This is a genomic window from Kerstersia sp. (assembly GCF_052103615.1).
In the GTDB taxonomy this organism is placed as follows: domain Bacteria; phylum Pseudomonadota; class Gammaproteobacteria; order Burkholderiales; family Burkholderiaceae_B; genus Kerstersia.
The window spans coordinates 14033-63768 of sequence record NZ_JBQEKA010000010.1; the positions used below are offsets into that span (position 1 = coordinate 14033).

Here is a 49736-nt window from a genome sequence, read left to right on the forward strand (position 1 = left end):
TATCCCCGACCTGGCGACAGGCGCGCAGACGCGCATGCATGGCATCGGCCTGCGCCGGCGCAAAGCCGGCGCGGTGCATGCCGGTGTCGATTTTCAGCCAGACATGCAGGCGCGGGTGGGTGGCAGATGAGGCAGATGGGGCGGATGGGACATCAGCGGCTTCAATCAGGGCAAGCTGGGATGTCTGGTGCACCACGACCCAGAGATCATGTTGCTGCGCCAGCTGCAGATCCTCGGCATCGAAAAAGCCTTCCAGCACCAGAATAGGGTGGGTGATGCCAGCCTGGCGCAGCGCCAGGGCTTCTTCGACGAAGGCGACGGCATAGCCGTCTGCGTCACGGGCCAGCGCCTGCGCGCAGCGGATGGCGCCATGGCCGTAGGCATTGGCTTTCAGGACGGCCAGCGCCTTGCCGCCGTGCAGGCGCTTGGCAACCTGGTAATTGTGCCGCAGGGCGTCGAGGTCGATCAGGGCAAAAGAGGGGCGCATCGGTATGGCCTAGCGGGTTTGATTGGCAGGAGAACGGGTGGCCAACGGGCGGTGGCGCGGCTGGTAACGGTCCAGCGCCAGGCCTTCGGTGCTGATTTCCGGGGTGCGGCCACTGACCAGATCGGCCGTCAGGCGGCCCGAGCCGCAGGCCATGGTCCAGCCCAGGGTGCCGTGGCCGGTGTTGAGGAACAGATTGGGATAGCGGGTGGCGCCGATCACAGGGGTGCTGTCCGGCGTCATCGGGCGCAGGCCGGTCCAGAATGTCGCCGCCGGGACATCCCCGCCGGGGAACAGGTCCTTGACAACCATTTCCAGCGTGGCGCGGCGGCGCGGATCCAGCCGCAAATCGAAACCTGCCAGTTCGGCCATGCCGCCGACACGGATGCGCTGGTCGAAGCGGGTCACGGCGATTTTGTAGGTTTCGTCCAGCACCGTCGATTGCGGCGCCAGGGCCGGGTCAAGCAGCGGCACCGTCAGGGAGTAGCCCTTGACGGGATAAACGGGCAGATCCAGCGCCAGGGATTGCAGCATGGCGCGTGAATAACTGCCCAGCGCCAGCACGTAGCGGTCAGCCTGAAACATCTGCTGGCCAGCCTGCACGCCCGTGATGCGGCCGCCTTCGACCTGCAGGCGCTCGATGGGCGTGTTCCAGCGGAATTCCACCCCTGCGCGTGCCGCAATATCGGCCAGGGCGCGCGTGAAAAGATGGCAGTCGCCGGTTTCGTCATTGGGCAGCCGCAAGCCGCCGGTCAGGCGGTCTTTGGCCTGGGCCAGCGCGGGCTCCACGCGCGGCAGCTCATCCGGCGTCAACAGCTCATAGGGCACGCCGCATTCCTGTAGCACGGCGATATCGCGCTGCACCGCGTCGATCTGAGCCTGGTTGCGGAACAGTTGCAGCGTTCCGCCGGTGCGGTGTTCGTACTGAATGCCGGTGTCAGCGCGCAATTGGCGCAGGCAATCACGGCTGTACTCCGCCACACGCGTCATGCGTTCCTTGTTGATCGCATAGCGTTCCGCGTTGCAGTTGCGCAGCATGTCCAGCATCCAGCGCAGCTGGAACAGGCTGCCATCCAGCCGGATGGCCAGCGGAGCGTGTTTCTGGAACAGCCACTTGATCGCCTTGAGCGGAATGCCGGGCGCGGCCCAGGGGGTAGAGTACCCCGGTGAGATCTGGCCGGCATTGCCGAAGCTGGTTTCATCGGCGGCGCCCGCCGCGCGGTCGATCAGGGTGACCTGCATTCCGGCGCGCGCGAGATAGTATGCGCTGGTGACGCCAATCACGCCGCCGCCGAGGACGATGACTTTCATGAGGAACAACTCCGTTCAAGGATGCAGGATGGCGATGGCAGCCATCCGGCGGAATGCCCCATGCAAGGCGTTTGCATGGAGACCTGGGCGCGGCGCCAGGGCGTGCCGGGTGAGGCCGGTGGCCTTGACGCCGCGCTGGCTTATTGCGTTTGCAAGAGGCTCTTGCGGCGGCCGTAGAGCAGGTAAACCACGATGCCGATCGCGCTCCAGATGAAGAACCACATCAGGGTCCGGGACGGCAGGCTGAAGAACAGGTACAGGCAGCCGCCGATGGCGCCCAGGCCGACCACCCAGACCAGCGGGGCCCGGAAGCGGCGCTCGCGGTTAGGTTCGCGTTTGCGCATGACCAGCAGGCTGGCGCCGACCGCGACAAATGCCATCAGCGTTCCAGCGTTGGCCAGCGCGGCGATTTCGTCCAGGCGGGCTGTGCCTGCCAGGCTGGCGACCAGCACCGTGGTCATCAGCGTGATGGCAACCGGCGTGCCGGTTTTCTGGTTGACCGAGGCCAGCCGTTTCGGCAGCAGGCCGTCACGCGCCATGACGAAGAAAATCCGGCTTTGGCCGTACAGGAAGGCCAGCAGTACCGTGGGCAGCGCCACGACGGCTGCGCCGGCGATGATGACCGCCATGCGGTCCTGCCCGATGCCGCGCAGGATCAGCGCCAGCGGCTCCGCGCTATTGCCCAGCGCAAGATAGCTCATGGCGCCCAGGGCAGCCAGAGAGACGAAAATGTAGATCGTGGTGCAGCCCAGCAGGGAGCCGACAATCCCGATGGCGAGATCGCGATCCGGGTTCTTGGCTTCTTCCGCCGCGGTGGCCACCGCATCGAAACCGGCATAGGCGAAGAACACAATGGCGGCTGCGGCCATCACGCCCCGTTCGACGCCATCTTCACCGACGGATTTGAAGAAACCGTAAGGCATGAATGGCTCGATATTGGCCACGTCGAAATGCTGCAGCGCGACATAGACAAACAAGGCCAGCGCGGAAAGCTTGATGAGGACGAGGACGGCATTGAAGGTCGCACTTTCTTTGGTGCCACGGATCAGCAGCCCGGCGACGACCACTGTGATCAGCACGGCAGGCAGGTTCACGACGCCGCCGGCGTCAGGCCCGGCCACGATCGCCTGCGGCAAATGAATGCCCATGCCGTTCAGGAATCCCACCATATAACCGGACCAGCCGACGGCAACCGTGCTGACGATCAGCGAGTACTCCAGGATCAGGCACCAGCCTACCACCCAGGCGATGACTTCGCCCAGGGCGACATAGGAATAGGTATAGGCGCCGCCGGCTGCCGGCATCATGGTAGCCATTTCCGCATAGGCCAGGGCAGCGCAGACGCAGACCAGTCCGGCGACCATAAAGGACAGCAGCACTGCCGGGCCGGCACGGTCGGCGCCGACGCCAACCAGCGTGAAGATCCCGGTTCCCACAATGGCGCCGATACCGAGCGCCACCAGATGTATCCAGGTCAAAGAACGCACTAGCCTGTGTTCAGGCGCGTGTTGCGTCAAGGTATCCAGTGATTTTCTTCTAAACATGCATGTCTCCATTTTTTATGGTTTTTTCTGACAGCGGTCCGGCAGGGGTGCGGCAGGCGATGGCCGGAGCGGCACGCCATGGCGTGGCGGTGCGCAAGCAGGATGCTGCGCCGCCGGCGCTCATGACGCCGCCATCAGTCTGGTTTTGTATAAAAGCGCTTGTGATTAGTATTCCTATTCATTAAAAGACGCAGGCAGCAACCGCGCATGGCCTGGCACAAAGGGAATGCCCGGGCCGGAGCAGAGTCTGACGCCTCTCGGAACGGAAATGGTTTTTGTTATGACGGCAGTGGAAAATTCTTTCTGAATGCCGTCAAATAATAAAAATCCAGTAAAAACAGGATTGTATGGCTTTGATTGCAGTTTATTTAACTAAAATATAACGGAGATAAAGTGAATTCACCTGAAGGCGAAATTGGCCATGAACGATAAAAGTGAAAAACACTCCCTGGATCGCATGGACAGGAAAATCCTGGCCATCCTGCAACGCCAGGGGCGCATTCCGATGACGGAATTGGCCGGGCTGGTGGGTTTATCGACGACGCCATGCGCCGAACGTGTCCGGCGCATGGAGCGGGCCGGGGTGATCACCGGCTATCACGCCAGCGTATCGCCGGATGCGCTGGGCAAGCCGCTGCTGGTATTTGTCGAGTTGCGCCTGTCGTCGAAATCAGAGGAAATCTTCGAGAAGATCCGTAAAGAGCTGATGCTGGTGCCTGATGTCCTGGCATGCCATCTGGTCGCAGGCAGTTTTGACTATCTGGTCAAGGCGCGGCTGGGCGGCATGCGGGAATACCGGCGCCTGCTGGGCGATATCCTCAAAAAGCTGCCGGTGGCAGCCGAATCGCATAGCTATATCGTCATGGAGGAGATCAAGGACACGCTGACCCTGCCGTTATAGGCTGGCAGGCATCAGCAGGCATCAGGCATCAGGCATCAGGCATCAGCATCAGCATCAGGTTTCAGGCGGCAGCGCAGCGTCACAGACCTGCCACCTTGTTTGCCTAGACTTGCGCTTTTCGACTACTTTGATGCCTGATTCCATGAAAATTACGCATTTATCCCTGACGTTGGCGATGTCCGTCCTGCTGGCCGCTTGTCATTCCTCTGATGATGAAGACAATGAGACCGGGCCGCCGCCGGTCGAACAGCCTGGGACTGGGGGCTAGAATCCGGGGGACGGGGGCGAGACGCCGGAACCCCAGCCCGAACCCGAACCTGAGCCCAAAGTCTTGCTGCAGGAAAGCTTTGCGGGCAGCACTTTGCCGGCAGGCTGGCGGCAGCACAATGGTGTCAATGGCGCGGCCTACGTCAAGGACGGCTCTTTGATCGTCAATGGGCGGGGGGACGATTACAACGCGACAGCGGTCATGCTGCCGCTGCCTGCCATCCAGAATTTCCGGCTGGATGCCGGCTTCACGCTGGCCGCCGCCAATAACAACTCGCGCTGGGTGTCGTTCATGTACCGGGTGTCCGACACGGCCAACCTGGAACCCTATTTTCAGGCTGCCTTCCGCCAGAATGCGGCCGCGTCGAATGGCACGGAGCTGGCCTATCGCAGCAATAATGGCTGGAACGTGACCCACACCGCGGCGTTTGACGAAGCACTGCAAGCCGGGAAAACCTACCGGGTCAGCATCGAAGCCTACAATGGCCGCGTCCGCCAGTATCTGGATGGCAAACTGCTGCATGATGCGGAAGTCGGCGACGTACGTCCCGGCACCTTTGGCATCCAGGCAGCCGGCGCGGAGATCCGTGTGCATGACATTACGATTAAAGAACAGCTGAAGGCCTTGCCCAGCATGGGCGATATCTATCCGGCGCCTCAGCAGGAAAGCGGCGTGGCCATGGCGCCTACGCTGATTGCCGCCGCGGATGCGGCTGGCGCGTCGTTGCGCGGCGCCGGCGGCATGTTGTTCGGGCTGGATGCCGCCCTGAATCTGGCCAGCGCTGGCGGGCAAAGTGAAGGCAGCCTGCTGCAAAAGCTGGAGACCGGCATGGCGGCGCTGCCCGCGCTGCGGATTGCCGATGCCGCGACCATCGAGGCGCTGGCGGCCGTTGCGGCAGAACGCAATCTGGTGGATTTGACGCTGGTCGCCGATGACGCGGATTTGCTGGCCTTGGCGCGCCAGCGTATTCCCATGGCCCGGACGGCGCTGGATCTGAGCCAATCGGCGCTGCGCAATACGCGCCAGGATCTGCTAACTGTTGTGCAGCAGACCAACCGTTCCGGCAGCAAAATCGCCATCCTGCCGGAACGCATGCTGGCGCGGGATGCCGTGGCATATTTGCAGCGCATGCTGATCACGCCCTGGGCCGTGTCGCAGCACACGACGCCGCAGGCGGCGGCGCAAATCCTGACGACAGGCATCAATGGCATCATCACGCCGGATGTCGAGGTATTCACAACGCTGCTGGAACGTTTTCCGGCCAATACCCTGTTGCGCATGCCGCTGGTGATAGGCCACCGGGGCGTGCCTTCGCTGGTGGATGAAAATACGCTGGAAGGCGCGCTCAAATCAGTGGAGCTGGGCGCGAACGCCGTGGAATCCGATATTTACCTGACGAGGGATAATCGCCTGGTCATCATCCACGACGATACGCTGGATCGCACCACTACCGGCAAGGGCAGCGTGGAAAACTATTCGCTGGCGGAGCTGCAAGCCTTGCGCACCAAGCCGCAGGGCCTGGCCATCCCGACGCTGGATGAATACTTTGGCGCCTTGCGCGGCAAACCCGTCACGCAGTTTGTGGAGATCAAGACAGGCAACCCGAATATCATCGCGCCGCTCAAGGCCTTGATCGAAGCATATGGCGTGCAGGATCAGGTCATCGTGATTTCCTTCCATCAGGATCAGCTGCGCCGCATGCGTGACATCATGCCGGAGATGTCCGCCGGCCTGTTGACCAGCACGCCGACAGGCGCGGCGCCTGCCGTGTTGCGCGCCATTCTGGCCGGCACCCAGGCCATGTCTTCTACCTTCAATCCTAGCTATGCCAATCTGAGCCGGGAGATTATGGAAGTGGCCAAGCATCGCGGCACGACATTCTGGCCGTGGACCTTTCGCGATCAGGCCGTGGCGGAAAATTACTACCAGTATGGCACCCATGGCCTGACCACGGACTATGCGCAATGGTTCAGTGATTACGCCGTCCGGGTGGCGCCGGTATCAGCCAGTATCAGCTTCGCGCAGAATACTGCTGCCGCCGCCGCCGTGACGCTGACGCATCAGAATGGCAAGACCACGGCCGCGCAGAGCGCCGAGATGGTCGTGGTGGACAGCACGGCTGCCTACCGCCAGGAAAATGGCCAGCTCATTTTTACCGGTGCGGGCCAGGCCACTGTGCTGCTGGGCTATACCCAGACGCTGACGGGAGGCCGCCAATACACCATTTTCTCTGAGCCGGTTACGGTGACGATTCGTTAAGCCGCGGCACCGGCGTCATGGTGAAATGAAAAAAAAGCGGTGCGGGCAAAATTTGCCCGCACCGCTTTTTGACGCTCGCCCAGTGCGGGCGGCGGTGTTTTAGTCGCGGAAATTGTTGAACTGCAAGGGCAGTTCGACCTCTGTGCCGCGCAGCAAGGCGATGGCCTCTTGCAGGTCATCGCGCTTTTTGCCGGTTACCCGCAGCTTGTCACCGGCAATCTGGGTTTCCACCTTGAGCTTGGCCGCCTTGATGGCAGCAATCAGTTTCTTGGAAACCGCTTGCTCTATCCCTTGCTTGACGGTGATTTTCTGGCGGGCGCCACCCAGGTTTTCCAGGGGATCGGCGACTTCCAGGCAACGCGTATCTATGCTGCGCGCGCTCAGACGGGCGCGCAGGATGTCGCGCATCTGGCCCAGCTGGAATGCGCTGGGCGCCGACAGGTTGACGATGAACTCTTCCAGTTCGAAGGCTGCCGTCACGCCCTTGAAGTCGAAGCGCGTGGCCAGTTCGCGATTGGCCTGATCAACAGCGTTACGCAGTTCGTGTTTGTCCACTTCCGACACGACGTCAAAACTAGGCATGCTTATTCCTTCTGTTCCGCAGGTGTCGCATTCTGCGGCATTTCAATCTTCACTTCCAGGATTTCGAAACTATCCTGGCGTTCGACATTGACCTTGATGTCGTCAGGATTGATGTTGACATACTTGGAAATGACAGCCAGCAGCTCCTGTTGCAACTGCGGCAGGTAATCGGGCGAGCTCTGGCCGGAGCGTTCATGCGCCAGGATGATCTGCAGGCGCTCCTTGGCCACGCTGGCCGTGGGCTTTTTCTGGCCCAGCAGGAAGGAGAGGAAGGACATGGCTTACTTCCCTCCGAACAGGCGCTTGAGCAGGCCGGGTTTCTCGTAGTCGGTAAAACGCAGCGGTTTGTCTTCGCCCAGGTAACGCGCAATGACGTCCTTGTAGGCTTCGGAGACGTCTTCACCTTCGAGGTGGATGCTGGCAATCCCCTGGTTGGAGGCTTGCAGCACGGCTTCGGATTCGGGGATGACACCGATCAGGCGGATGCGCAGAATGTCTTCGATATCCTGCAGCGATAGCATTTCACCTTCGGCCACGCGCTTGGGGCTGTAGCGCGTCAGCAGCAGGAATTCGCGTACCGGTTCGGCGCCGTCGATGGCGCGCTTGGACTTGGCTGACAGAATGCCGAGGATGCGGTCCGAGTCGCGCACCGAAGAGACTTCCGGGTTGGTCACGACCAAGGCGTCATCGGCGAAGTACGCAGCCATCAGCGCGCCGGTTTCGATACCGGCAGGCGAATCGCAGACAATGTACTCAAAGCCCATTTCCTTCAGTTCGTCCAGGACTTTGCCCACGCCTTCCAGCGTGAGCGCGTCTTTGTCGCGTGTTTGCGAAGCGGGCAGGATATAGAGGTTGTCGGTCTGCTTGTCCTTGATCAGCGCCTGCTTGAGCGAGGCATCGCCCTGGATGACGTTGACGAAGTCGTAAACGACGCGGCGCTCGCAGCCCAGAATGAGATCGAGATTGCGCAGGCCAACGTCAAAGTCGATGACAACGGTCTTGTGGCCGCGCAGGGCCAGGCCTGAAGAAAAGCTGGCGCTGGTGGTGGTCTTGCCTACCCCGCCCTTGCCGGATGTCACCACAACGATGCGAGTCATGAATCAGGAACCTTCTGAGGAATGAATGGAGATACAAACAAATGGAAGTACAAGCCTGTATCGTAAAGCAAAAGTAACAAAAACCACCGCTTCCAGGCGTAAAGCGGTGTTACCGCAGCCAATTAGAGTGGCATGACCGTCAAGGTTTCGCCATCCAGGCTGACACTGGCGGGTTTGTTGTGGACATCGCTGGGCAGTTTTTCCTCGACCACGCGGTAAATACCCGCGATGGCGATCAATTCCGGGTCCAGCTGCGTCGCAAAAATACGGGCATCGGTATCGCCGCGCGCGCCAGCCATGGCCTTGCCCCGCAATGGCCCATAAACATGGATATTGCCGTCAGCAATGATTTCCGCGCCGCTGCTGACCATGCCGATGATGACAAGATCCGCATGGCGGGCATAGACGCGCTGGCCCGAACGCAGCGGCCGGCGCAGAATCATGGCGGGCAGGCGCGAGGCCTGCGGCGCAGCGGTGCCGGTCGCGGCTGCCGCCGCAGGCGTATCGGCGGACTCTGCCGGCGCGGCCTGGCTGGCGACTACTTCGCCTTGCTGGTGCGGCACCGGCGCCGATGCGGCGTCGGCGGCTTCTGCGCTGGCCGGCCGCGCAGCCGGCAGCGGCGACAGGTCCACGGGCACCAGGCCGGCGGCGCGTGCCGCCGGGTGCTGCGCCTCATCGGCGATGAAACCGATAGGGGGCAGGCGGTGTTCGCGCAGCGCGGCCGCCAGGCCTGGCCAATCCAGCGGCGTGTCCAGGCCGCTGGCGTCTATGACCACCGGCTCGTTTTCAAACAGCGCCCCGACATCGGCCATGCGCTTTTCCAGATCGGCTTGCAGCGTTTTCAGTTTGGCGTCGCGCAGGACCAGGCGTACGGCGTAGAGCGTGGCGCTTTTGAAATCCAGCGCGGAATCAGATTGCTTGGCGCTCATGCTTTGGCCCAGGAATCCCGCAGCGTCGTGATGCGGTTGATGACTGGCGCCTCCGGGCGGGACAATTCGCGGTCAGCGGCAAAGTAGCCCAGCCGCTCGAACTGCCAGCGCTGGCCGGGTTCAGCCGTCAGACCCGGTTCCAGCCAGCCGCGGACGACCTTGATGGAATCGGGGTTGAGGAAATCCAGGAATTCCTTGTCGCCAGCATCCGGGAAGGCGTCCGAGAACAGCCGGTCATAGAGACGGATCTCGGCGGGCACCGCGTGAGCGGCGCTCACCCAGGTGATATTGCCCTTGACCTTGACGCTGTCGGCGCCAGACGTGCCGCTTTTGGTATCGGGCAGGTATTCGGCATGCACCTCGGTGATGTTGCCGTTGGCGTCCTTGCTGAAGCCCGTGCATTTCACGACATAGCCGTATTTCAGGCGCACCGTGTTGCCGGGGAACAGGCGGAAGTATTTCTTCGGCGCTTCTTCGCGGAAGTCGTCACGCTCTATCCACAGCTCGCGCGAGAACGGGAAGTGGCGCTGGCCGGCTTCCGGGTCATGCGGGTTGAGCGGGGCGCTGCAGGCTTCGGTCTGGCCTTCAGGATAATTGGTGATGATCAGCTTGACCGGGTCGAGCACCGCCACGGCGCGTTCGGCGACCGGGTCGAGGTCGTCGCGCAGCGCTTGTTCCAGCAGGCTGTAGTCAATGCGCGAGTCTGCGCGCGCCACGCCGATGCGTTCGCAGAACAGGCGGATGGCCGAAGGGGTATAACCGCGGCGGCGCAGGCCGACCAGGGTGGGCATGCGCGGGTCGTCCCAGCCTTCTACCAGGCCGTCTTGAACCAGCTTGAGCAGCTTGCGCTTGCTGGTCACGACATAGCTCAGGTTCAGGCGGGCGAATTCATATTGGTGCGGCAGCGGCTGGGCCAGCTGGCCCAATTCCGCCAGGCGCGCCAGGATCCAGTCATAGAAGGGCCGCTGGTCTTCAAATTCCAGGGTGCAGATGCTGTGGGTAATGCCTTCCAGCGCGTCCTCGACCGGGTGAGCCCAGGTGTACATCGGGTAGATGCACCATTTGTTGCCCGTGCGGTGGTGGTGGGCATGACGCACGCGGTAGAGCACCGGATCGCGGAGGTTGATATTGGGCGACGCCATGTCGATGCGGGCGCGCAGCACCAGGCTGCCGTCAGGGTGCTGGCCGTCGCGCATTTCGCGCAGGCGCTGCAGCGACTCGGCCGCCGGGCGGTCACGCCAGGGCGAGTTGGTGCCGGCTTCGGTCAGCGTGCCGCGGTTGGCGCGGATTTCATCAGCGCTTTGTTCGTCCACATAGGCATAGCCAGCTTCGATCAATGCTTCGGCAAAGCCGTACATATAGTCGAAGTAGTCGCTGGCAAAATACAGATTGTCTTCACCGGCTTCGGATTTCCAGTCGAAACCCAGCCAATGCACGGTGTCTTTGATAGCATCGACGTATTCCTGATTTTCTTTTTCAGGGTTGGTATCGTCGAAGCGCAGGTGGCAGACGCCGCCATAATCACGCGCCAGCCCGAAATTCAGGCAGATGCTTTTGGCATGGCCGATGTGCAGGTAGCCGTTGGGTTCCGGCGGGAACCGGGTGCGAATGCGCGCGGGATCCTGCTGGCCCTGCGCCTGCACGGAGGCAGGGCCGGGCGCGCCGGCCCAGAGCTTGCCGCGGAAGCGGTCGGCATTCAGGTCGGATTCGATGATTTGACGGATAAAATTGGAAACCGGCGCTACCGGCGGAACTTGGCTCATAACGCTGTGAGAATCGCGCAAAAGAAGTCGAAACATCAATTTTGCCACGGCTGCGGGAACAGGCTGTTATTCTCGCGAAATTGTCGGTTTTCCAGCAACGTTCTTGCATCAGGCTGGAGCACCGGTCTATCCGCAGCGGGCAGGCGGGGGAAGGGCGCCACCATGTCGCGGCGCGCAGGCACCGGCAGTGTCGCCGCTCTAGGCCTGACGATACGACAAAGCGGCGCAGCTGACCATATGGCTGTTGTACATTCAGGCCCGTTGCATTGTTGAGGGATCGGACTTTTCACCCATGACGGATTTCACTGCCCTGGCACTGGCCCAGGTCCAGTTCCTTGGCGGGCTGGGGTTCCACCAGACATTTCTGGCGCTGGCGGCGGCGCTGGCATGGCTGCTGTGCGCCATGAAGTGGCGCGCCCGCCGGGCCGCGGCCTGGCTGCCAGCCTATCGCTTCTGGGTCCGTTTTTTCGCCCTGGCGTGGGTGCTGGCCTTTGCTTCCGGCCTGCCTGTGCTGTTCCAGGCGGGCAGTTTGTGGCCTGGGCTGGGCGAGCGCGTCGGGAATGTCGCCGGGCCGCTGCTGGCTGCCATCGTCCTGACCGTATTCCTTTTCAAAACCTGCTTTCTGGGTGTCATGCTATTCGGGCAGATGCGCGTGTCGCCCCGGGTTCATGCGCTGAGCGTCTGCATGACGGCGGCTGGCCTGACGCTGACATTATTCTGGGAGCTGGCGCTCTTGGGCTGGACCCACGCGCCGGTCGGCTCCACCTGGTTCAATGGCCAATATTATGTGGATGACTGGCGGGCGCTGCTGTTTGACGGGCTGGCGCCTTGGATGCTGTTGCGTGTTCTGGCTGGCGGGTTCTTTGCCGTGGGCTGCCTGATGACCGGCATATCCGCCTGGCAATCCTTGCAGCGGGATTTGTCGGAGAGCGAAACCCGGGTGTTCTGGCTGGGCTGCTGGCTCGCGCTGGCTAGTCTTGTGGCCTGGGGCGCGGCCTTGCTGGTGCAGATGCCTTTGCTGGCCGCCTGGCAGCCGGTGCAGCTGGCCGCCCTGGCCGGGCTGTGGGAAAGCGGCAAAGAGGCGGCGTTCCTGTTGTTCGCCGTGCCGGATCCGGCCATGCAGGTGAATTTGACCGAGTGGCGTCTGGGCCTGGCTGATTGGCCCTGGCTGGCGCAGCAGGCCGAAGGGGCCTGGGCTGGTCTGGATCAGGCGTCGGGCATGCTGCCGCCAGTGATGACAGTGTTTCTGGCGGCGCGCCTGCTGGCCTTGTTGGCTTTGCTGGTGCTGCTGGCGCTGCTCTGGACGCTATGGACCGCGAAACGCCGCGGCGCGTTGCGCGTGTCGGCCTGGCCGGTCAGGCTGCGCCGCGTGCTGGCCTGGCTGACGCTGGCTGGCCTGTTCATGCTGGCTGTGTCCTTGTGGCTGGGGGAAATGGGGCGCGTGCCTTATTTCGTTGCCGGCACCATTACTTTTGCCGAGGTAGGCAATAGCCTGCCGGTCGCCGGGCTGTGGGCCAGTTTGCTGGCGTATGTGGCGGTGCTGGGGCTGGGCGTCTGGGGCTTTGCCAGGATGCTGTTCCAGGCTGCGCGCCATGGCGTGGTGCCGGTGCGGCGGGCAGGGGAGACACTGCGATGATGACGGGACTGGCCAATTCACTGGGCATGCAGGTCCAGGATCCTGCTTTCTGGCTGCCGCTGGCATGTCTGGCCGTGCTGTGGGTGCTGCTGATTGCCGGCGCGATTCTGGATGGCTTCGATCTGGGCGTGGGCGTGCTGTTGCCGCTGGCGCCGCCAGATGCCAGGCAGCGCCTCTGGGCGCATTTGGGCGCCTGGCGCGATGCCAATGGCGCCTGGCTGCTGCTTGCCGCCGGTTTGTTCGCCAGCGCCTTTCCGGCGGCCTGGGGGCAGGTGATGGGACGGCTCTATGCGCCGCTGACCCTGGTGCTGCTTGGCGGCATTTTGCGTGCCGTGTGCTTTGAGTTCCGCTACCGGGCGCGGCCGGCCGACCGTGCCCGCTGGCTCCATGGTTTCTGGGTCGGCGCGGTGCTGACGGCGCTGGGCCATGGCTGGGTGCTGGGGCGCATTGCCACCGGCTACCAGGGCGGCGTGACGTATCTGTTATTCGACCTGATGTGCGGCCTGTGCGCCTTGGCAACGTATATCGTGCTGGCCGCCAGCTGGTTATCGGCGCGCCTGCAGGGCAATTTGCAGGAGCGCGCCGTGAATTGGGCCAGGCGCATGATCCCCTGGAGCGCGACCGGGATGCTGGCGGTCGCCATGACCCTGGGCCTGCTCAATGGCGGGGTCTTGCATCGTTGGAGCAATGGCGGCGACTGGCGCGCCGCCCTGGCATTCTGGGGGGCGATGTTGTTGTGCATGATCGCCCTGGATTTCTCCCTGACGCGCCGCCGGGGCCGCCGGCGCAGCTGGCTGCCGTGCGTGCTGACCTTGCTGCTGTTGCTGTTGATGCTGATCGGGGTGGCCTTCAGCCTGTTCCCTTATCTCATTCTGGATGAAGTGACGATATGGGATGGCTCGGCCGACCCCGGTTCGCAGCGCCTGGCGCTGGCGGCGGCGGTGGTCGCAGTGCCGGTGCTGCTGGTCGTCAGTGTGATGAATTATCGGAGTCTGTTCGCCCGTCCGTCAGCGACAGGGGAATACTGACGCGCACCCGCAGGCCGCCGTCCGGGGCATCGTCCAGTTGCAGAACCCCTTGGTGGGCGCGTGCGATGGTGTCGGCCAGCGCCAGGCCCAGGCCGACATTGCCCGTGCGGGTGCGCGCGTCATCCAGGCGTAGAAAAGGCCGCAGAGCTTCGTGGCGCCGCTCGACCGGGATGCCCGGGCCGTGGTCATCCAGAATAATGTGGGCGTGCAGGGCATCGGCTTCCAGCGTGATGCGGATGGGCGGCTGGCCATGGTGCATGGCATTGCTGACCAAATTATCCAGCAGGCGGCGCAGCGCGCCGTCGTCCAGCCGCAGCCGGACTGGCCGCTGCAACAGGTCGTTGAATGCGATATCTAGCCCGCTGTTATGCCAGAGCTGCACATAGTCTTGCAGCCAGGCGCGGATTTCCAGCGCGGTGGGCTGGTAGGCGGCCGGGTCGCTGCCACGCACGAAATCCAGGAATTGGCCGATCATATGCTGCATATCCTGAAGGTCTTTGCGCATGCCTTCGCAGAAGGTCGGGTCACTGGACATTTCTATGCGCAGCCACATGCGTGACAAAGGCCCTTTCAGGTCGTGCGGCAGGCCCGCCAGCAAGGTGCGGCGCACGGCGTCGGATTCGGCCAGCGCATCGAGCATGGCATTGAACCGTTCGCCCAGCAGCCGGATTTCATCCGGGCCTGCGGGCTGGACGCGGCTGGGCTTGCCGGCGGCCAAGTGGTCGGCGGCTTCCGCCAGGCGTGTCATCGGGCGGGAAATATGCCAGGAAAACCAGCCGGCCAGCATCAGGACGCCGCTGAGTGTCAGCAGCCAGATCACGATGATATGGGCGGCCAGAGGGGGATCCAGGCGGTCCAGCGGCACCACCAGCCAGTCGGTGTCGGCCTTGTCCTGGGGATGCGACAGGGAAATATAGAGGCGTGCGGCCTGCCCCTGGCTGGCGGCGACCAGCGTGCCGTCGCCCAGGCTGGCATTCACGCGCTCGACAAAGGCCTGCAACTGGGGCGAGGCATTGACAGTGCGCGACAGCGAGCCCGACATGCCCTGCTGCGGATGCAACTGGGCATCAGCGGGCAATTGGCGGTTCCAGAGATACCATTGGCCATGCGAAGCGCGGCGCACAAAATCGACACGCTCTTCAGGTTCAATATGGGTCACGGCTGCCTGCAGGGTATGCAAGGCAGTGATGATCAAATCGTATTTGACGGGATCGACGTAGCGCTCCTGGTAGCGGTCGATCATGATCATGGTGACTGTGTGTGAAAACAACACAGCGCCCAGCACGAGAAAGGCAACCCGCGCGCGCAGCGAACGGGGAACCAGGTAACGGCAGGCCAGACGGCGCAAACGGCTCATTGCGGTCTTCAGGGGGCGAAGCGGTAACCGATGCCCCAGACCGTCTGGATCCAGCGCGGTTGCTTCGGGTCTTCCTCCAGCACGCGCCGCAGGCGCAGGATGGCGATGTCGATGGCGCGGTCATTGCGTTCGCCATCATCGTCACGTGCCAGCGCCAGCAGTTTTTCCCGGCTTAGCGGCTTGCCGGGATTGTTGACGAAGGCTTCCAGCAGATTGATTTCACCGCCAGTCAGATGCATGGGCTCCCCGGCGCGGAACAGTTGGCGCCGGATCGGGTCATAGGTGAATGGCCCGAAATTGACCGGATTGGTGCGGTTCAGGGCAGATGGCCCGACTTTGCGGCGCAGCACGGCTTCAATGCGTGCCAGCAGTTCGCGCGGATCGAAAGGCTTGCCCAGATAGTCGTCGGCCCCGGCTTCCAGGCCGCTGATCCGATCCTGCGTTTCGTCGCGGGCAGTCAGGAGGATAATGGGAATATCTTCTCCCTGTTCGCGCAACTGACGGCAGGCCTGGGCGCCGTCGCCGCCCGGCAGCATACGGTCCAGGACGATCAGATCCGGCGAGTAACGCGCAATGCGGGCAGGCAGATCGGTGGCGTCCGGGGCCAGCAGGGTGTCGTAGCCATGGCGGTTGAGGTATTCGGCGAGTAGCTGCCGCAGGGCAGGGTCGTCATCGACGACCAGCAGTTTGCTGGGAAGTTTGTCCATGGCGTAGAGGGAACGTAGAGGGAAGAAATCTAGGATGCGAGCAGTGTCGCTTGCGCGGGCGTGGTGATCAAGATGTGGAAACGCTTTGAAATGTTCCGCACCCAGGGCTTGACCTGGGAAAAAGCTGTATGGAATCAGGGAAATGCCTGGAAACTTGCGCTCAGGCGGCTGGCCGGCTGGCCGTCCGGGCTATGGCTGCCATTGCTGCCGTTGCTAGCGCTGCCGGGCCTGGCCTGGGCCGGATGGGATGATGCCAGCGGGCTGGAACGCCTGTCGCCCGTGCGGCTGTATGCGGTCCCGGAACCGGCGGCGCCCCAGGCCATCGCGCCGGAAGACCTGGACGCGCAGCAGCCGGGGATGGCGGAGGGGCTGGATGTCTATGGCCTGCACTGGCAGCCGGAGCTGCGCCCGCAGGGCGCTGTCGATGACGCGGCAGCAGGCAGTGGCAGCGGGCGCCATGTGGTGTTGGACGGCAGGCTGGGGGTAAGCAACGACGGGATGGCGCACTGGGTTTACCGTGGCGCGGACGGGCCGGATCTGGCATTCGGCGTCCTGCCGGGCAGCGGCTTGAAATTGTCCGGCAGCGCTCCCCTGGCGGGGGTGCGTTTGCAAAGCGGCCGGATGGACGGTGTGCTGGCGCCTGGCGCGGTGGGTTATTCCTCAGCCGTGGGCTGGCTGGACTATTCGCCCTGGAGCGCGGGGGCAGGCGCGGTTGAATATGGCGTGTCCGCCGGGCAGACGGCCGTGCGCTACGGTTGGCAAAACGACCTGACCCTGGAAGGGCAGGTGCAGACCGCGGCGAAAATGCGCAATGTCGGCTTGGGCGGCGTCTATTCGCTGGGCGAATGGGGGCGCTTGCGCGCCGGCGCGGCGCACAGCCGGCATGAGAGCGTCGAAGGCTCGCGCTACAACCTGGGGTATGTCGTGAATGTCTATGACTGGCTGGAAGTGGGCTACCGCGCCGAATATGCCATGAGTGGCTATAGCGACTTGAGCCGTTACGCGACCGGGCCGCTGGCGCAGCCCAGGATGCAGGGCACGCTGGAAACCGGGGTGCCGCTGGCAGGTTGGGGCACCATCAGCGGTACCTACTCGGATATGCGCTCCGGCAATACCACCGTGCAGCGCATGGGAATTGCGCACCGCCTGGCGCTGCGGCGCAATGTGCAGCTCAAATGGGAAGCGGACCGCGATATCGTCTCAGGTGATTACGGCATGCGCCTGAATCTCAGCATGCCAGTCAATCTGCTGGGTGATTGACGCAGGCGCGGGCCTGCCGGGAAGCGGCTCTTCCGGCCAGCGGTGCGCAGGAATGACATGCTGCCGGATTGCGGTACGATCCGGCAGGTAAAATGCTCACATGTCTAATTCGATTCCTGCGCCAGGCCTGGCGCATCTTCATCATGCCGAAGTCTGAAGCCCTGGAAGTCCTGCGGCGGGTCTTTGGCTACGAGTCATTCCGCGGCGAACAGCAGGACATCGTCGAACATGTGATTGATGGCGGCGATGCGCTGGTGCTGATGCCCACGGGCGGCGGCAAATCCATGTGTTACCAGATCCCTGCGCTGGTGCGCGAGGGAACGGGTATTGTCGTGTCGCCCCTGATCGCGCTGATGCAGGATCAGGTCGATGCGCTGACCGAACTGGGCGTCAGCGCCGCCTATCTGAACTCATCCCAGGATTGGCGGGAAGCCCGGGCGGTTGAGCAGCAATTCCTGGCGGGCGAGCTGGATTTGCTGTACGTCGCGCCGGAACGGCTGCTGACCGACCGTTGCCTGGATTTGCTGTCGCGGGGCCGGATTGCCCTATTTGCCATCGACGAAGCCCACTGCGTCAGCCAGTGGGGCCATGATTTCCGCCCGGAATATCTGGGCCTGTCCATGCTGCAGGAGCGCTGGCCGCAGGTGCCGCGCATCGCCCTGACCGCGACAGCGACCGCCGAAACACGCAGTGAGATCGCCCAGCGCCTGGCCCTGACAGAAGCGCGGCATTTCGTTTCCAGCTTCGACCGGCCGAATATCCGCTACCGCATTGTTGAAAAAGACGAGGTACGGCGCCAGCTGCTGGCCATGATCCGCGCTGAACATGAAGGCGAGGCCGGGATCGTTTACTGCCTGTCGCGGGCGCGGGTTGAGGAAACGGCAGATTTTCTTTGCCGCCAGGGAGTGCAGGCGCTGCCTTACCACGCTGGCCTGAGCCAGGCGGTGCGCGCCGAGAATCAGTCCCGCTTTCTGCGGGAAGACGGGCTGGTGATGGTGGCGACGATTGCGTTTGGCATGGGGATAGACAAGCCCGATGTCCGCTTTGTGGCCCACATCGACCTGCCCAAATCCATAGAAGGCTACTACCAGGAAACCGGGCGTGCCGGGCGCGATGGCCTGCCGGCCTCGGCCTGGCTGGCCTACGGCCTGCAGGATGTTGTGCAGCAGCGCCGCATGCTGGAAGAATCGCCGGGCGAGGAAGCCTTCAAGCGGCGCCAGGGGGCGAACCTGGATGCCATGCTGTCGCTCTGTGAAACCGTGTCCTGCCGCCGCCAGCAACTGCTGGCCTATTTCGGCCAGCGCATAGGCGCTTGCGGCAATTGCGATACCTGCCTGGAACCGCCGGAATCCTGGGATGGCACGGTTGCGGCGCAGAAATTGCTGTCCACGATCTACCGGCTTTGGCGTGAGCGCGGCCAACGGTACGGCGCCGGGCATCTGATCGACATTCTGCGCGGTAAACGCAGCGAAAAAATCACCCAGCAGCAGCATGACACCTTGAGCGTGTTCGGGGTGGGGGCGGATATGTCGGACAAGGCCTGGCGCAGCGTGATGCGCCAGTTGCTGGCGCAAGGGCTGGTCATGACCGATGCGGAAGGTTACGGCACGCTGGCGCTGACCGAAGCCAGCCGGGCGGTGCTCAAGGGTGAACGCCAGTTGATGCTGCGGCGCGAAAGCGAAAAGGCCGCCCGTTCTTCACGCAGCAGCGGCAAGGCCAGGGCCGCTTTGCTGGATTTGCCGCCGGAAGCGCTCAAAATATTCGAAGCCTTGCGCGCCTGGCGGGCAGAAATCGCCCGCCACCATGGTGTGCCTGCCTATGTGATCTTCCACGACGCGACCCTGCGCGAAATTGCCTTGCAGGCGCCCGAATCCCTGGAGGACCTGGGGCAGATCAGCGGTGTGGGCACACGCAAGCTGGAAGCCTACGGCGAGGAAATCCTGCAGCGGGTCTTGCAGCCGGTGTTGTAGCGGTTTGTTGTAGCGGTTGCTGCGGCGGCTAGGGCCGCTTGCTGGGCGGCTGCTGGCGGTAGCGCCCGCCGCGCCCGGCCGTTATCCGGCAGGGCGTGCAGGCCAGGGCAGGGTTAGTCGTCTGCCTGCTGTTGCAGGGCAGCGATGGCCTCATCTTCCAGAACAGGCAGGAAGCCGCCGCTTTCCCCATCGCGCAGGAACAGCAGGCCGGTGGCGACGCCGAAATAGGTGCCGTGCAGCTTGAGCGTGCCGGCTTCCACGCGCTGGCGGATGGACGGGAAGGTCATCAGGTTTTTCAGGCTGTGCTCGATGACGGCCAGTTCCAGCTTGCGCAGCGCATCCGGGCGTTCGGCAGGCAGTGTGCCCAGGCGGTCCGCCGTGGCGGCGATCTGCGACATCCATTTGCCGATGAAGTTGCCGGCCGTCAGCGGCTGGGCATGGTCGTAGAAGGAAGCAATGCCGCCGCAGGAAGCGTGGCCCAGCACAACGATATGCTTGACCTCCAGGCCTTCGACTGCAAATTCAATGGCTGCGCTGGTGCCGTGGTAAGAGTCGGAGTCAGGCTCGTAAGGCGGAACCAGGTTGGCGACGTTGCGGACGACAAACAACTCGCCCGGCCCCGCATCGAAAATGACTTCCGGGGAGACCCGGGAATCACAGCAGCCGATAATCAGGATTTCAGGGTGCTGGCCTTTTTCAGCAAGGTTTTTGTAGCGTTTGCGTTCACTGGGAAAGCGGCCAGAAAGAAACGAGCGATAGCCTTCGGTGAGGCGTGTGGGGAAATTTCGCATGGAAAGTGTCTTGTGTGAAAGCTCCGTCATTGTAAAACGCGACAGTCTTCCCCGCATGGAACATTTCCAGATTCTGGAATTTCCAGGCAGGTAGGTGCGTCAGACGGCCGGGGCAGACAGGTATTTTTATGAAGCTAAGGCACGCTCAAGCGGCGGCGCAACAGGGATGGCCAGGCGCGCAGGCGGCGCTGCGAGAGGCGTGTTGCGGCGGTGTGTGGTGCGGTGCGGGTTGCGGCGTGCGGTGGTGACGCAGTTGGCGGTGCAGTGGGTGGCGCAGTGGGCGGCGCTTGTGACGCGCTTGTCAGCGTGAGCCGACGACCAACACTTCTGCGTCCTGGCGACTGACGGTACGCATGCGGTGCGGCAGGGTAGCATCGAAATAAACCGCATCACCGCTTTCCAGGCGCCACACGCGCGAGCCCACCATCAGCTCCACGGCACCATGAATGACCAGCATGAATTCTTCGCCTTCATGCGGTTGAGCCGCTTGGCGATCAGGAAACTCGCGCGGCGGGATGACCACTACGGGCTGCATGGAGCGGATGCGGCGTTTTCCGGCCAGCGCCTGGTAGTGATACCCCAGCGAGCTGCCCGTGCGTATCATGGGCTGGCGATCCGCGACGCGCACGACACTGACGATTTCATCCAGGCCTTCCGGGCCGGATCCCAGAAGTTGGTCCCGCGTCAGGCCATAGGCGTGCGCCAGGAGTTCTATTGTGGTGTCCGACGGATTGCTGAGGCCGCGTTCCAGCTTGGAGAGGTAGCTGCGCGTCAATTCGGTGCGCAGCGCCAGCGCGGCCAGCGACAGCTGGTGCTGGCGGCGCAGGGTGCGCAGCCGGAAGGGCAGGTCTATGAGGGTATAGCGCGGGTCTTCGCGGTGCCCGGCCGTGGCCGGGCTGGCGCCAAGATGCCGGTCGGCATTCGCTGCCGCGGCGCCGGGCCGGGCATCAGACGGTATGTCTCTTGAGGCTGGCAAGGTATCAGAGCAGTTGCAGGCGCTTGGCGGCCGTTTCAGCCGCAGGCGTCGAAGGGTAGTCTTTGACGATACGCTGCAGCGCAGTCTTGGCGCCGGCGCGGTCATTCAGTTCAACCTTGCTGCCGGCAATGACGAGCAAGGCATCCGGCGCGCGCTGGCTGCTGGGGAAATTGCTCACCATTTCTTCGAGCAGCGCGACCGCGCCCTTGTAATCTTTCTGGGCGTAGCGGCTGCTGCCTTGGTAGAAACGGGCGTTGGGCGTCAGTGTGCTGTTGGGGTAAAGCACCACGAAGGCATTCAAGGCGTCGGAGGCTTCACCATATTGGCCGTTGCGGAACAGGTTGATGGCGCCGTCATAGGCGTCCTGTTCCTGCGGGTCGGAGGCGCTGTCTTCGGTGTCCTGGGCGGGTTTGGGCGCGTTTTGTTCTATGGCCTGCTGGGCAGAGCGCGAGGCATGTTCGACCTGGTCACGCAGACGCATGACTTCCAGCTGCAAGGCGTCAATCTGGTCTGCCAGCTGCAACTGCGCCCGCTGATTCTGTTCGGTCAGCTGGCGCACTTGCTGGCGCAGTTCCAGGATAGCGCGTCGCGCATCGTCATCCGCAAAGGCGTGTGCCGTCAGCGGTGTCGCCAGCGCCGCCAGAATGCAGGCGGACAGCAGGCGTTGGCGCAGGGATGAGGTCGATACGGTCATGATCACGATGCTCCTGGATCTGAAAGAAGAGGCGCGCCACGAGGGCGCGCCGGGGGGGGCTTAGCGGCGATACTGGATATCGACGCGGCGGTTTTCCGCATGGTCAGCTTCGGAGTTGCCGGTGCTGCGCGGCTTTTCCTTGCCGAAACTGATGGTTTCGATCTGTGCGTCATTGACGCCCAGCAAGGTCATCATGCGGCGCACGGCTTCGGCGCGGCGCTGACCCAGGGCCAGGTTGTACTCGGCGCCGCCACGGGCGTCGGTATTGCCTTCCAGCACGATTTGCTGGTTGCCATTGGCGCGCAGGTAGCCAGCGTGCGTTTCGATCAATTCACGGTATTGCTCGGGCACGGCATAGCTGTCGAACTCGAAGAACACCGAGCGTTGCTGAGCCAGTACGCTTTGCGGGTTGAACGGATCGAGAATCTGGCCGGAGGTGTTGCCACCACCGATGGCACCTGTGGAGGAACCGTTCGAACCTTGACCCGCGCTGTTGGCGGAGTCATCGAGCGGCACGCTGCTGCAGGCGGCAAGCGCTGCACTCAGTACCAGCAAAGAGGAGAATTTGACGAAGCGCGATCTCATGATATTTCCTTAAATCAGATAGGGGGAGATACACACGTTTGTAAGCATGGTGCCAATAAACTTGCCTGCCTTCTTTGCTGCACGGCTGGATGGCCGGGGATTTGTAGCGAATCAGGCAGGCTTGTTCCATTGGCATGTTAGCCATGGCCAGTAGTCATTCATTACTGCGGAAACGGTCCCCAAGTTGGCTCGCGGACTTCCCCGTTCAATACGGAGAGCGTCTGGCGGACGCGGCCATCGCTGGATACGGCAGACAGTACCCCGCGACCACCATTGACAGCAGCGTACAACACTTGCTGTCCGTTGGGGGAGAAGCTGGGTGACTGGTCATCGCTGCCGTTGGTCAGCAGCGTTTCCGTTCCCGAGGCCAAGTCAAGCATCGCGACCCGGAAACCGCCTTCGCGCCTCGAAATGTACAGCAAGCGCCGTCCGTCGGGGGAAACCCGCGGTGAAATGTTGTAATTTCCATTAAATGTGACACGACGAGTGTTGCTACCATCCAAATTTACCTGGTAGATCTGGGGGCTGCCCGCGCGGTCGCTGGTGAAGTAGAGGCTTTGGCCATCCGGGGCGAACACGGGTTCCGTGTCGATCAGCGGCGAACGCGTGACGCGGCGGAGGTTGGAGCCATCGGCATTGACCATATAGATTTGTGACAGACCGTCACGCGTCAGGACCACGGCCAGCTGGTTGCCGTCCGGCGACCAGGCCGGGGCCGAATTGCTGCCTTTATAGTTGGCAACGGCATGGCGGTCGCGGGTTGCCAGGGTGTGCGAATAAACAACAGGTTTGCCGGATTCGAAGCTGACGTAGGCCAGTTTCTTGCCGTCGGGCGACCAGGTCGGCGAAATGATGGGTTCCCGCGAACGCAGCGCGACACGCGGATTCTGGCCGTCGGCATCGGCGATTTGCAGCTCGTAGGTGCTGCCTTGCTTCAGCACATAGGCCAGGCGGGTGGAGAAGACGCCACGGACGCCGGTGATTTTTTCATAGATGCGGTCGGCGATCTGGTGGGCAATGCGGCGCAGCTCCGGCGCGGTGCCGGAATAGACCGCAGCGTCCAGCTGGCTGGCCAGGACGGTATCGACCAGGTGGTAACGGACTTCATAGCGGCCGCCGGCCTGGGTCACGGTGCCGTAGGCCAGGGTGTCGGCGCCACGGTCACGCCATTCGGCGAAATTGATTTCGTCGCCCGAGCGCGGTTGCGAAGCGCCGGTGGAAATCAGGCGGAATTGGCCGGTGCGGGAGAGGTCCGCGCGGATGATCTGGGAAATCTCGCGGCCTGCCGGATCATCACTGAAATCGGCAATGGCGATGGGGTACTGCTGGGCACCGGTGCCGGAAATATCCACACGCAGCTGGGCGTGGGCGGCCGGCAAGGCCAGGAACATGGCAGCCAGCACCAGCAGGCCGAGCAGACGTTGCATCCAGCTTGCCAGCAGGTTCTGCTGGTGTCGGTAGGCCAGTATGAGAGGCGGGAAAGTCATGTTGATGTGCTCCTGATCTTCAATCGTATAGACGATAGCTTACTGACATCTATCGTTTCAGGGTACTTGCCGGATGCCGGCGGGAAAACTGCCGCGCCGCGCGAACGGCGCGCGGCGCTTTTTGTGTCGGGACAAGCCGGTGTCCTCGGTGCCCTGTCGGTTAGATAGGATACCGTGCGTCCGGTTCGCCAAGTGTGACGCAGCTGTCACGATTCCTTGCGCCGGGGGCCTGCGCAGCGCAGTATCGGCGTGATGCTGCGCTGCTGTTACGTCGCGGCGAGTCATCAATCGTTCGGACGATAGATGACGTCGATCCGTTCCGGGTACCGGCCTGACGGCGGTTTCGGGAAGCTGCAACGGCGAATGCCGGTTTCGACGGCACGGTCGAAGGTGGCAATCCCCGACGAGCGCCGCAGGCCGACATTAAGCACCTGGCCGCTCTGGTTCAGCTGAACCACGAATTCGGCTGCCGGATTGCCGCCGCTGAGCTGTTCCGCCGTCGGGTGGAAGGACACGCCGGCCTTGATGCAGGCGCGCACCAGCGCCGCATAGCCGCTGTCGTCGCCGCCGCCAGCCTGGTTGCGGTTGGCGGCGCCGCCGGGCAGGCCAGCGGCGCCCAGCGCGTCGCCGCGCATGGCATCGCGCAACTGGCGGTCACGTTCGGCCTTGGCGGCTGCGGCCTTGCGGGCTTCTTCCGCTTTACGGGCGTCTTCCGCCTTTTTGGCTTCTTCGGCACGGCGGGCCTGTTCGGCGCGGCGCGCTTCTTCGGCTTTGCGTGCGTCTTCGGCCCGTTTGGCTTCTTCCGCTTTCTTGGCTTCTTCCGCCTTACGGGCGTCTTCTGCTTTTTTGGCTTCCTCGGCACGGCGGGCCTGTTCGGCGCGGCGTGTCTCTTCGGCGCGGCGCGCTTCTTCGGCCTTGCGCGCATCTTCGGCGCGTTTGGCTTCATCGGCGCGGCGAGCCTGTTCGGCACGGCGGGCTTCTTCGGCCTTGCGCGCGTCCTCGGCGCGTTTGGCTTCTTCCGCGCGGCGTGCCTGTTCGGCAAGACGGGTTTCTTCCGCTTTGCGCGCTGCTTCGGCCTTGCGCTTTTCTTCCAGCGCAATGTCGGGATCAGGCGCCTGCGGCTCCGGGGGCTTGGGCGGAGGAGGCGGCGGCGGTGGCGGCGGGGGAGGAGGCGGTTCCGGTTTCGGTTCGGGCTTGGGGGCCGGGGCCGGTTTGGGCTGCGGCGTTTCAGGCGGAGCCGTTTCCGGCTGGCCGGCGTTCGGGCTGTCGCCCGGCGCCCACATTTCCACCTGGATGGGCCGGGCATCGTCCTTGCTGGTCCACATGCCGATAACGACCAGCAATACCAGCACGCCGTGCGCCACCAAGGATTGCACCAGCGCCTTGCGCGGCAGCTTGGGAGCGTCGTCGTCCTGCGTCACGTTAGGATCGGGATCGCGTGCGGATTTCATGTCTCGGGGCTCAACGCTTGCCAGGCTTGCGGTTGTCGGATGCTTGCTGATCTACCAGCAGGCCCAGGCGGGCAACGCCCGCGGCACGCAGGGTATCCATGACCTTCATGACCTCTTCATAGGGAACCTTGCCATCGGCGGCGATGACAACCGGCGTATCCGGTGTCAGGCGGCCCAGGACGGCAGACACCAGGTCAGCGCGGTTGATGCTTTCGACTTCGGCGCCGGCCTCACGCATGCGCAGGCCCAGCTTGCCGTCTGCTTCCAGCTGGATTTCCAGGGGCGTGCTGGGGATCTGGTCGGCCTGTCCCACTGTCGGCAGATTGATCAGGCCGGGGGTAATCAGCGGCGCGGTCACCATGAAGATGACCAGCAGCACCAGCATGACGTCGATGTACGGGACGACGTTGATCTCGTTTTTCAGGCGGCGGCCGCCGCGGCCACCACGCGAGCGTAGTGATGCCATCAGCGCACCTGACGTTGGAGGATGTTAAGGAATTCGTCCATGAAGTTTTCAAAGCGCAGCGCCAGCCGGTCGATATCGTGGGTATAGCGGTTATAGGCCACGACAGCGGGAATGGCGGCAAACAGGCCGATGGCCGTGGCGATCAGGGCTTCGGCAATGCCGGGCGCGACAGAGGCCAGGGTTGCCTGCTGCACGTGCGCCAGGCCGACGAAGGCGTGCATGATGCCCCAGACCGTGCCCAGCAGGCCGATATAGGGGCTGACCGAACCGGCGGAAGCCAGGAAGTTCAGGTTGGATTCCAGGCTATCGACTTCGCGCTGGTAGGCGGCGCGCATGGCGCGGTTCGGGCCTTCCAGCAGGGCGGCGTGGTCGGCGGGCGGATTCCGGCGCACTTTGGTGAATTCCGTCATGCCGGCGTCAAAGATGCGCGCCAGGGCGCCATGTTCGTTGCGGTGGGTGCTGACGGATTGCTGCAGCATGTTCAGGTCGCCGCCGGACCAGAAATCATTTTCGAAGCGGCGTGTCAGGGATTGTTCCCTGCGCAGTGTGCTGCGTTTGCCGAAAATGAAGGTCCAGGACAGGATGGAGATCAATACCAGCAGCAGCATGATGACCTGAACCGGAATGCTCGCGTTCAGGATCAGCGACAGTATCGACATATCGGCGGAGGAGGATGCCATGGAGGATGATTCCGTTATTCCGAAATGAAAGTAAGCAAAGTGGAGCGCAGCGGTTCAGGCACAGGCATGGGCCGCATGGTGTCAACGTTGACGCAACAGACTTGGATGGTACTGGTGGCAAGCAGTTCCGTGCCGCGCAGGACTTCCTGAAAAAAATCGACAGAAGCGCCGCCAATCCGGGTGATCTGGCTGCGTATCGTGAGCAGGTCATCGAGCCGGGCCGAGCGCTTGTACTGGATGCCGACTTCGCGCACCACGAACACAGCGCCCGTTTCGCGGGCGTATTCCGCCTGGTTCACGCCCAGCCGCCGCAACCATTCGGTGCGGGCGCGCTCCATGAACTTCAGGTAGTTGGCATAGAACACGACACCGCCGGCATCCGTGTCTTCATAGTAAACACGGACAGGCAGAATTTCACCGGCCGGGGTGGGTTGGGAGAGAACCGTCATTGTTTCAGTCCTGCGGGCAAGGGATGGGATTAGTAAGCCTCAAGGGTTGCCAGGATGGCTTCCACCGCCTGGGCCACGGGAATGTGCTCGGCATTGCCAGCGCGGCGGCTCTGGACTTCGACGATACCGTCCTTGAGGCCGCGTTCGCCAATGGTGACACGCACCGGCACGCCGATCAGCTCCCATTCGGCGAACATCACGCCAGGGCGCTGGTCGCGGTCATCCAGAATGACGTCGATGCCGCGCGCCTGCAGGGCGGCATAAATGGCTTCGGCCTGTTCGCGCACGGCTTCGCTCTTGCCCCAGCCCACCGGGCACAGCACGACTTCGAAGGGGGCCAGCGCGCGCGGCCAGACAATGCCCTTGTCGTCATGGTTCTGCTCGATGGCGGCGCCGACGATACGGGTCACGCCGATACCGTAGCAGCCCATCTGCATCAGCGCCGGCTTGCCGGTTTCGTCCAGGAAGGTGGCTTTCAGCGCTTCCGAGTACTTGGTGCCCAGGTAGAACACATGGCCGGTTTCGATGCCGCGCTGGATGGCCAGCTGGCCGCCGGAGGGAGCCGGGTCACCAGCCACCGCATTGCGGATATCGGCCACCAGTTCCGGTTCGGCGAGGTCGCGGCCCCAATTGGCGCCCGCGTAGTGGAAGCCGTCGTCATTGGCGCCGACGACAAAGTCGCTCATGCGGGCGACTGTGGTGTCGGCCACGACGCGCACCGGCTGGCGGGGCGATACCGGGCCCAGCGAGCCGGGATGGGCGCCGAAATGTTCGACGATCTCGGCTTCGGTGGCAAAGCGCCAGCCTGCCTTCAGGCCCGGCAGCTTGCCGACCTTGACCTCGTTCAGTTCGTGGTCGCCGCGGATCAGCAGCAGCCAGACCGTGGTGCGGCCGCTTTCTGCCTCTTCGGTTGCCAGCACGACCGATTTCACAGTCTGGGTCAGCGGCAGGCCAAGCTGGGCGGCCACTTCTTCGCATTTGCTGGCATTGGGCGTGGCGATTTTTTCCAGCGCTTTGGCGCCTGCGGCGCGCTCCGGCAGCAGGCAGGGCGCTTCGGCCAGCTCCATGTTGGCCGCGTAGTCACTGCCCGGATCGTAAACAATCAGGTCTTCGCCCGTGTCGGCAATGACCTGGAATTCATGGCTGCGGCTGCCGCCGATCGAGCCGGTGTCGGCGGCAACCGCGCGGAAGACCAGGCCCAGACGCGTGAAGATGCGCATATAGGCTTCGTACATGGTGTCGTAGCTGGCTTGCGCGCCGGCTTCGTCACGGTCGAAGGAGTAGGCGTCCTTCATGGTGAATTCGCGGCCGCGCATGACCCCGAAGCGGGGGCGGCGTTCGTCGCGGAATTTGGTCTGGATGTGATAGAAATTCACCGGCAGCTGGCGCCAGCTATGGATTTCGTTGCGGGCGATGTCGGTAATGACTTCTTCGGAAGTGGGCTGCAGCACGAAGTCGCGGCCATGGCGGTCCTTGATGCGCAGCAATTCCGGGCCATATTGCTCCCAGCGGCCGGATTCGACCCACAGCTCGGCGGGCTGAACCACGGGCATCAGCAGTTCCAGGGCGCCGGCCTGGTTCATTTCTTCGCGCACGATGGCTTCCACCTTGCGGATCACCTTCAGCCCGAGCGGCATGTAGTTGTAGATGCCGCCGGCCAGTTTGCGGATCATCCCGGCACGGGTCATGAGCCGGTGGCTGGTGACCTCCGCGTCGGAGGGAGCTTCTTTGAGGGTGTTCAGATGGTAACGTGAAGCGCGCATGGTATGAATGAGGCTCGAAGTAAGGGTCGAATCGGATCGGCAGAAGAAAAGGCTGACCGTATAATCACATGTAATTGTATTGAATTCGCTGGGGGTGGCTGATGCTTGACCGTGAAGGCTATCGTCCCAATGTCGGCATTATCCTTGTCAATCACAAGAACGAGGTGTTCTGGGGCAAGCGTATTCGGGAGCACGCATGGCAGTTTCCGCAGGGCGGCATCAAGCACGGGGAAAGTCCCGCGCAGGCAATGTACCGCGAACTGCACGAGGAAGTTGGCTTGTTGCCGGAGCATGTCCGCATTCTGGGGCGTACGCGCAACTGGTTGCGCTATGAAGTGCCGGAGCGTTTTTTGCGTCGTGATTCTCGCAGCCATTACCGGGGCCAGAAGCAGATCTGGTTCTTGTTGAGGCTGGTGGGACGGGACAGTGATGTCTGCCTGCGGGCAACATCCCATCCTGAATTCGACGCCTGGCGCTGGAGTCATTATTGGGTACCGCTGGACTCTGTCATAGATTTCAAGCGGGATGTGTATTCGCTGGCGCTCAATGAGCTGGCAGCGATCCTGTTCCGGCGGGCGCAGCATAACAAGCGTTATCTGCGGCATCGCCCGGGCGGCAGGCAAGACCCGGAAGCCGGGGCGGGAACGTCGCTGTTGCTGTAGTTTGCAGGAAAGAGTGCGGCGCGAAGCGCTCCCGCTGCGGCGGGGGCGCTTTCGCGGAAATGCCGGGATGGTTTACGATAACGGATATGTTGGAAGATCTCGATCGACTCGTTGCCCGCATCGGGCAGTTGGCTCAATACTCGGCGCGTCTCAAGGCCGAGCGTGCGCTTGCGCTTGAGCGTGAGGCCGCCGCCGTGCGGCGCGGCACCCAGTTGCAGGGCCAGTTGGCCGAGCAGCGCGAGCAGGCGGAAACCCTGCAGCAGTTGCTCGACGAATGCGAGGCTTCCCGCCTGAGCCTGCAAACCGAGGTGGATAACGCGACCGCCAGTCTGCGTGCCGAGGTGGAACGCCTGTCGGCGGAAAACCAGCGCATGCGGGTGGAACTGGGCGTGCGTGAAGGCCAGATGGTGCGCCTGCAGGCCGTTAATGAAGAAGCGCGGCAACGCATTGATGCCGTGCTGGAACGCTTGCCTGGCGCCATGGTGGCAGCCCAGGAAGCCAGTGCGGAGGTGAGTCAATGGAACGCGTAAACGCCACCATCCTGGCCCGTGATTATTCCCTGGCCTGCTCCCCCGAGGAAAAGCAGACGCTGCAGGCGGCCGTCAATCATGTGGCGCGGGTGACCAACCATATCCAGGCCAGCGGCCGGGTATCCGGCAATGAACGGATTGCCGTGCTGGCAGCTTTGCAGATCGCCAGCGAGCTGCTTGCCATGAAGGCGCCTGATGGTCCGCTGGGAAGTTTGGCAGTGGGCGATTTCAAGCGTAAAATTGAAGCTGTGCATCAGATGCTGGATGAAGCACTGGCTGAAGAAAAGCCGGCAGCTTGATCTGAATCTGTTCTGAAATTCGGCATGACGCTCAGGCGGCTTGCCAGCAGGTTGTCCCTGCGGTGTTCGTGACTTGGCCATATTCTCTGAACCGATGCTTTTATGGCATAGGTTGTGAGGGCGTCCGGTAGGTGCGATCGTCTCTTGTCAGACGAACCCGAAACCAGACCACGAGCGACCAACTTGAACTCTCTGGGTTCGAGATGCCGGCCTGGACGGCACACGCGGGGCATTCAATATTGCGGGAACGAAACGCGTTTCCCGCAGTCTATCGAGGCGGTGCTGCAATGCGGCACCGCCTTTTTCTTTGGCTGCCGCCATGCTGGCCGCAATGGCCCCGTGATTTCACAATTCTTGCGCAATCCCGTGTGGGCGGCAGCGCCTGTTTTCGCCGTATCCTGTCTTATTCCATGTCCTTAAAGGAGTGCTCCATGCAGCGTACCCGACAACGCATGATCCGCCGCAGCGCCGCGCTGGCGCTGGCTTTGGCTTTGCCCGCCGCGACAGTCTGGGCCGGCAATGATGATGACCGCCAGCCGCGTGAACGCGCCCCGCAACTGACTTTGCAAGCCGAGGCGGCGACCAAGGTGCAGCAGGATACCGTTGTCCTGACCCTGGCCTATGAAGCAGAGGCCGCCGATCAGGCGAACGTCAGCCGTGAGCTCAATGAGCATCTGGACGCGGCCATGAAGATGTTGCGCGATGAAAAAGGCGTGAAGGCGCGTAACGGTAATTACCGCATCTGGCCGCAGAATGACCGTGATGGCCGTATCAGCGCCTGGCGCGGCCGCACTGAGATCCTGCTGGAATCCACGGACTTCGCCAAGGCGTCGGCGCTGGCCGCCAAGGTTCAGAATCAGATGCCACTGGATAACATTGCTTTCATTCTGTCCTCTGAGGCCCGCGCCAAGCATGAGGAACGCCTGCTGCAGCAGGCTGCCGACGCGTTCCGTCAGCGTGCTCAGGCCGCAGCCGAGGCCTTTGGCTTCAAGGCCTACGAAATCCGCAAGATCGACCTGGGTGGCGGCGGCGTCCAGTATGAAATGGCGCCGCGTCCGCAAATGATGATGGCCAAGGCGGCCGGGGCGGCCGCGGATAGCGTGCCCCTGGAAGCCGATACCGTGACCGTGTCGGTGTCGGTCAGCGGGACGGTTGCCCTGAAGCCCTGAAGAGCAGCCACGCGCCGGCAATGATCATGGGCAGTGACAGCCACTGGCCCATGCTCAGCCCGCCGGCCAGCAGGCCAAGGAAGCTGTCGGGTTCACGCGTGAACTCGACAGCGAAGCGGAAGATGCCGTAACCGGCCAGGAACATGCCGCTGATCTGTCCGGCAGGCCTGGGTTTGAGCGCGAAGAACCAGACAATGACAAACAGCGCCAGGCCTTCCAGGCTCATTTGATACAGCTGCGACGGGTGGCGGGCAATGCCATCCTGAGCCTGGGGAAACACCATGCCCCAGGGAACGCTGGTGGCGCGGCCCCACAGTTCGCCGTTGATGAAATTGCCCAGGCGGCCGAAGGCCAGGCCCAGCGGGATCAGCGGTGTCACGAAATCGCCGACTTCCAGTACGGAGTATTTCTTGCTGCGCGCGAACAGCAGCAAGGCGATCACCACGCCCAGCAGGCCGCCGTGGAAAGCCATGCCGCCTTCCCACAGGTAGAAAATTTCCAGCGGGTGGGACAGGTAGTAAGCCGGTTTGTAAAACAGCACATAGCCCAGCCGGCCGCCCAGAATGACGCCGATGACACCATAAAAAATAATATCGTCCAGATCGCGTTCGGTCAGGCGCGTCAGGCCGCCTTGGCGGATGCGCCAGCGCCCCAGCAGCCAGGCGGAGGCGAAGCCGCAGAGATACATCAGACCGTACCAATGCACGGCCAGCGGGCCGAGCTGCAGGGCGATGGGATTGAATTCCGGGTGTTGCAGCATGATGTCGGGGGAAAGGGAGCCAGAGGAGCGATGCGGGGATCATACCAGCCGCAGCGGGACGGGAAAGTGACTGGCGTCTGGCAGTGAAGTTCCCCGGCCCCGGCCTGGCCTGGTGTTTGGGGCGGGCAGGCCGGGGCCGGGGCGGGGGTGCCGCGGGCGCCTGAGCGCCCGCCTGGATGGCCTCAGTCCTGGGCCGCGCTGCGGTAGGCGGCAGGCAGGCCGCGCGTGTCGCAGCAGCCGCCCCAGTGCTTGAGTTTGGAGGTCTGGCCGATGCCGGGGTTGAAAGTATTGGTGGGATCCAGCTGGCGGTAAAAATCGGCCAGCGCCGGCTTGGCGACATACAAGTGGCCCACATTGTGTTCCGCCGGGTATTCCGCCTGGCGGGCGTCCAGCAGCGCCCACATGCGGTGTTCCATGGCAATGGGGTCCACCCCCTTGCGGACAATATAGTCCTGGTGGAACACATGGCAGAAGAAGTGGCCGTAGTAGAGTTTGTGGATAATGTCGCTTTCCATCTCCTGCGGCAATTGCTCCACCCATTCACGGTCGTTGCGGCGCAGGGCGATATCCAGGGCGACGATATCCTGCACGCTGCGGCGGTGCGTGTCACGGTAGCGGATGGCGGCGCCGGCGATGGCAAAGCGGTGCAGGAATGCCTTGCGGCCTTCTTCCGCGTCGCATTCGAAATAGGCGCCGCTGCTGCTGCCGCCAAAGTGCTGTTGCAGAAAGGCGCGCGTGGCGTCTGCCGTGTCATTGGCCACCCGCAGCAACAGATGGTGCTCGTAGCGGTCGCGGTAGTCGCGCATGCGGCGCGGCAAATGCTTGGGCAGCAGCGCGGTGAAAGCCTGCAGAACATGATCGGTCAGGCCGGGCAGGCCCAGGCGCTCGCAGACATCGTCGATGCGGCTTTTGATGGCAAACGCTTTGGGCACACGCGCCGTGCCGAACTTGTCGATCAGCAGGAAGACATCCTTGCCATATTTCGCGCCGATATCAAAGGCAGTGCGGTGAATATATTCGCCTGCGATGGGCAGGCTGGGCAGTTCGGTCAGCAGGTGCCGGCGGACGGCGGTGAGGTCGTCCGGCGCGTTGCTGCCGATATAGAACACCGTGCTGGCTTCGCGCGGGAAGGTGTCCAGCCGCACCGCGAACAGGCAGACCCGGCCGGCGGAGCCTGAGGCCTCATGCAGGCGTGTCGGGTCGGCATTGAAGCGCGCCGGCGTCGGCTCATCAACTTGCCGGACATGTTCGGCATAGCGCGGGTCGGAGGCCGCGCCGGCATCGTCAGCAATGTCTTCGGGCCGGTAGTCGCCGGCTTGCAGGCGGGTCAGTATGTCTTCGGGGGAATCGCCCAGGCGTATGCCCAGGTGATTGACCAGTTCCAGCTGGCCGTCCGCGCGCACCTGGGCATAGAGCGCCAGTTCGGTGTAGGCCGGGCCGCGGCGCACCAGAGCGCCGCCGGAGTTGTTGCAAACGCCGCCCAGCACCGAGGCGCCTATGCAGGAAGAGCCGATGACGGAGTGCGGCTCCCGGCCCAGCGGGGCCAGCGTCTGTTCCAGGCGGTCCAGCGTGGCGCCGGGCAGGCAGACGACTTGTTCGCCGTCGCGGATGACCTGCACGCCGGTGATGCGCATCGTGTTGATCAGCACGATTTCCCGGTCGTAGTCGTTACCGTCGGGGGTGGAGCCGCCGGTCAGGCCGGTGTTGGCGGCCTGCATCAGGACAATACGGCCGGCGGCCACAATCGCCTGCACAGCCTGCCATTGTTCCAGCAGCGTGCCGGGCCGGATGACGGCCAGCACTTTGCCTTCGCCGGTGCGGTGGCCTTTGCGGAAGCGGCGGGTGGCTGATGCGTGGGTCAGTACATGTTCGGCGCCGACAGCCTGGCGCAGCTGCGCCAGCAGTTGCGCGCCGCCGATGGCGTCTGCGCCGGAATGGCTATCCGTGCTTGCGGTGCTCATGCGAGTCCCTCCTTGACCAAAAGGTCGGAAGTGATTTCACCGATGTTCCGCGCGCCGGTCAGCGTCATGGCAACGCGGATTTCCTTGTCGAACAGATTCAGCAAGTTTGCCACAGCATCCTGGCCGCCGGCTGCCAGGGCATAAATATAGGCGCGGCCTATCATGGCCAGGTCGGCGCCCAGCGCCAGCATGCGGACCACATCCAGGCCGCTGCGGACACCGGAATCGACCAGAATCTTCAGTTGCCCCTTGACCGCGTCGGCAATGGGCGGCAACGCTTTGGCGGCCGAGAGCACGCCATCGAGCTGGCGTCCGCCGTGATTGGAGACCACAATGCCGTCGGCGCCGAAACGGACGGCGTCACGCGCATCCTCCGGGTCCAGAATCCCCTTGATGACCATGGGGCCTTGCCAGAAGTCGCGTATCCATTCCAGGTCTTTCCAGGAAATGGTGGGATCGAAGTTGGCGCCCAGATAGCCCATGTAGTCTTCCAGGCCGGTGGGCTTGCCCAGGTAGGCGGAGATATTGCCCAGGTCATGGGGGCGGCCGAACAGGCCGACGTCCCAGGACCAGCCCGGGCGCGTGACGGCCTGCCAATAACGGCGCAGATTGGCGTTGGGGCCGCTCATGCCGGAGTGGGCATCGCGGTAGCGCGCGCCCGGAATGGGCATATCTACGGTGAAGACCAGGGTCGAGCAACCGGCGTCACGGGCGCGCTCCAGCACGTTGCGCATGAAGCCGCGGTCTTTCAGCACATACAGCTGGAACCACATGGGACGCTTGATCTTTGGGGTGACTTCTTCGATCGGGCAGACTGACACGCTGGACATCGTGAACGGGATGCCCTTGGCATCGGCAGCGCGGGCCGCCTGGACTTCGCCGCGGCGCGCATACATGCCGGTCAGGCCGACAGGCGAGAGCGCCAGCGGCATGGACAGCGTTTCGTCAAACAGGCGGGTGGTGAGATCCAGCGCCGCAGTGTCTTTCAGAATGCGCTGGCGCAGCAGAATGCCGGACAGATCGCTGACGTTGTGGCGCAGGGTGTCTTCGGCATAGGCGCCGCCGTCGATGTAATGGAACAGAAAGGGCGGCAGGCGTTTCTTGGCGGCTTGGCGGTAGTCGGAAGGAGAAGAAATGATCATGGCTGTATTTCCAGAGAAGGCAGGCGGGCGGAGCGCTCACGCCTGGCAATGTCGTCATCCATTTTGTGCAGGGTGACGCGCACGTATTCCAGGTGCTCGCTGATCACGCTCCGGGCGCGCTCGGGGTCGCCAGCGAGGATGGCCTGCATCAGGCTTTCGTGCTGAATGGTGAGTTTGTCCTGCGAGGACGGGCTGTCGTGGACGAACATCACGCGGCGGTTTTGCGCCACGGTGGATAGCACCAGATCGAACAGGCCGCGCATGACCTGCAGCAGGACGAGGTTATGGGAGGCTTCGGCGATGGCCAGATGAAACTGCGCGTCGGCGTGCGCCGATTGCGTGACATCCCCGCGTTGCTGGTGGGCGATCATCTGGTCAAAACAGCGCTGGATCTTGTCTTTGTCTTCCGCCGTGGCGCGCAGCGCAGCCAGGGCGGCAGTGTTGGATTCCAGGGCCGCGCGCGCTTCTAGAACGTCGTAACGGTAATGCGGATCTTCCAGCATCAGCGCGGCCAGCGGCGAAATCGACTGCTGCGGCCACTGATGCGAAGCATCCTGCAAAAAGGTGCCGGAACCGACCTTGCTGACCAGAATGCCATGGCTGGACAATTTCTGTATGGCTTCGCGCAGCGCCGTGCGGGAAACGCCCAACTGTTCGGCCAGGCTGCGCTCGGCAGGCAGCCGTCCGCCGGGCGCGATGCCCTGAGCCTGGATCAGGGAGAGCAGTTTTTCGGCAACTTGGTCGGAAAGGCGCATGGTAGGAAGCATCATCAAGCCTGAGCGGCAATGCCCCCGCCTGGCGCTGGGCTCGGGCGGGGGCAAGGCTGGCCGCAGGTGTTACGGGATCATCCAGGGCACGACGTAAGCCTGCAGGGTCGTGATGCAGCCGATGATGACGGCAAACACCAGGCTGTGGCGGACGGTGAAGCGGAACAGATCCGACTCCTTGCCGACCAGGCCCACTGCGGCGCAGGCAATGGCGATGGATTGCGGGGAGATCATCTTACCCGTCACGCCGCCAGTCGTGTTGGCGGCGACCATCAGGACTTCAGGAATGCCGATCTGCTGGGCGGTCGTGGCTTGCAGGGCCGCGAACAAGGCATTGGCCGAGGTATCGGAGCCGGTCAGGAACACGCCGATCCAGCCCAGGAAGGGCGAGAAGAAGGTGAAGGCCGAGCCGGTATGGGCCAGGGCCAGCGCCAGCGTGGCGGACAGGCCGGAATAGTTGGCAATGAAGGCGAAGGCCAGCACCATGCCGATGGAATAAATCGGCAGTGCCAGTTCCTTGAACGTTTCACCCAACGTGGCCATGGCCTGTGCCGGTTTCATGCGCAGAATCACGATCGTGATCAGGGCGGCGATCAGAATGGCCGTGCCGGTCGCAGAGAACCAGTCGAAGCGGTATATCGCCGCATAAGGTGTGGCCGAAGCGACGATGGGCGGTGTCTTTTCGACCAGATTGTGCAGAAAGGGCACGGGCAGGCTGAAAATCCAGTTGGCCAGGGGGCCGTCCGCCGCAAACAATGCCTTGAAGGGTTTCACGCTCCAGATCGTGACCATGACGGTCAGGATGATGAAGGGCGACCAGGCCTTGAGGATGCTGCCGGCATTGAGCGTGATGCCTGCCGGTGCCTGGCCGCCGGCAGCCTGGGCGTTGCCGCTGGCATTGCCATCTGCGGCCTCGTCGAAGCGGAAGATGTGCTTGGGCTGCCAAACCTTGAGGAACAGGGTCAGGGCAATCAGAGAGACGATGGCGGAAGTGATATCGGGCAGTTCCGGGCCGATGTAGTTTGCCGTCAGGAATTGCACCAGCGCGAAGGATCCGCCGCCCACCAGCACAGCGGGCCAGGTTTCGCGTATGCCGCGCCAGCCGTCCATGATGGCCATCAGCCAGAACAGCACGAGGATGGTCATGAAGGGCAGCTGGCGGCCTGCCATCTGGCCGATCTCAAAGGAATCCAGCCCCGAGACCTGCCCGGCGACGATGATGGGGATGCCCATGGCGCCAAAGGCCACGGGGGCGGTGTTGGCGATCAGGCACAAGCCAGCGGCATACAGCGGCTTGAAGCCCAGACCGGCCAGCAGCGCGGCAGTAATGGCGACGGGCGCGCCAAAACCTGCGGCGCCTTCCAGGAAGGCGCCAAAGCTGAAGCCGACGAGAATCAGTTGCAGGCGCTGGTCTGGCGTGATCGACAGAATGGAAGCGCGGATGACGTCGAACTGCCCGGTTTTCACGGAAACCTTGTAGAGGAATACCGCGGCGACAATGATCCAGGCGATCGGCCACAGACCATAGAAAAAGCCGTAAACCACGGAAGCCAGCGCGCCGCTGACCGGCATGCGGTAGAACAGCAGCGCCACGCCCAGGGCCAGCAGCACCGTGATGGTGCCAGCCACATAACCCTTCAGGCGCAATTTCGTCAGCGCCAGGAAAAAGAAAATGATGGGTATCAGTGCGACCAGCGCGGAGAGCCAGATATTGCCCGCCGGATCATAGTTTTGTAGCCAAGCTTGTGGCATTGCGGAAACTCCTTTTGGGAAGTGGTCGTACCAATTTATGGGTTTGGTGAAAAGATGCGCAATTATATGCAGGCCTGAATCGGCCTTAGCATCAAGGTTTTCCCTAGTTTTTATGCTTTTAGGTGTTTTTATTGATCAAAATTGGTATGACCAATATTGGCAGGTTGTCAGAGTTTGGCGAGAGAAAGCCCCCGCCAGCCAGACCTGGCGGAGGCTGGGAAACGCGGCCTGTGCGCATGACGGCAGGCCGCCTTGCGTCAACGGCGGGCGTGTTGGCGCAGCAGATGAGAGATTTCGCCGGCAATCAACTCGGGTTCGCTCAGCAAGACGGCATGGCCTGAGTGCCTGGCGGGAATAAAGCGCCCTTGGCGGCAATGGGCGGCGCGCAACCGATGGGCGCCGTTGGCTGCCGCGCGCAAGCGGCGGCTCATGCCGAAATCCGCTTTCATCCCGGAAATGACGCTGACCGGAACATCCGGCAGGCGCGGGGGCTGCCGCCGAAACTCATGCATGGCCGCGATCAGGCCTGCGAGTTCGGCGCCGCGTGTTTTCATCACGGCAGCGGTAAAGCCTTCCTGGCTCAGATCGCGCCGCGTATCAGCAGGCAGGCCGGTCAGGGCATGGTGGTAGCAGGCTTCCAGCAGGCCCAGGCGGGCCAGCAGAACACTGGCGCCGTGCGCGGCTTTTTCCAGGAAACGGAAAGCGGGGCTGAAGACGGGTGTGCAGGCTTCATCCGTGCTATCCACCAGCACCAGGCCGGCGATGCGCGCCGGCTGCTGGGCGGCCGCTGCCCGCACAATCAGTCCGCTGCCGCTGTGGGCGACCAGAATGAATGGGCCAGGGCTCAGGTGGTCGAGAAGATCGTTCAGGTCTTCCGCCATGCGCTGCACGGTGCGCGCTTGCGGGTCTGCCGGGCTGCGCCCCAGCCCGCTGCGGTCATAGACCACGGAACGCGCCCATTGCGCGCTCAGGGGCTGCACCAGCCCCCAGAACGAACGCGAGGCGGCCATGCCGGCATCAAAGACGATGGTGGGCGTGCCGGCGGCAGTATCCGCCAGCGGCTGGGCGGGGCCGGGCAGGGACTGGTAATACAGTGTCCGGCCGTCCCGGGTGCGGGCAACGGCAGCGGCGCCTTGGGTGTGGGAAGCCTGGGCCACAGGGAGGGTGCGGGACATGATGGGTCGGGGAGCAACGAAAAAGGGGGGAACGACAGTCTGTTGCGCAGGACGCGAACACACTGGCCGGGTAGGACACGGCCGGCCCGCGGTATCTATCGGAAGGGGTTTCCCGCTCTGGCCTGGCCGGAGATATATTAAAGATAACGAGAATCGTTGTCTTTAATTTTTATTGGGGCAGGGCCGTCAGCCAGGACAGGGACTTCTGGGATAATGTGGCGGGTAAGCATGTGATGTCTGCGCCAGCCCGGCGGTGCGCGGCTCAGGCGTCTGGAACCAAGGAAGGGATATGAATAAAGAGTGGGACACGCTGATTGTCGGCGGCGGCTGCTTCTGGTGCGTGGATGCGGTATTCCGGTCGCTCGATGGGGTGATCTCGGTAGAGCCGGGCTATGCCGGTGGCCGGACCGAGCACCCGACTTATGAGGAAATCTGCCAGGGTGATAGCGGGCATATCGAAGTGGTGCGCATCACTTTCGATGCCAGCCGCATCGGACTGGAACCCTTGCTGGAAGTCTTTTTCGCTGCTCATGATCCGGCCAGCCGCGACCGGCAGGGCAATGATGTGGGCGAGCAATACCGTTCTGTGGTGTTCTATGCGTCAGAGGCCCAGCGCGAGGCTGCGCTGGCTGTGCGGGATCGCCTGCAGGCCGAAGGCCTGACCGGCGGCGCCCCTATCGTGACGGAAATTCTGCCGGCGCCGGTGTTCTGGCCGGCCGAAGCGGAACACGACGATTACTTTGCCCGTCATCCCTGGCAAGGTTATTGCCAGGTCGTGATCGCGCCCAAAGTCAGCGCCATGCGCAAGAAATTCGCGCGCCTGCAACGCAGCGAATAGTCTGTTCGCGCCGCCGCAGGGCGTAGTCAGGCATTCGTGTTGCGCAGAAAATCCGCCAGCACCAGGGCATGGTTGCAGGTTTTGTCGCGGGCGGCGTAAAGCAGCGTGATGTCGCTCTGCTGCCGGTAGGCCTGCAATTGCGCGACCGCCTGGGGGTTGCGGGCGAGCTCGGCTTGGTAGCGCTGGCTGAACTCGCTGAAACGGGCCGGGTCGTGGCCAAACCATTGGCGCAGTTCAGGGCTGGGCGCAATCTCCTTGAACCAGAGGGTCAGGGCGGCATGGGCTTTGCTCAGACCGCGCGGCCAGAGGCGATCGACCAGAATACGGGCGCCGTCCGCGGTGCTGGCAGGTTCATAAACGCGCTTGATATGGATCTCGTGCTGCATGAAACCTCCGTGCCGGGACGGCGCAGGTCAGGGCGTCAGAACGGCAGTTGGGTTTGCGGCGCCAGTGCCAGAATCTGCTCCTTGAAGGCCTGTTTGATGCGTTCCAGCGCGGCGGGGTTGTCCGCCTCGAAACGCAGCACCACGACGGGCGTGGTGTTGGAAGCGCGGGCCAGGCCGAAACCGTCGGCATATTCCGCGCGCACGCCGTCGATGGTGTGAATATGCTGGGCGCCGGGGAATTGCGCCTTTTCCTGCAGCGCGGCGACCAGGGCATGCGGCTCGCCTTCCTGCATGGGCAGCTTCAGTTCAGGCGTGGAGAGCGCATCGGGCAGCGCTTCAAGGACGGCGGACGGGTCTGCGCTGCACGACAGGATTTCCAGCAGGCGGGCGCCAGCATACAGACCATCGTCGAAACCGTACCAGCGTTCCTTGAAGAAAATGTGGCCGCTCATTTCGCCTGCCAGCGGCGCGCCGGTTTCAACCAGCTTGGACTTGATCAGGGAGTGGCCGGTACGCCACATCAGCGGCTTGCCGCCGGCGGCCTCGACGGCCAGCGCGACATGGCGGGTGCATTTCACGTCATAAATGATTTCGGCGCCGGGCTGGCGCGCCAGGATATCGCGCGCATACAGAATCAGCTGACGGTCGGGCCAGACGATATGGCCGGATTTGGTGACTACGCCCAGACGGTCGCCGTCGCCGTCGAAGGCCAGGCCGATTTCGCAATCGGTCTCGCGCAGCGTGCGGATCAGGTCTTCCAGATTGTGCGGGTCTGCCGGATCAGGGTGGTGGTTGGGGAAATCGCCGTCGATATCGCAAAACAGCGGCGTGACTTCGCAACCCAGGGCTTCGAACAGACGCACGGCTGCCGGGCCAGCCACGCCGTTACCGGCGTCCAGGGCAATTTTCATCGGGCGTTGCAGGCGCACATCGCCAACGACGCGCTGGACGTAGTCGCCCGTGACATCACGGGTTTCCGCCTTGCCTTGCGGGCCGGTGTAGGCCTGGGGCTGCTCCATGCGCGCCTTCAGGCCAAGAATATCTTCGCCATGCAGCGTGCGGCCGCCCAGCATGATCTTGAAGCCGTTGTATTGCGGCGGATTGTGGCTGCCGGTAATGGCGACGCCCGAGCCGGTGTTCAGCATGAAGGTCGAAAAATACACCAGCGGGGTCGGAACGGAACCGATATCCACGACGTTGATGCCGCCTTGCCGCAGGCCTTGCTGCAGGGATTGCGACAGGGCGGGGCCGCTGTGGCGCCCGTCGCGGCCGACCACGACTGTCGTGACGCCCAATTCGCGGGCTTGTTCGGCCAGCGCCTGGCCCAGGCGAACGGCGAAGGCTTCGTTCAGTTGTTCGGGCACGGTGCCGCGGATGTCATAGGCTTTGAAAACGGCATCAGGCAGGGAAAGCAGCGAAGTAGCAGTCATGTGGACGGTCGTCAAGAAAAGAAAGAGAGGCTACGGCATCGCGGTGCCGCAGCGCGGGTTCATGGGCGATTCTACCCGTAGCCGGACGTAAAATAGGGTCAAGCTGCGGCCGCCAGACCGCTGATGGCCGCAGGTGGGACAGGATTTCGGGAGAAGACGTGGAAGGTTTGCTGGAAGAGTTGCGTACCATCGCCGGTGCCGGGCATGTGCTGGAAGGCGAGGCCTTGGCGCCTTTGCTGGAGGACTGGCGCAAGCGTTACCGCGGCCGTGCGCGGGCGGCTGTGCGGCCCGGCAGCCCGGAAGCGGTGGCGCAAGTTGTGCGCGCCTGTGCGCGCCACGGCGTGCCGCTGATTCCCCAGGGCGGCAATACCGGCTTGTGCGGCGGCGCCACGCCGGAGGATGAGCGCGCCATCGTGCTGCTGACCACCCGCCTGAACCGCGTGCGGGAGATAGACACGGCCAATGACACCATAACCGTCGAGGCGGGGTGCCTGCTGCAACAGGTGCAGCAGGCGGCGCAGGCGGCAGGCCGCCTGTTTCCGCTCAGCCTGGCGGCAGAGGGCAGCTGCACCATAGGCGGCAATCTGGCGACCAATGCTGGCGGCACCCAGGTGCTGCGCTATGGCAACACGCGCGACCTGGCGCTGGGGCTGGAAGTGGTGACGCCCCAAGGGGAGATCTGGCATGGCCTGCGCGGGCTGCGCAAGGACAATACCGGCTACTGCCTGCGCGATCTGTATATTGGCAGTGAAGGGACGCTGGGCATTATCACTGCCGCCACCTTGAAGCTGTATCCCCAGCCGCGCGCGCAGCGCACGGCCTTGCTGGCCCTGCCTTCGCTGGCCGCTGCCGTGGCTGTGCTGGAGCGCGCGCGGGCGGGGTTTGGCGCAGGCCTGACGGCATTTGAGGTGATGGCGGCCATGACCTTGCAGGCCGTCGCGCATTACTTTCCCGAGCAGCGGCTGCCGTTCGCGGCAGATCTGGCGCCCTGGTATGCGCTGTTGGAGTTTTCGGATAGCGAAGAGGATGCGCACGCGCAATCCCGTCTGGAAACCGTGCTGGGCGCGGCCCTGGAAGCGGGCGAGGCGCTGGACGTCGCGGTGGCGGGCAGCGTGGCCCAAAGCCAGGCATTCTGGCACTTGCGTGAAAGTATTCCCTTGGCGGAATTTCGCATGGGCAAGGCCATCAAGCATGATATCGGCGTGCCGGTCTCGCGTATCGCGGGATTTGTCGAAACGACCAATGCCGCCTTGCAGGCGGCGTTCCCGGGGGTGCGCCATGTCATTTTCGGGCATCTGGGTGACGGCAACCTGCATTACAACGTGGCGCCGGCGCCAGGCCAGAGCGAGGCGGAATTGCTGGCCTTGCAAGCCCAGGTCTATGACATCGTGCATGGCAGCGTCATGGCCCATGGCGGCAGTATTGCGGCGGAGCATGGCGTGGGCCAGCTCAAGCGCGATTTGTTGCCGCGCTATAAAGACCCGGTGGAAATGGATTTGATGCGGCGGGTCAAAGCGGCGCTGGATCCTGACGGGCTGATGAACCCCGGCAAAGTGCTGTAGCCAGGCGTGCAGGCCGAGACCCGCCGCTGGCGGTGTTGCACCCGGTTTCCCTTCGCTGCGCTTTGCTGCGTTTGTGTTGCATTTGCGCTGCCTGGGGCTTAGTTGCGCTGGCAGCGCGGGCAATAGTAGGTGGCGCGCTGCCCTTGCACGATGCGTTTGATGGCGGTGCCGCATTGGCGGCAAGGCTGGCCCTCGCGGTCATAGACCGCGGCATGAATGTCGAAATAGGCGCCGGGCTGGCTATCCGGGTTGACGTAATCGCGCAGCGTGCTGCCGCCGGAGGCCAGCGCATCGCCTAGGGTTGCGGTAATCGCAGCCGCCAGGCGGTCGCAGCGCGCCTGCGACAGTTTTCCGGCAGGCGTCGCGGGATGAATGCGGGCGCGGAACAGGCTTTCCGAGGCATAGATATTGCCGACGCCGACGACGGCCTGCCCGGCCAGCAAGGCTTGTTTGATGGCTTGTGATTTGCCGGTGAAGTGGCGGCGCAGCCAACTGCCGTCGAAACGCGGGTCAAAGGGTTCTATGCCCAGGTGCGCCAGCAGAGGATGCTGCTCTACCGGCAGGCCGCCTGCCGGGTGCCAGAGCACGGCGCCGAAGCGCCGCGGGTCGTGCAGGCGCAGAATGGTGTCGCCGAAGTCCCATTCCACATGGTCATGGGGGCGCACGAAGCTGTCACGCGCCACCACGCGCAGCGCGCCGGACATGCCCAGATGCACGATTTGCACCCCTTGGTCGAAGCGCAGCAGCAGATATTTGCCGCGCCGGCTGCATTCCAGCAGCGTTTGCCCGGGCAGAATGTCCGGCAGGTCGGCAGGAACAGGCCAGCGCAGGCGTGGTTCTCTTACAACGAATTCGCGCAGCGGCTTGCCGCTCACCAGCGGCGCAATGCCGCGCCGGGTGGTTTCGACTTCTGGTAGTTCGGGCATGAGATCCCCTGTGGCGTCGCCAGTGCTAAGATGGCCCTTCGTTCGTGACGGCAGGATTGTGCCATCAACAAGGCGGGTCGCGTGAAATCCCTCAAGGTTGTGAAATTCGTTACGGTAGCGCTGTTCCAGGGCAGCGCGGCTTTGTTGTGTGCTGCGCAGGCAGATAGATTGCCGGGCAGCGACGCACAGATTCGGGACAGGCTGGAAGAGCAGCCGGTGGAGGTCATTCGCCTGCGTGCGGGTGAGCTGCCCGAGGTCACATTGTCCGCAGATATCCTGTACCGCATCCTGGCCTCCGAAATCGGCGCCCAGCGCGGCGTCTTCGATATTTCTGCGCGCACGATGCTGGGCCTGGCGCGCGATACCGGCGACCCGCGTTTGGCGCGCCGCTCACTGGAATTCGCCCTGGCCAACGGCAATATGCGCGGCGCGCTGGATGCCGCGCGTTACTGGAGCCGACTGGCGCCCAATGACCCCGAGGCTGGCGCGACGGAACTGGCGCTGGCTGCCGCGGCAGGCCAGACCAGCGGTCTGGGCGAAGCCTTGCGCGATCGCATCGACAAAGCGCAGGACAAGGCGGAAGCCATCGGCCAGGCGGTCGGCGTGCTGAGCCGCGTGAGCGACCGCCGCATGGCGCTGCAAGTGCTGGAAAGCGCGCTGGAAGGCCGTGGCCGTCAGGTGCCGGAAGCCCACTTGGCGCTGTCCGATGTGGCATTCACTGCCGGAGAATACCGGCGCGCGCTGGACGAAGCCAAGGCGGCGCAGGCCTATCCCGCCTTGCGCGAAGAAGGCGCCTTGCGCCGTTTGCAATACGGCATCGTGGTCGATCCCGATCAGGCCGTCGCCGATACCCGCGCCTTTGTCAGCACCCACCCGGCGGCGCGCAATGTGCGCCTGATGCTGGCCAGCTATCTGTCCGAGCGCGGCGATTACGATGCGGCGCTGGAAGAAGTCCGCGACATGGCGCATCTGGCGCCGGAAGATTTTGAACTGATTTACATCCAGGCGCAGCTCAATTACCGCGCAGGCAGGCTGGATCAGGCGGATTCGCTGTTGCAGCAGTTTGTCGGTGTGCAGGCGCAGCGCCAGGAAGCTGTGGCGCCTGGCGCCAGCGATGCGGGCGAGGCCCTGGCCGATGCGCGTTTGCTGCGCGCAGCCATTGCCGAAGATCAAGGCAGGCTGGATGACGCCATTGTGGAACTGGGCCGTATTGACGACCCCGCCATGCGTTTCCCGGCCCGCCTGCGCCAGGCCAGCCTGCGAGCCAAGCAAGGCAATCTGGATGAAGCGCTGGCCATGCTGCAGTCGGTCGAGCCCATGGATGAAGACGAGCGCATGCAGCAGGCCATGCTGGGCGTGCAGTTGCTGCGCGGCGCTGGCCGTCACGAAGAAGCGGTGACCTTGCTGCGCGAAGTCGAATCCGAAATGCCGGATTCGACAGACGTCAAATATGAACTGGCGATGGCGCTGGAACCTTTGAACCGCCTTGGGGAAATGGAACAGCTGCTGCGTGAAGTGATAGAGCTGGATCCCAGCTATGCGCATGCTTATAACGCGCTGGGCTATACCTTTGCGGAACGCGGTATCCGTCTGGACGAGGCGCGCGACCTGATCGAACGGGCGCACGAATTGCTGCCGGACAACCCCTATGTGCTCGATAGCATGGGCTGGGTGCGCTACCGCCAGGGCGATGCGCTGGAGGCGCTGACCTATCTGCAGCGCGCCTATGCGCAAAGCCAGGAAGTCGAAATTTCAGTCCATCTGGGCGAAGTGCTGTGGGCGCTGGGGCGCCGCGGCGAAGCCCGGGCCATGTGGCGTGCCGCCGCGGCCAAGGATCCCGGCAATGAGCTGTTGCGCGATACGCTCAAGCGCCTGGGAGTGAAGCTGTGAGATTGACAGGCCTGCGGCGTTGGCTGGGCTACCTGCCTTTGTTGGCGGTCAGCGCATGCGTGACGCCGCCGCCCGTTGCCGAACAGCAGGCCGATGGTTTTGCCCGGACGGGGCGTTTCGCGCTCAATGTCGAAGAAGTGGGGCGCAAGCCTGAAGCGGTGCAGGGCGGTTTTGCCTGGCGTGATGAAGGCAGCCGGCTGGTGCTGGACCTGGCCAATCCGGTGGGCAGCACGCTGGCGCGCCTGGAAGCCACGGCAGGCGGCGCTTCGCTGACCCATGCCGACGGGCGTGTGGAGTATGCCGCGGACGTCGAAACCTTGCTGATTCAGGTGCTGGGCGGCCCGATGCCGGTGACCGTGCTGCGCGACTGGCTGCGCGGCAAACTGGCAAACGGCGCGCCGGCCGAGAACATCGAGCGCGATGCGGACGGCCAACTGGCCTCTTTCAGCCAGCTGGGCTGGGAGGTTCGCCTGTGGCGTTATGACAGCCAGGGGCCGCTGCGTCTGAATGCCAAGCGCCAGGATGGCCTGCAGTCCATAGACTTGCGCCTGGTTGTTCAATCTTCCTGATTTTTTGCCATGTTCTACCGTCCAGGCCTTTGCCTGCATGATGTGCCCGCGCCGGCCAAAATCAATCTTTTCCTGCATGTGACTGGCCGCCGGGATGATGGCTATCACCTGTTGCAGACGGCATTCCAGTTCCTGGATCTGTCCGATACCCTGCATTTCGATGTCCGGACAGACGGGCGTATCGTGCTGCATGGCGAGACGGCCGGGGTCGGGCATGATGACAATCTGGTGGTGCGCGCCGCGCGCAGCCTGCAGGCGGCATGCGGCACGGCGCTGGGGGCGGATATCCGCCTGGAAAAACGGATTCCCATGGGCGGCGGGCTGGGCGGCGGTTCCAGCGACGCGGCCAGCACGCTGATGGCGCTGAACCGTTTGTGGGATGCCGGGCTGGAACGTGCCGCCTTGATGCGCCTGGGTTTGGCGCTGGGGGCGGATGTGCCGGTTTTTCTATTCGGCGACAACGCATTTGCCGAAGGCATAGGGGAGCAATTGCAGGCGCTGACGCTGCCGTCACGCGCTTATTTGATCCTCCGGCCCGGGGTGTCGATTCCAACAGTAGAAATATTTTCTGCAAAAGACTTGACACGTGATTCTGCGCGGGTCATAATGGCTTTCTTTTCCGAGATGACGAAAACAAACAAGGGAAATATTTCCGAGTTTGGCCGGAACGATCTGGAAACGGTAGCATTCAGTCGCTACCCCGCCGTCAGGCAGGTGGCTGAGTGGATGTCCGAAGAAGGGTTCCCGGTTCGCATGTCAGGGTCTGGAAGTTGTCTTTTTGGCGAATTTCCTGATCTGGACAAAGCAGTTTTGGCAGAACGGAAATTTGCCGCTAAAATGCGTGCTGTGCAGTTTCCCGGTAACGGTGAGGCTGCCCCGGTAGAGACTTATGTTTGCCGGGGATTAAGCGAGCATCCATTGAAGCAGTGGGTTGTTTGAGCAGTTGGGGAGTCGCCAAGTTGGTTAAGGCACCGGATTTTGATTCCGGCATTCGAGGGTTCGAGTCCTTCCTCCCCAGCCACTAAAACCCATAGATACCAGGCATTGACTGCAAAATATACGCAAAGCTGTTGAACCCGCCGATTCATCATAGTTGGCTCAGTTCGACAGCTTTTTCTTTTTCTGACGTCCGGAACCGTCACTACCATGTCCTCCAACGACAGCTTCATGATTTTCACCGGCACAGCCAATCCCAGGCTTGCTGCCGATGTCGCCAGTCATCTCGATATGTCCCTCGGCAAAATGTCCGTCGGCCGTTTCTCAGACGGTGAGGTGGCAGTGGAAATCAATGAGAATGTGCGCGGCAAGGACGTATTCGTGCTGCAGCCTACCTGTGCGCCTACCAATGACAACCTGATGGAAATCATGGTCATGGTTGACGCGCTGCGCCGTGCGTCGGCTGGCCGCATCACTGCCGCCATTCCTTATTTCGGTTATGCCCGCCAGGATCGCCGCCCGCGTTCGGCGCGTGTGGCCATTTCGGCCAAGGTCGTGGCCAACATGCTGCAAGTCGTGGGCGTGGACCGCGTCCTGACCATGGACCTGCACGCTGACCAGATTCAGGGTTTCTTCGATATCCCGGTTGACAACATTTATGCGTCGCCGGTGCTGCTGAAGGATATCTGGACGCACGAATTCGAAAATCTGGTGGTGGTTTCGCCCGATATCGGCGGCGTGGTCCGCGCCCGCGCGCTGGCCAAGCAGCTCGAAGCCGACCTGGCCATCATCGACAAGCGCCGCCCGCGCGCCAATGTGTCCGAAGTGATGAACATCATCGGCGAAGTGGATGGCCGCACCTGCATCATCATGGATGACATGGTGGATACCGCTGGCACGCTGTGCAAAGCGGCGCAAGCGCTGAAAGAGCGCGGCGCCGGCAAGGTCTATGCCTATTGCACGCACCCGGTGCTGTCTGGCGGCGCGGTCAAGCGCATCAGTGAGTCCGAGCTGGACGAACTGGTGGTGACCGATACCATTCCGCTCAGCGCCGAAGGCGCGGCTTGTGGCAAGATCCGCCAGCTGTCCTGCGCTTCCCTGCTGGGTGAAACCATGCTGCGCATCTCGCACGCCGAGTCTGTCAGCTCGCTGTTTGTCGATTAAACCGTTTCTGACGGGGGGCTGGTCGCGGCGCCCCGTCTTTTTGTCCGCTGCCGTCAGGCGGCGGGCGTTTACCCGGCGGTCCGCCGCCTATCAAGTCTGGAGTTATCCATGCAATTTAACGCCACCAAGCGTAGCGTCCAGGGTTCGAGTGCGAGCCGCCGCCTGCGCCACGCCGGCCGTGTTCCCGCCATCGTTTACGGCGGCACCGAACAGCCGCTGAACATCGAACTGGATCACAACGAGATCTACCACGCACTGCGCAAGGAAGCTTTCCACGCTTCCATCCTGAGCATGCAACTGGATGGCAAGAGCCACTCCGTGCTGCTGCGCGCCGTGCAATGGCACGCTTACAAGCCGCAAGTGCTGCACGTTGACTTCCAGCGCGTGCTGGCCAACGAAGTGATCACCACCAAGGTTCCCCTGAACTTCATCAACGGCGACCTGTCGCCTGCCGTGAAACTGGGCGGCGCCATGATCAGCCACGTGGTCACCGAAGTTGAAGTCAAGAGCCTGCCGGCCGACCTGCCTGCTTCCATCGACGTTGACCTGTCCGCGCTGCAAGACGGCGAGTCGGTGCACCTGAGCGCGCTGGTTCTGCCCAAGGGCGTGACCGTGCAGGGTGATGCTGCCCAAGTGATCGCCACGGCCATCGTGCCTGCTGGCGGCGCTGCTGCAAGCGAAGGCGAAGCCGAGGCCTAAACTGCCCGGACGCCGATGCGGCGCGGGCTTGTTGCCAAGTCCGCGGCCGCAGTCTGTAGAATCCCTGTCTGGCCTTATGGGCCGACAGGGATTTTTTTCATGGATACCGTGCGCCGTTCCATGGCGCGTGACAGGAGTTGCAATGAGTGCCGCGCCGATACGCCTGATCGTGGGCCTGGGCAATCCCGGAGCCGAGTATGACCGGACCCGCCATAACGCCGGGTTCTGGCTGGCAGATACCTACGCCGCGGATCTGCGCGCCAGCTTTGCGGTAGAAAAAAGTTTTATGGGCGAAGTCGCCAAGGCGCGGGTGGACGGTGAAAATGTCTATCTGGCCAAACCTATCACCTTCATGAACCGTTCCGGCCAGTGTGTCGGCGCGCTGGCGCGCTTTTACAAGCTGGCGCCGGAGCAGGTGCTGGTCTTGCACGATGAACTGGATCTGTTGCCCGGACAGGTCAAGATCAAACAGGGCGGCGGCCACGCCGGTCACAACGGCCTGAAGGATATCCAGGCGGCGCTGGGCGGGCCGGGGTTCTGGCGCTTGCGCATCGGTATCGGCCATCCGCGCACCCTGGGGCTGGCGCAGCAGGTGGCAGATTTTGTCTTGCACCCGCCGCGGCGGGAAGAGCAGGATCAGATCGACGAGGCATTGGCGCGCTGCCGTCCGCTGCTGGCCCA

At 63.2% G+C, this 49736-nt stretch carries 47 protein-coding genes, 1 tRNA gene and 1 other RNA gene; 20 read left to right on the plus strand and 29 right to left on the minus strand.

Annotated features, from left to right (window positions below; translation table 11 throughout):
* The 3 genes from ACTJGZ_RS04415 to ACTJGZ_RS04425 all read right to left on the minus strand — a co-directional run.
* The coding region (locus ACTJGZ_RS04415; RefSeq protein ID WP_441661736.1) for an alanine racemase at positions 1 to 487 on the minus strand (487 nt) is incomplete at its 3' end.
* 9 nt (positions 488 to 496) lie between these two features.
* Complete coding sequence (locus tag ACTJGZ_RS04420) at positions 497 to 1795, minus strand: D-amino acid dehydrogenase (RefSeq protein ID WP_441661737.1); 1299 nt, start codon at positions 1793 to 1795, stop codon at positions 497 to 499.
* A 140-nt stretch (positions 1796 to 1935) separates the two neighbouring features.
* Positions 1936 to 3339, minus strand: a complete 1404-nt coding sequence (locus tag ACTJGZ_RS04425) for an amino acid permease (RefSeq protein ID WP_441661738.1) — start codon at positions 3337 to 3339, stop codon at positions 1936 to 1938.
* Positions 3340 to 3760: 421 nt separating this feature from the next.
* Here ACTJGZ_RS04425 and ACTJGZ_RS04430 point away from each other — a divergent pair, with 421 nt between their 5' ends.
* Together ACTJGZ_RS04430 and ACTJGZ_RS04435 are read left to right on the plus strand one after the other, a co-directional pair.
* Positions 3761 to 4240: an AsnC family transcriptional regulator gene (locus tag ACTJGZ_RS04430; protein WP_441661739.1), complete on the plus strand. Its 480-nt coding sequence runs from the start codon at positions 3761 to 3763 to the stop codon at positions 4238 to 4240.
* 331 nt (positions 4241 to 4571) lie between these two features.
* A complete protein-coding gene (locus ACTJGZ_RS04435) occupies positions 4572 to 6767 on the plus strand; it encodes a glycerophosphodiester phosphodiesterase family protein (protein ID WP_441661740.1) in 2196 nt (731 codons plus the stop codon).
* Positions 6768 to 6866: 99 nt separating this feature from the next.
* Here the strand turns inward: ACTJGZ_RS04435 and ACTJGZ_RS04440 are convergent, their stop codons facing one another.
* The 5 genes from ACTJGZ_RS04440 to ACTJGZ_RS04460 form a co-directional block, all read right to left on the minus strand.
* Complete coding sequence (locus ACTJGZ_RS04440) at positions 6867 to 7349, minus strand: YajQ family cyclic di-GMP-binding protein (protein ID WP_441661741.1); 483 nt, start codon at positions 7347 to 7349, stop codon at positions 6867 to 6869.
* Between the two features lie 2 nt (positions 7350 to 7351).
* Complete coding sequence (gene minE, locus ACTJGZ_RS04445) at positions 7352 to 7627, minus strand: cell division topological specificity factor MinE (protein ID WP_441661742.1); 276 nt, start codon at positions 7625 to 7627, stop codon at positions 7352 to 7354.
* 3 nt (positions 7628 to 7630) lie between these two features.
* On the minus strand, positions 7631 to 8446 hold the full coding sequence (gene minD, locus ACTJGZ_RS04450) for a septum site-determining protein MinD (RefSeq protein ID WP_441661743.1): 816 nt from the start codon (positions 8444 to 8446) through the stop codon (positions 7631 to 7633).
* A gap of 122 nt (positions 8447 to 8568) precedes the next feature.
* Positions 8569 to 9375 carry a septum site-determining protein MinC gene (minC, locus tag ACTJGZ_RS04455; protein WP_441661744.1) on the minus strand — a complete coding sequence of 269 codons (807 nt, stop codon included), beginning with the start codon at positions 9373 to 9375 and terminating at the stop codon, positions 8569 to 8571.
* The gene (locus ACTJGZ_RS04460; RefSeq protein ID WP_441661745.1) at positions 9372 to 11138 is read right to left on the minus strand and encodes a glutamine--tRNA ligase/YqeY domain fusion protein; all 1767 of its coding nucleotides are present in this window, start codon (positions 11136 to 11138) and stop codon (positions 9372 to 9374) included. Before ACTJGZ_RS04460 ends, minC begins: the two co-directional genes overlap by 4 nt.
* Before the next feature lie 292 nt (positions 11139 to 11430).
* Between ACTJGZ_RS04460 and ACTJGZ_RS04465 the strand changes: the two genes are divergently transcribed.
* Together ACTJGZ_RS04465 and ACTJGZ_RS04470 are read left to right on the plus strand one after the other, a co-directional pair.
* Positions 11431 to 12774 carry a cytochrome ubiquinol oxidase subunit I gene (locus ACTJGZ_RS04465; protein WP_441661746.1) on the plus strand — a complete coding sequence of 448 codons (1344 nt, stop codon included), beginning with the start codon at positions 11431 to 11433 and terminating at the stop codon, positions 12772 to 12774.
* Positions 12771 to 13802, plus strand: a complete 1032-nt coding sequence (locus tag ACTJGZ_RS04470) for a cytochrome d ubiquinol oxidase subunit II (RefSeq protein ID WP_441661747.1) — start codon at positions 12771 to 12773, stop codon at positions 13800 to 13802. The genes ACTJGZ_RS04465 and ACTJGZ_RS04470 overlap by 4 nt, the downstream gene beginning before the upstream one ends.
* Here the strand turns inward: ACTJGZ_RS04470 and ACTJGZ_RS04475 are convergent.
* Complete coding sequence (locus ACTJGZ_RS04475) at positions 13744 to 15159, minus strand: ATP-binding protein (protein ID WP_441661748.1); 1416 nt, start codon at positions 15157 to 15159, stop codon at positions 13744 to 13746. The two genes, ACTJGZ_RS04470 and ACTJGZ_RS04475, sit on opposite strands and share 59 nt — an antisense overlap.
* Before the next feature lie 8 nt (positions 15160 to 15167).
* Positions 15168 to 15866, minus strand: a complete 699-nt coding sequence (locus ACTJGZ_RS04480) for a response regulator (protein ID WP_441661749.1) — start codon at positions 15864 to 15866, stop codon at positions 15168 to 15170.
* Positions 15867 to 15938: 72 nt separating this feature from the next.
* Between ACTJGZ_RS04480 and ACTJGZ_RS04485 the strand changes: the two genes are divergently transcribed.
* Positions 15939 to 17126 (plus strand): hypothetical protein, encoded by a 1188-nt coding sequence (locus tag ACTJGZ_RS04485; RefSeq protein WP_441661750.1) that lies wholly within the window; start codon positions 15939 to 15941, stop codon positions 17124 to 17126.
* 143 nt (positions 17127 to 17269) lie between these two features.
* Positions 17270 to 19096 (plus strand): DNA helicase RecQ, encoded by a 1827-nt coding sequence (gene recQ / locus ACTJGZ_RS04490; RefSeq protein ID WP_441661751.1) that lies wholly within the window; start codon positions 17270 to 17272, stop codon positions 19094 to 19096.
* 113 nt (positions 19097 to 19209) lie between these two features.
* Here recQ and ACTJGZ_RS04495 read toward each other — a convergent pair whose 3' ends face one another.
* The 10 genes from ACTJGZ_RS04495 to ACTJGZ_RS04540 all read right to left on the minus strand — a co-directional run bounded on the left by ACTJGZ_RS04495 (position 19210) and on the right by ACTJGZ_RS04540 (position 28438).
* On the minus strand, positions 19210 to 19887 hold the full coding sequence (locus tag ACTJGZ_RS04495) for a carbonic anhydrase (protein ID WP_441661752.1): 678 nt from the start codon (positions 19885 to 19887) through the stop codon (positions 19210 to 19212).
* A gap of 301 nt (positions 19888 to 20188) precedes the next feature.
* Positions 20189 to 20863 (minus strand): helix-turn-helix domain-containing protein, encoded by a 675-nt coding sequence (locus ACTJGZ_RS04500; protein ID WP_441661753.1) that lies wholly within the window; start codon positions 20861 to 20863, stop codon positions 20189 to 20191.
* 4 nt (positions 20864 to 20867) lie between these two features.
* The gene (ybgF, locus tag ACTJGZ_RS04505) at positions 20868 to 21557 is read right to left on the minus strand and encodes a tol-pal system protein YbgF (protein WP_441661754.1); all 690 of its coding nucleotides are present in this window, start codon (positions 21555 to 21557) and stop codon (positions 20868 to 20870) included.
* 60 nt (positions 21558 to 21617) lie between these two features.
* Positions 21618 to 22142 carry a peptidoglycan-associated lipoprotein Pal gene (gene pal, locus ACTJGZ_RS04510; protein ID WP_441661755.1) on the minus strand — a complete coding sequence of 175 codons (525 nt, stop codon included), beginning with the start codon at positions 22140 to 22142 and terminating at the stop codon, positions 21618 to 21620.
* 161 nt (positions 22143 to 22303) lie between these two features.
* On the minus strand, positions 22304 to 23569 hold the full coding sequence (gene tolB / locus ACTJGZ_RS04515; protein ID WP_441661781.1) for a Tol-Pal system beta propeller repeat protein TolB: 1266 nt from the start codon (positions 23567 to 23569) through the stop codon (positions 22304 to 22306).
* A gap of 344 nt (positions 23570 to 23913) precedes the next feature.
* Complete coding sequence (gene tolA, locus ACTJGZ_RS04520) at positions 23914 to 25080, minus strand: cell envelope integrity protein TolA (RefSeq protein WP_441661756.1); 1167 nt, start codon at positions 25078 to 25080, stop codon at positions 23914 to 23916.
* Positions 25081 to 25090: 10 nt separating this feature from the next.
* On the minus strand, positions 25091 to 25546 hold the full coding sequence (locus tag ACTJGZ_RS04525; protein ID WP_441661757.1) for an ExbD/TolR family protein: 456 nt from the start codon (positions 25544 to 25546) through the stop codon (positions 25091 to 25093).
* A complete protein-coding gene (gene tolQ, locus ACTJGZ_RS04530; RefSeq protein WP_441661758.1) occupies positions 25546 to 26226 on the minus strand; it encodes a protein TolQ in 681 nt (226 codons plus the stop codon). The genes ACTJGZ_RS04525 and tolQ overlap by 1 nt, the downstream gene beginning before the upstream one ends.
* A gap of 14 nt (positions 26227 to 26240) precedes the next feature.
* Positions 26241 to 26675 carry a tol-pal system-associated acyl-CoA thioesterase gene (ybgC, locus tag ACTJGZ_RS04535; protein WP_441661759.1) on the minus strand — a complete coding sequence of 145 codons (435 nt, stop codon included), beginning with the start codon at positions 26673 to 26675 and terminating at the stop codon, positions 26241 to 26243.
* 29 nt (positions 26676 to 26704) lie between these two features.
* The gene (locus tag ACTJGZ_RS04540) at positions 26705 to 28438 is read right to left on the minus strand and encodes a proline--tRNA ligase (RefSeq protein ID WP_441661760.1); all 1734 of its coding nucleotides are present in this window, start codon (positions 28436 to 28438) and stop codon (positions 26705 to 26707) included.
* A gap of 101 nt (positions 28439 to 28539) precedes the next feature.
* Here ACTJGZ_RS04540 and ACTJGZ_RS04545 point away from each other — a divergent pair, with 101 nt between their 5' ends.
* The 5 genes from ACTJGZ_RS04545 to ACTJGZ_RS04565 all read left to right on the plus strand — a co-directional run bounded on the left by ACTJGZ_RS04545 (position 28540) and on the right by ACTJGZ_RS04565 (position 31098).
* A complete protein-coding gene (locus ACTJGZ_RS04545; protein WP_441661761.1) occupies positions 28540 to 29100 on the plus strand; it encodes an RNA pyrophosphohydrolase in 561 nt (186 codons plus the stop codon).
* Positions 29101 to 29186: 86 nt separating this feature from the next.
* The gene (locus ACTJGZ_RS04550) at positions 29187 to 29630 is read left to right on the plus strand and encodes a hypothetical protein (RefSeq protein WP_441661762.1); all 444 of its coding nucleotides are present in this window, start codon (positions 29187 to 29189) and stop codon (positions 29628 to 29630) included.
* Positions 29618 to 29929, plus strand: coding sequence for a cell division protein ZapA (locus tag ACTJGZ_RS04555; RefSeq protein ID WP_441661763.1), 312 nt, complete (start codon positions 29618 to 29620; stop codon positions 29927 to 29929). The genes ACTJGZ_RS04550 and ACTJGZ_RS04555 overlap by 13 nt, the downstream gene beginning before the upstream one ends.
* A gap of 51 nt (positions 29930 to 29980) precedes the next feature.
* Positions 29981 to 30164: non-coding RNA, 6S RNA (gene ssrS, locus ACTJGZ_RS04560), on the plus strand.
* 196 nt (positions 30165 to 30360) lie between these two features.
* Positions 30361 to 31098: an SIMPL domain-containing protein gene (locus ACTJGZ_RS04565; RefSeq protein WP_441661764.1), complete on the plus strand. Its 738-nt coding sequence runs from the start codon at positions 30361 to 30363 to the stop codon at positions 31096 to 31098.
* On the opposite strand, the gene lgt is transcribed toward ACTJGZ_RS04565, so the two are convergent.
* From lgt to ACTJGZ_RS04595, 6 genes are all read right to left on the minus strand, one after another.
* Positions 31070 to 31858 (minus strand): prolipoprotein diacylglyceryl transferase, encoded by a 789-nt coding sequence (gene lgt, locus ACTJGZ_RS04570; RefSeq protein WP_441661765.1) that lies wholly within the window; start codon positions 31856 to 31858, stop codon positions 31070 to 31072. The two genes, ACTJGZ_RS04565 and lgt, sit on opposite strands and share 29 nt — an antisense overlap.
* 182 nt (positions 31859 to 32040) lie before the next feature.
* The gene (gene dld / locus ACTJGZ_RS04575; RefSeq protein WP_441661766.1) at positions 32041 to 33819 is read right to left on the minus strand and encodes a D-lactate dehydrogenase; all 1779 of its coding nucleotides are present in this window, start codon (positions 33817 to 33819) and stop codon (positions 32041 to 32043) included.
* Positions 33816 to 34961 carry an FMN-dependent L-lactate dehydrogenase LldD gene (gene lldD / locus ACTJGZ_RS04580; RefSeq protein WP_441661767.1) on the minus strand — a complete coding sequence of 382 codons (1146 nt, stop codon included), beginning with the start codon at positions 34959 to 34961 and terminating at the stop codon, positions 33816 to 33818. Before lldD ends, dld begins: the two co-directional genes overlap by 4 nt.
* Positions 34958 to 35731, minus strand: a complete 774-nt coding sequence (lldR, locus tag ACTJGZ_RS04585; RefSeq protein WP_441661768.1) for a transcriptional regulator LldR — start codon at positions 35729 to 35731, stop codon at positions 34958 to 34960. The genes lldD and lldR overlap by 4 nt, the downstream gene beginning before the upstream one ends.
* Before the next feature lie 66 nt (positions 35732 to 35797).
* Entirely contained in the window at positions 35798 to 37480 is a 1683-nt protein-coding gene (gene lldP / locus ACTJGZ_RS04590; protein ID WP_441661769.1) for an L-lactate permease, read from the minus strand.
* Positions 37481 to 37737: 257 nt separating this feature from the next.
* Positions 37738 to 38655, minus strand: a complete 918-nt coding sequence (locus ACTJGZ_RS04595; RefSeq protein WP_441661770.1) for an alpha/beta fold hydrolase — start codon at positions 38653 to 38655, stop codon at positions 37738 to 37740.
* 289 nt (positions 38656 to 38944) lie between these two features.
* Between ACTJGZ_RS04595 and msrA the strand changes: the two genes are divergently transcribed.
* Positions 38945 to 39493, plus strand: a complete 549-nt coding sequence (gene msrA / locus ACTJGZ_RS04600; RefSeq protein ID WP_441661771.1) for a peptide-methionine (S)-S-oxide reductase MsrA — start codon at positions 38945 to 38947, stop codon at positions 39491 to 39493.
* A 26-nt stretch (positions 39494 to 39519) separates the two neighbouring features.
* On the opposite strand, the gene ACTJGZ_RS04605 is transcribed toward msrA, so the two are convergent.
* Together ACTJGZ_RS04605 and ACTJGZ_RS04610 are read right to left on the minus strand one after the other, a co-directional pair.
* A complete protein-coding gene (locus ACTJGZ_RS04605; protein WP_441661772.1) occupies positions 39520 to 39879 on the minus strand; it encodes a DUF488 domain-containing protein in 360 nt (119 codons plus the stop codon).
* Between the two features lie 35 nt (positions 39880 to 39914).
* Positions 39915 to 41309 carry a phosphomannomutase/phosphoglucomutase gene (locus tag ACTJGZ_RS04610; protein WP_441661773.1) on the minus strand — a complete coding sequence of 465 codons (1395 nt, stop codon included), beginning with the start codon at positions 41307 to 41309 and terminating at the stop codon, positions 39915 to 39917.
* 158 nt (positions 41310 to 41467) lie between these two features.
* Between ACTJGZ_RS04610 and ACTJGZ_RS04615 the strand changes: the two genes are divergently transcribed.
* Complete coding sequence (locus tag ACTJGZ_RS04615) at positions 41468 to 42871, plus strand: FAD-binding oxidoreductase (protein WP_441661774.1); 1404 nt, start codon at positions 41468 to 41470, stop codon at positions 42869 to 42871.
* A gap of 98 nt (positions 42872 to 42969) precedes the next feature.
* Here the strand turns inward: ACTJGZ_RS04615 and mutM are convergent, their stop codons facing one another.
* Positions 42970 to 43797 (minus strand): bifunctional DNA-formamidopyrimidine glycosylase/DNA-(apurinic or apyrimidinic site) lyase, encoded by an 828-nt coding sequence (gene mutM / locus ACTJGZ_RS04620; RefSeq protein WP_441661775.1) that lies wholly within the window; start codon positions 43795 to 43797, stop codon positions 42970 to 42972.
* 81 nt (positions 43798 to 43878) lie between these two features.
* Here mutM and ACTJGZ_RS04625 point away from each other — a divergent pair, with 81 nt between their 5' ends.
* The 7 genes from ACTJGZ_RS04625 to pth all read left to right on the plus strand — a co-directional run.
* Positions 43879 to 45687, plus strand: a complete 1809-nt coding sequence (locus tag ACTJGZ_RS04625) for a tetratricopeptide repeat protein (protein ID WP_441661776.1) — start codon at positions 43879 to 43881, stop codon at positions 45685 to 45687.
* On the plus strand, positions 45684 to 46256 hold the full coding sequence (locus tag ACTJGZ_RS04630; protein ID WP_441661777.1) for a lipoprotein insertase outer membrane protein LolB: 573 nt from the start codon (positions 45684 to 45686) through the stop codon (positions 46254 to 46256). The genes ACTJGZ_RS04625 and ACTJGZ_RS04630 overlap by 4 nt, the downstream gene beginning before the upstream one ends.
* 9 nt (positions 46257 to 46265) lie before the next feature.
* Positions 46266 to 47195, plus strand: coding sequence for a 4-(cytidine 5'-diphospho)-2-C-methyl-D-erythritol kinase (gene ispE / locus ACTJGZ_RS04635; protein WP_441661778.1), 930 nt, complete (start codon positions 46266 to 46268; stop codon positions 47193 to 47195).
* 5 nt (positions 47196 to 47200) lie between these two features.
* Positions 47201 to 47277 (plus strand) — tRNA-Gln (locus ACTJGZ_RS04640).
* A gap of 125 nt (positions 47278 to 47402) precedes the next feature.
* On the plus strand, positions 47403 to 48356 hold the full coding sequence (locus ACTJGZ_RS04645) for a ribose-phosphate pyrophosphokinase (protein WP_257741122.1): 954 nt from the start codon (positions 47403 to 47405) through the stop codon (positions 48354 to 48356).
* Positions 48357 to 48464: 108 nt separating this feature from the next.
* Positions 48465 to 49055 carry a 50S ribosomal protein L25/general stress protein Ctc gene (locus ACTJGZ_RS04650; protein WP_441661779.1) on the plus strand — a complete coding sequence of 197 codons (591 nt, stop codon included), beginning with the start codon at positions 48465 to 48467 and terminating at the stop codon, positions 49053 to 49055.
* Between the two features lie 142 nt (positions 49056 to 49197).
* The coding region (pth, locus tag ACTJGZ_RS04655; RefSeq protein ID WP_441661780.1) for an aminoacyl-tRNA hydrolase at positions 49198 to 49736 on the plus strand (539 nt) is incomplete at its 3' end.

Coding starts and splice junctions, on each gene's coding strand:
- ACTJGZ_RS04420 (WP_441661737.1), bottom strand. CDS start 1,795: ATGAAAGTCATCGTCCTCGGCGGCGGCGTGATTGGCGTCACCAGCGCA.
- ACTJGZ_RS04425 (WP_441661738.1), bottom strand. CDS start 3,339: ATGTTTAGAAGAAAATCACTGGATACCTTGACGCAACACGCGCCTGAA.
- ACTJGZ_RS04430 (WP_441661739.1), top strand. CDS start 3,761: ATGAACGATAAAAGTGAAAAACACTCCCTGGATCGCATGGACAGGAAA.
- ACTJGZ_RS04440 (WP_441661741.1), bottom strand. CDS start 7,349: ATGCCTAGTTTTGACGTCGTGTCGGAAGTGGACAAACACGAACTGCGT.
- minE (WP_441661742.1), bottom strand. CDS start 7,627: ATGTCCTTCCTCTCCTTCCTGCTGGGCCAGAAAAAGCCCACGGCCAGC.
- minD (WP_441661743.1), bottom strand. CDS start 8,446: ATGACTCGCATCGTTGTGGTGACATCCGGCAAGGGCGGGGTAGGCAAG.
- minC (WP_441661744.1), bottom strand. CDS start 9,375: ATGAGCGCCAAGCAATCTGATTCCGCGCTGGATTTCAAAAGCGCCACG.
- ACTJGZ_RS04460 (WP_441661745.1), bottom strand. CDS start 11,138: ATGAGCCAAGTTCCGCCGGTAGCGCCGGTTTCCAATTTTATCCGTCAA.
- ACTJGZ_RS04465 (WP_441661746.1), top strand. CDS start 11,431: ATGACGGATTTCACTGCCCTGGCACTGGCCCAGGTCCAGTTCCTTGGC.
- ACTJGZ_RS04470 (WP_441661747.1), top strand. CDS start 12,771: ATGATGACGGGACTGGCCAATTCACTGGGCATGCAGGTCCAGGATCCT.
- ACTJGZ_RS04475 (WP_441661748.1), bottom strand. CDS start 15,159: ATGAGCCGTTTGCGCCGTCTGGCCTGCCGTTACCTGGTTCCCCGTTCG.
- ACTJGZ_RS04480 (WP_441661749.1), bottom strand. CDS start 15,866: ATGGACAAACTTCCCAGCAAACTGCTGGTCGTCGATGACGACCCTGCC.
- ACTJGZ_RS04485 (WP_441661750.1), top strand. CDS start 15,939: ATGTGGAAACGCTTTGAAATGTTCCGCACCCAGGGCTTGACCTGGGAA.
- recQ (WP_441661751.1), top strand. CDS start 17,270: ATGCCGAAGTCTGAAGCCCTGGAAGTCCTGCGGCGGGTCTTTGGCTAC.
- ACTJGZ_RS04495 (WP_441661752.1), bottom strand. CDS start 19,887: ATGCGAAATTTCCCCACACGCCTCACCGAAGGCTATCGCTCGTTTCTT.
- ybgF (WP_441661754.1), bottom strand. CDS start 21,557: ATGACCGTATCGACCTCATCCCTGCGCCAACGCCTGCTGTCCGCCTGC.
- pal (WP_441661755.1), bottom strand. CDS start 22,142: ATGAGATCGCGCTTCGTCAAATTCTCCTCTTTGCTGGTACTGAGTGCA.
- tolB (WP_441661781.1), bottom strand. CDS start 23,569: ATGCAACGTCTGCTCGGCCTGCTGGTGCTGGCTGCCATGTTCCTGGCC.
- tolA (WP_441661756.1), bottom strand. CDS start 25,080: ATGAAATCCGCACGCGATCCCGATCCTAACGTGACGCAGGACGACGAC.
- ACTJGZ_RS04525 (WP_441661757.1), bottom strand. CDS start 25,546: ATGGCATCACTACGCTCGCGTGGTGGCCGCGGCGGCCGCCGCCTGAAA.
- tolQ (WP_441661758.1), bottom strand. CDS start 26,226: ATGGCATCCTCCTCCGCCGATATGTCGATACTGTCGCTGATCCTGAAC.
- ybgC (WP_441661759.1), bottom strand. CDS start 26,675: ATGACGGTTCTCTCCCAACCCACCCCGGCCGGTGAAATTCTGCCTGTC.
- ACTJGZ_RS04540 (WP_441661760.1), bottom strand. CDS start 28,438: ATGCGCGCTTCACGTTACCATCTGAACACCCTCAAAGAAGCTCCCTCC.
- ACTJGZ_RS04545 (WP_441661761.1), top strand. CDS start 28,540: ATGCTTGACCGTGAAGGCTATCGTCCCAATGTCGGCATTATCCTTGTC.
- ACTJGZ_RS04550 (WP_441661762.1), top strand. CDS start 29,187: ATGTTGGAAGATCTCGATCGACTCGTTGCCCGCATCGGGCAGTTGGCT.
- ACTJGZ_RS04555 (WP_441661763.1), top strand. CDS start 29,618: ATGGAACGCGTAAACGCCACCATCCTGGCCCGTGATTATTCCCTGGCC.
- ACTJGZ_RS04565 (WP_441661764.1), top strand. CDS start 30,361: ATGCAGCGTACCCGACAACGCATGATCCGCCGCAGCGCCGCGCTGGCG.
- lgt (WP_441661765.1), bottom strand. CDS start 31,858: ATGCTGCAACACCCGGAATTCAATCCCATCGCCCTGCAGCTCGGCCCG.
- dld (WP_441661766.1), bottom strand. CDS start 33,819: ATGAGCACCGCAAGCACGGATAGCCATTCCGGCGCAGACGCCATCGGC.
- lldD (WP_441661767.1), bottom strand. CDS start 34,961: ATGATCATTTCTTCTCCTTCCGACTACCGCCAAGCCGCCAAGAAACGC.
- lldR (WP_441661768.1), bottom strand. CDS start 35,731: ATGATGCTTCCTACCATGCGCCTTTCCGACCAAGTTGCCGAAAAACTG.
- lldP (WP_441661769.1), bottom strand. CDS start 37,480: ATGCCACAAGCTTGGCTACAAAACTATGATCCGGCGGGCAATATCTGG.
- ACTJGZ_RS04595 (WP_441661770.1), bottom strand. CDS start 38,655: ATGTCCCGCACCCTCCCTGTGGCCCAGGCTTCCCACACCCAAGGCGCC.
- msrA (WP_441661771.1), top strand. CDS start 38,945: ATGAATAAAGAGTGGGACACGCTGATTGTCGGCGGCGGCTGCTTCTGG.
- ACTJGZ_RS04605 (WP_441661772.1), bottom strand. CDS start 39,879: ATGCAGCACGAGATCCATATCAAGCGCGTTTATGAACCTGCCAGCACC.
- ACTJGZ_RS04610 (WP_441661773.1), bottom strand. CDS start 41,309: ATGACTGCTACTTCGCTGCTTTCCCTGCCTGATGCCGTTTTCAAAGCC.
- mutM (WP_441661775.1), bottom strand. CDS start 43,797: ATGCCCGAACTACCAGAAGTCGAAACCACCCGGCGCGGCATTGCGCCG.
- ispE (WP_441661778.1), top strand. CDS start 46,266: ATGTTCTACCGTCCAGGCCTTTGCCTGCATGATGTGCCCGCGCCGGCC.
- ACTJGZ_RS04645 (WP_257741122.1), top strand. CDS start 47,403: ATGTCCTCCAACGACAGCTTCATGATTTTCACCGGCACAGCCAATCCC.
- ACTJGZ_RS04650 (WP_441661779.1), top strand. CDS start 48,465: ATGCAATTTAACGCCACCAAGCGTAGCGTCCAGGGTTCGAGTGCGAGC.